Genomic DNA, 57,671 nt, shown 5'->3' on the forward strand with positions numbered 1-57,671 from the left:
TCCCGGCGCGGCGAGCCGGCGGGACTCGCGGCGCGTCCGGTCGTGCAGCCGGTACAGCGCCGCGCGGACCGGCTCCAGCATCGCCTCCAGCTCGCCGCGCCGCAGCCGCTGGTTCTCCGCGTGCAGCCGGTCGATGACGGCCTCGCGGTGCGCGGCCCGCTCGTGCTCGCGGTCGAGGCGCGCGGCGAGCCCGGCGAGGGCGTCCAGCACCCCCTGCCGGGAGGCGCGGGCGGGCTCCGCGGGCGGCTCCGGCACGGACTCCGGCTCGGCCGCGGAGTCCTCGCTGACTCGGGGTTCCCCGTCCCTCGACACGTGCAGTCACCTTAACGCTGGGCGGCAAGAGGCGATAGGTCGGCTGATGACCTTCACTGGACTCTAGTTTGACCCCCGCCCCCCGTTCCAGCACCGACGCAGGCAGCGTTTTCTCCGTCCGACACCATTGCGTAACACGATGGAAACGGCTTTCGCCGACCCTGGGGGAAACGCGGGGGAACGGGAGATGGCGATGTTGTTGCGGATACGCGTCCGGCTGCCGGACCGTCCCGGCTCGCTCGGACGGGTGGCGCGGACGATGGGCGCGGCGGGTGCGGACGTCGTGCAGATGGCGGTGCTGGAGCGCGGCCACGGCCGCGCGCTGGACGACTTCACCGTCGCCTGGCCCGCGGGCGCGCCCGTGGACCGGCTGGCGGACGGGCTCGGTTCGGTGCCCGGCGTCGAGGTCGTCGCGGTCTGGCCGACCGCCGAGCCGCTCGGCGCCCATCCGGACGCCGCCGTGATCGGGCAGGTCGCGGCCGTCCCGGAGCGCGGCGCGGAGATCCTCGCGGACGCCGTCCCGGCGATCCTCAGCGCCGACTGGGCGTGCCTCGCCCAGCCGGGCCCCGCCGGGGAGGCGGTGGTCGTGCACGTGAGCGCGTCCGCGGTCCGGGCGGTCCCGCCGGAGCTGGCGCCGCTGCGCCCGCGCGCCCTCACCGGCCCGGACGGCGCGCACTACGCGCTCTGCCCGCTCGCGAGGGGCGCGCTCGCGCTCGTCGTCGCGCGGACGTCCGCGCCGCCGTTCCACCGGTCGGAGGTGTCGCGGCTGGAGCAGCTCGCGGGCGCGGCCGACGCGGTCCTCGCCGGGACGGCGGCGCCGACCGGCCACCGGGCGGTCTGACCGGCCGGGTCAGTTGAGGAGGGCGAGCACCGCGTCCAGGCCGGTGAGGCAGGCGTCGGAGCCGAGGCCCTGCGCGACGGTCGCGGCGGCTGCCGTTCCCCAGCGCGCCGACTCAAGGACGTCGCGCCCGTGCGCGAGGCCCGTGATGAACCCGGCGCAGTAGGCGTCGCCGCAGCCGGTGGTGTCGACGACCTCGACGGGCAGCGCGGGCAGCCGGTGCGCGCCCGCGGCGGTCGCGACGATGCTGCCCTCCCCGCCGAGCGTCACGACGACCGTGGACGGGCCGCGCGCGAGCAGGGCGCGGGCGGCCTTCTCGGGGTCGTCCTCCCCGGTCATCGCCGCCGCCTGCTCCTCGTTCGGCAGGAAGTGGTCGACGTGGGGGAGGAAGGAGGCGGCACTCTGGAGCAGGTCGGGCAGGTTCGACAGGAGGTCCAGGGTGACCACGGTGCCGGACTCGCGGGCCGCCGCGAGCATCGCGAAGAACGCGGGGTCGTTGAGCCCGGCCGTGACGTCCGGCCCGCCGACGTGGACGACGCCCGCCGCGCCGAGCAGGCCGGGCCCGACCGAGCCCGCGGTCAGCGTGAGGTTCGCGCCGGGCAGGTGGATGCTCGGCCGCCCGCCGTCCGGCCGGATCGGCAGCACGGACGCGCTGGTCGGGTCGGCGGTGCGGCGGACGAGCCCGCGCACGTCCACGCCGTTCCTCGTCATGATCGCGACGAGCAGGTCGCCGAGGTCGTCGTCGCCGATCGCGCCGACCGAGATCACGTCGTTGCCGAGCCGGGCGAGCGCCACGGCGGTCCCGGCGGCGGCGCCCGCGGCGGTGACCCTGATCTCGTCCACGACGACGGAGCCCTGCCCGTCCGGGATGCCCCGCACGGGGCGGGCGAGCACGTCGAGGATGTGCGCGCCCACTGTCACGACCGTCATGACCAGACCTCTCGAAGATCGTCAGGGCCGTAGCCTAACCGGCGGGTAAGTTGAACGTGAAAGGCATTCGTATGCTCTTGGCGCAGGAAAGGGACGAAATAGTCGCGACCGGGAGGCGGCTGGCCGAAACCGGTCTTGTCGCCGGGACGTCGGGCAACATCAGCGTCCGCGCGGGCGACCTGGTCGCGGTCACGCCGGGCGGGATGATGCTCGACCGGATGGAGCCCGCCGACTGCCCGGTCGTGTCGCCGTCCGGGCGCGTCGTCGAGGGGGAGCGGGCGCCGTCGTCCGAGACGCCCATGCACCTCGCCCTCTACGAGGCGACCCCGGCGGCGGCCGTCGTCCACACGCACTCGACCTACGGCGCGGTCGTCGCGACGACGATGACCGAGCTGCCGCCGATCCACTACAACACGCTCCTGCTGGGCGGCGTGGTGAAGGTCGCCGAGTACGCCACCTACGGGACGCCCGAGCTGGCGGAGAACGTCCGCGCCGCCATGGCGGGGGGCAGGCGGGCCGCGCTGCTGGCGAACCACGGCGGCGTCGCGATCGGCCGCGACCTGGACGAGGCGTTCGAGAACGCGCGCCTTCTGGAGTGGCTGTGCGGCGTGTACGTGCGGGCGAAGGCGATCGGGGAGCCGCGCGTCCTGACCGACGACGAGCTGGCGAAGGTGGTGGAGCGGGGCCTCACCCCGCCCGAGCCGTGGTGATCGCGGGGGCGGGGCGTGGGACGCTGGGGACGTGCCGAAGCTGTCGTCCGGCGAGGCGCGCCGGCTGCTGGAGACGGTCCCGGTCGCGCGCCTCGCGACCGTGGCGGAGGACGGGCGGCCGCACCTCGTCCCCGTGACGTTCGCCGTCCACCGCGGCGCCGTCTACACGGCGGTCGACCACAAGCCGAAGGGCACGCGCGACCTGCGGAGGCTCGCCAACGTCCGCGCCAACCCGCGCGTCGCGCTGCTCGCCGACCACTACGAGGACGACTGGGACCGCCTCTGGTGGGTCCGCGTCGACGGGCACGCCGCCGTCGTCGACGACCCGGCGCGCACGGCCGGGCCCGTCCGGCTGCTCGCCGACCGCTACCCGCAGTACCGGGAGCGCCCGCCGGACGGCCCGGTCATCGCCGTCACCATCGACGCCTGGACGGGCTGGACGGCGACCTGACGCCTCAGTCCCAGGCGTGTCAGTCCCAGGCCAGTCAGTCCCAGGCCTCGCCGATCCTCGCGAGGTCATCGGCGTACTCGATGCGGGACGCCCACTCCTCCGGCCAGGCGGCGAAGCCGAGGCTCGCGCCCGCGAACGCGCCCGCCAGGCTGGCGATCGAGTCGGAGTCGCCGGAGCTCGCCGCGCCGCGCCGGATCGCCTCGACCGGCTCGTCCGGGAAGAGGAGGAAGCACAGCAGGCCGGTGGCGAGGGCCTCGTCCGCCGTCCAGCCCGCCCCGGTGATCTCGCACGGGTCGGCCGACCGGTCGGCGCGGGCGAGGGCCGCGTCCAGGGCGTCGAGGCGGCCGAGGCACTCGTCCCAGCCGCGCGCGGCGAACGCCTCGGGGGAGTCCGCGCCGGACCGCCGCCACAGGCCGCCGAGCCACCGCTCGTGGTAGACGCCGCGCTGGTCGCGGCAGCGTTCGCGGAGCGCGCCCGGCAGGTCGGACGGGTCCATGCCGTCCGCCAGCCACCGCACCGCGAACGCGGTCAACTCGCTGGCGGCGAGCCCGGTCGGATGCCCGTGGGTCAGCGCGGCCTGGAGCTGGGACGCGCCCGCCCGCGTCGCGTCCGCCAGGCCGGGGGCGAGGCCGACCGGCGCGACCCGCATGTTCGCGCCGCAGCCCTTCGACCCGGCCACGGTGGCGTCCACCCACGGCCTCCCGGCGGCCAGCCCGCGGCAGGCGCGCAGGCAGGTGTTGCCGGGCGCGCGGTCGTTGTCCGGGCTGTTCAGCCAGTCGACGAACCGCCGCCGCCACATCGGCGTGATCAGCTCCGGGGTGAACGGCGGGTTCTCCAGGGCGTCCAGGAGGGCGAGGCCGACCGCGATCGCCATCTGCGTGTCGTCGGTGACGAGCGCCGGGTCGCCGTCGGGCCGCGCGGGGCCGCGCTCCCCGAACCGCTGCCGGATCTGCCCCATGTCGAGGAACTCCGTCGGCGCGCCCAGCGCGTCGCCGTACGCCAGCCCGAACATCGCCCCGCTCGCCCGTCTCATGGGCGGCATTCTCCCCTAGTCGGTGCGGGCGCCCCGGAACCCGCCGGGCGTCATGCCGTAGCAGCGGACGAACCACCGCGTCAGATGGGCCTGGTCGGCGAAGCCCGTCGCGGCGGCCACGTCCCCGATCGCGTCGCCGCGCGCCAGCAGCCGCCGCGCCGCGCGCAGGCGGAGCTGGCGCCGGTAGTCGCTCGGCGCCATCCCGTACGCGCGGCGGAAGCCCCGGTACAGCGCGAACCGGCTGCACCCCGCCGCCCGCGCGAGCTCGTCGGCGCCGACGTCGTCGAGGTAGGAGTCCTCCAGGCGCCGCCGCGCCCGCTCCACCGCGCCGGTCGCGGCCGCGGCGCGCAGCCCGCGCGTCGACGCCCGCGCCGCCATCGCGCCGACCGTCGCGGTGAGCAGCTCGTCCCTGCGCAGGGCGGACGCGCCGTCCAGCAGCGCCCCGTGCAGGCCGCGCAGGTTCCGCGCGAGGACGGGATCGGCCACCACCGGCGAGTCGAACAGCGGCGGGCCGGCCGGACGGTCGGCGATGTCGGCCAGCACGTCGGCCACCAGCTCCGGGCCGATGTGCACGATCCGGTAGGTGAAGCCCAGCTCGTCGGCGGGATGGCCGTCGTGCGGGTCGTCCGGGTTGAACGCGATCACCATCCCGGCCGCGCTGGTGTGCGCGCCGCCCCGGCAGCGGAACGCCTGGTAGCCGTCCTCGGTGACGCCGAACGAGTATGTCTCGTGGCTGTGCCGGTGGTAGGCGTGCCGCTCGAAGCGCGCGTGCATCGCCTCCAGCGGGCGGTCGGCCGACCGCCAGTACCTGCTCCACTCCACGCCGTCCAGTGTGGCGCACGAGCGTTCAAGACCGGCCGCCGGGCGCGGCGCGACCCTGGACGGCATGCGTTTCGACACCAAGATCGGGATCGTCGTCCGGGACGACCTGGCCGCCTGGCAGCGCCTCAACGTGACGGCGTTCCTCGCGAGCGCGGTCGCCGGGGGCGTTCCCGGGATCATCGGCGAGCCGTACGAGGACGCGTCCGGCAACGCCTACCTCGCGATGTTCCGGCAGCCCGTCCTCGTCTACGAGGGCGCCGCCGACGCCATCGCGACCGCCCACGCGCGGGCCCGCGCCCGCGAGCTCCCGACCGCCGTCTACATCGAGGACATGTTCAAGACGGGGCACGACGAGGCGAACCGGGAGGCCGTCCGCGCCGTGCCGGGCGACGCGCTGCCGCTCGTCGGGTTCGCCGTCCACGGCCCCCGCAACGGCGTGGACAAGGTGCTCAAGGGGCTGCGGCTGCACCCGTGAGCCCGGCCAGCGCGGCGAGGCGCTCCCGGTGCCGCGCGGGCGCGCCGAACAGCTGCCGGGACGCCTGCGCCCGCTTGAAGTACAGGTGCGCGTCGTGCTCCCAGGTGAACCCGATGCCGCCGTGCAGCTGGATCGCCTCGCCCGCCGCGTGGAAGAACGCGTCCGAGCAGTACGCCTTGGCGAGCGCGGCGGCGGCGGGCAGCCCGTCCGGGTCCTCGTCGGCGGCTGCCGCCGCGTTCAGCACCGCCGACCGGGCCGACTCGACCTGGACGTACATGTCCGCGCAACGGTGCTTGATCGCCTGGAACGATCCGATCGGGCGTCCGAACTGGCGCCGCACCTTCGCGTACTCGACGGTCATGTCGAGGGTCCTCTGCGCGCCGCCGAGCTGCTCCGCCGCGAGCGCGACGGCCGCGACGTCCAGGGCCCGCCGGACGGCGCCCCGACCCCCGACCCGCCGGGCCGGGACGCCGTCGAACGCGACCCGGGCGAGCCTGCGCGTCTGGTCGACGGTCGGCAGCGGGCTCCGCGTCACCCCGGCCGTCTCGCCGTGGACGGCGTAGAGCCCGACGCCGTCCTCGTCGCGGGCCGCGACGAGGAGCAGGTCGGCGATGTGGCCGTCCAGGACGAAGCCCTTGGCGCCGCGCAGGCGGCCGTCCTCGACGCGCGTCGCGAGGCCGTCCAGGTCCCAGGAGCCGTTCTCGGCGACGGCGAGGGTGGCGATCGTCGTGCCGTCCGCGATGCCGGGGAGCAGGTCGCGGCCGCCGTCCCCGGCCTCCAGCGCCGCCGCCGCGGTGATCGTCGCGAGGAACGGGGCGCACACGACGGCCCGCCCCATCTCCTCGAACACGACCGCCAGCTCCCGCATCCCGTACCCGGCGCCGCCGTGCTCCTCGGAGATCGCGAGCCCCTGCAGCCCGAGCTGGTCCGCCATCAGCGACCACAGCGCGGGGTCGTAGCCGGCGCGCGTCCCCATCAGCCGCCGCACCTCGGCGGACGGCGACCGCTCGGCGAACAGGCGCCGCAGCGCGTCCCGCAGCTCCCGCTGCTCCTCGGTGGGCCTCATACCGGGACATCCTGCCGCACGTCCGCCGCCCCGCCGCGGGACTCCCACCCAGCGGGACGGGTCAGGGCGCCCAGTCGTGCGGCCCCAGCACGTACCCGTCGCTGGTCGAATGGACGTGGTTGATCGCGACGAGGTGCCCGAGCGCGGCCCACAGGTCCTCCTCGGGCCCGCCGACCAGCCGCCCGATCGTCTCGAAGTCCGCGGCCCCGCCCTCCTTGTCGATCTCGGCCACGGTCTCGTACACGATCAGCTCGAAGTCCGACAGCTCCTGGACGTCCCCGCGCCTTTCCTCTCGCTCCTCCATGTCCGAAACCTGCCCGCTCCACCACGTTCTATTTGTCGTCACGGGGGCGGGTGATGTGCTGTCGTCTTGAGGACGACACAGCGAATGAACGGATCTTCCATGAGAGCTGTACGGATTCATGAGCGCGGCGGTAGCGACGGTCTCGTGCTGGAGGACGCGCCGAAGCCCTTCGTCGCGACCGGTGAGGTGCTCGTGCGGGTGCGGGCGGCGGGGTTCGTCCCGGACGAGCTGGAATGGCCCGGCACCTGGGTCGACCGCGCCGGGCGCGACCGGACGCCGTCGGTCCCCGCCCACGACGTGGCCGGGGAGGTCGCCGAGGTCGCCTACGGCACGACCGGGTTCGCCGTGGGCGACCGCGTCTTCGGCCTGACGGACTGGCACCGCGACGGGGCGGCGGCCGAGTACGCGGCGATCGAGGCGCGCGACCTCGCGCCGATTCCGCCGTCCCTGTCGTTCGCGGAGGCGGCCGCGCTGCCGCTCGCGGGGCTGACCGCCTGGCAGGCGCTGTTCACGTACGGCGGGCTGACCGCCGGGCAGACCGTCGTCGTGCACGGCGCGGGCGGCGGGGTGGGCGTCCTCGCCGTCCAGCTGGCGAGGGAGGCCGGGGCGCGCGTCATCGGCACCGGACGGGGCCGCGCCGCCGACGTCGCGACGGAGATGGGCGCGCACGCCTTCGTCGACCTCGAACGGGAGTCGTTCGAGGACGTCGAGCCCGTCGACCTCGTCTTCGACACCATCGGCGGCGACCTGCTCGCCCGGTCGGCGGGCCGGGTCAAGCCGGGCGGCGCGCTCGTGTCCGTCACCGCGCCGCCCCCGGTCGAGCCCGAGGGCGGACGCGCCGTCTTCTTCATCGTCGAGCCCGACCGCGCCCAGCTCGCCGAACTCGCGCGGCGCGCCGGGTCGGGCGCCCTCCGCGCGCACGTCGGCGCCGTCTACCCGCTGGCCGAGACGCGCGAGGCGTTCCAGGCCAAGCACAAGGGCGTCCCCGGCAAGGTCGTCCTGGAGGTCTGACCGGCCGCGTCAGCCCGCCGGGGTCACGGGGATGCACACGGCGTAGACCGTGTAGGAACCCGCGGTGCCCGGCGAGTTGTTGAAGGACACCGTCCACGTGCTCTCAGAGGACGGGAACGACTCGTACTGCTGCACGGTGAGGGCGTTGCCCCCGAGAGGCGTCACCACGCCACCGCCCGTGATGACGGTTCCGGCCGGGCAGGTCGCGGTTCCCGTGTTGAGCCCGGGCGCCAACGCGTGGGTCTCCCGGACGATCTGGGTCGGCCGGGTGGGTCCCGCGGGTCCCGTCGCCCCCGTCGGCCCTTCCTGGCCGGCGGGTCCCGTCGCTCCCGCGGGCCCCTCCGGACCCGTGGGGCCGGTCGCCCCCGCGTGCCCTCGCGGGCCCGTGGGGCCCGTCGCCCCCGCAGGCCCTGTGGGTCCGGGCGGTCCGGGCTTTCCCGGCGGGCAGGTGTGCTTGCAGGGGTGCTTCCCGTCGCCGCCGGCGACCGCCGCGTGGGCCGTCGACGCGGCTCCCGCCAGCAGCACCGCCGTCACCGCCGGTACGGCGGCACGTCTCAGTAGGGTCGTGGGCTTCCGTCTCATTTCCGTCCCCCGTGAATTGTTCGGCTGACCACGGACGAGACCCCCTCGCCCCCATGCGGACGAGGGACACGCCGTTGATCAGCACCGTACGGACCCGGCCGACCTATGTCACGGACGGTGACGACGGATTGACGCTCTGAGCGAAGAGATGACCGAAGAGACGGCGCCTGTTGGCCCGCAGAGGGCACGGCCCGCTGGTCATCGGGCCGCCCAGCCCCCGTCCACCGCGAGCAGCGCGCCCGCGGCGCTCGCCGCGAGCGCGCGTCAGCCGTAGCGGTCCATGTCATGGAAGAAGCCGGGGACGGTCTGGAGCCCGCCCGACGCGGACACCTCGTCGTAGACGTGGCGGGCCACGGCCAGGTCCAGGACGCCGAGCCCGAACGGCGAGAACACGACCGGGCGGTCGGCGGGAGGGGACGTCCTCCCGGTGAGGACGTCGTAGAGCGTCCCGGCGACGAAGCCGCGGTGCCCGACCCGCTGCTCGGCCAGGTGCGGGGACGTGTTCGCCTTCAGGCAGTGCTCGACGTCGTCCACGACGTTGTACGCGGACAGGACGACCTCGGGCGACAGGTCGCGCAGCGACACGTGCAGCACCAGCGGGGCGTGCGCGAACCAGCCGGGGTCGGCGACGTGCGGCTCCGCGGCGACCGTCGCGAACACGACCAGGTCGGACGAGCGGATCAGCGCCTCCGCCGACCCGTGCACGGTGACGGGCCCAGTCTCCGTCCGCTCCAGGTAGCCCTTGAAGCCGCCCGCGTGCGCGGTGGACAGGTCGTGGACGCCCAGCTCGTCGAACGCGAAGCCGTTCGCCGCGAGGTAGGTGTGGATGTAGCGGGCGATCAGCCCGGCGCCGACGAACCCGACCCGGCGCGGCCGGTCGCCGCGCCGGTCGGCCAGTTCGGCGGCGGCGAGCGCCGCGGACGCGGCCGTCCGCGCGGCGGAGATGATCGAGCTCTCCAGGCACGCGAACGGGTACCCGGTCTCGGCGTCGTTGAGGATCAGCACGGCGGACGCGCGCGGGATCCCGTGCGCGACGTTGCCCGGGAAGCTGGAGATCCACTTGACGCCGTGCACGCCGACGCCGCCCTTGACCGAGGCGGGCAGCGCGATGATCCGGTCGGCCGGGCGGTCCGGGAACCGCAGGAAGTAGGAGTCCGGGTTGACGGTCTGACCCTCGCCGTGCAGCCGGTAGGCCGCCTCGACGATCCGGATCACGCGGGTCTCCCATCCGGCGAGCGCCGCGTGGACCTGGGCGCCGGGGATCACGGCGAATGCGGGGGCCTGGCTCATGGCTGCGACGCTCCGGATGATCAGTGGCGGTGGATTTCGGCGAGGCCGGGCAGCAGTTCGGGGAACAGCTCGCGGAGCCAGCCGTCCGCGTAGATGGAGTCCAGGTAGCGCTCGCCGAGGTCGGGCGCGATCGCCACGGCGACCGGGTCCTCGCCGGGGTACTTCGCCTCCAGCCAGCGGGACGCGCCCGACACGACGGTGCCGGTGGAGCCGCCGAACAGGAACCCGCGCGCGGACAGCGCGTGCGCGGTGCGGATCGTGTCCGGCTCGGCGACGTGGACGACGTCGTCGACGAGCGACTCGTCCACCAGGTCGGGCCTGCTGCTCGTGCCGAGGCCCGGCACCATCCGGCGCTCGGGGAGGCCGCCGAAGGTGACCGACCCGACCGCGTCGACCGCCACGATCGTCACCGGGCGGCGCCGCTCCCGGAAGTACCGCGCGCAGCCCATCAGCGTGCCGGTCGTGCCCGCCCCGATGAAGAGGATCTCCAGGTCGGGGAAGGCGCGGTCGATCGCCGGGGCCGTCCCCCGGTAGTGGGCGAGCCAGTTGTTGCGGTTGGCGTACTGGTTCAGCCACACGTACCCGGGGCCCGACGCGCACAGCTCCCGGACGTAGCGGACGCGGGCGCCGAGGTGGCCGCCGTTCGCGTCCGTCTCCGCGACGACGCGGACGTCCGCGCCGAGCGCCCGCATCACCCGCACCGACGCCGGGTTGCAGCGCGGGTCGGTGACGCACACGAACCGCAGCCCGCGGCTCGCCGCGATCAGGCTGAGCGCGATCCCGAGGTTGCCGGACGACGACTCGACGAGGGTCGAGCCGGGGGTGAGGACGCCGTCGGCGGCGGCCGCCTCGACCATCGCCGCGGCCGCCTTCAGCTTCACCGACCCGGCGAAGTTGAAGCCCTCGCATTTCAGGTAGAGCGGCCGGTCGATAACGTGCCGGAGATCGACGTAAAGGTCGTCGACATTGAATTCCTGCGGCGAGGTGATTATCGGCACGCTGGCATCCTGAAAGGAAGAATCAATTCCCTCATCGTCTCTCGGGCGTGGTCCCACGAGTTAGCCGCGGGCTGCGCGCCGGAGCCGTGGCGGAGCCTCACCGTACCCGCGCGCATCTTCCGGCCGCAACCCCTCGACTTACCGTCTGGTAGCGACGAATGCGAGATGGGTCGGCAAGGCGATGTATAAGCTGTGCGGTCCGCTTGTTTTGGTGATGACAGCGGAGAAGTCTCAGCTCACGGAGAGTGATGATGGACGCTCGCGGACCCGTCGCCGACCGGCTGCTCCCGCCCGCCGGACTGCCCGCCCTGGACGTGTCGCCGGAGCAGGCGGCGCGGGCCCGGGAGCTGGCCGCCCGGCACGGGATGCTCCGCGAGCACCCCGTCGACCTGGCCGATCCGGTCATCACGCGGGTGGAGCGGTTCGCCGCCGAGCGGGACCGCCCCGCCGTCGCCGACGCGGGCCGGACGCTCGGCTACGCCGACCTCGCGGCGGAGGCCCGGCGGATCGCCGCGCTGCTGGACGGCGCGGGCGTCGGGCCGGGCGCGGTCGTCGGCGTCGGCGGCGGGCGGAGCGCGTCGGTGATCGCCGCGTTCCTCGCGATCGAGCTGCTCGGGGCGCTGTACGTGCCCGCCGACGAGAGCTGGCCGGCCGGGCGCGTCCGGGACGTGCTCGCGCAGTCGGGGGCGTCGGTCCTGGTCGCGGCGGGCGCGCCGGGCCCGGCGCTGGCGGCGGGCGCCGCCGCGGCCGGGTGCCGGGTCGTCGACGCCGCGCGCGCCGCGGGCCTCGCGCCGTGGCGCGGCGCGCCCCGCCTCGACTCCCTCGACCAGCCCCGGTACGTGCTGTTCACCTCGGGCTCGACGGGACGCCCGAAGGGCGCGGTCGTCGAGCACCGGGGCATGCTGAACCACCTCTGGGCCAAGATCGTCGACCTGGGGCTGACCGGCGCCGACGTCCTCGCCTTCACCGCCCCGCTCGGCTTCGACATCTCGATCTGGCAGATGCTGTGCCCGCTGCTGGTCGGCGGGCGGGTGGACGTCGTCGGCGACGGGGCCGCGCACGACCCGGCGGCCTTCGCGCGGCTGTGCGACGCGAACGGGAGCACGGTCGTGGAGCTCGTCCCGGCCATGGTCGGCCACCTGCTGGACGGCCTGCCGCCCGGCGCGCTGCCCCGGCTCCGCTGGATGATCGCGACCGGCGAGGAGCTGCCCGCCGAGCTCGCCCGCCGCTGGCTGGCCGCGATGCCGCACGCCCGGCTGCTCAACGCCTACGGCCCGACCGAGTGCTCCGACGACGTCACGCACCACGTCGTCACGTCCGGCGACCTGCGGCTGACGCGGCTGCCGATCGGCACGCCCGTCGTCAACGCCTGCCTGTACGTGCTCCGCGAGGAGGACGACGGGACGTGGTCGGCCTGCGACGCGGGCGAGGCGGGCGAGCTGTTCGTCGGCGGCGTGGCCGTCGGCCGGGGCTACCTCGGCGACGGCGAGCGCACCCGCAGGGCGTTCTACCGCGACCCGTTCGCCCCGTCCCCGACCGGGCGGCTGTACCGGACGGGCGACGCCGTGCGCCTGCTGCCCGCCGACGCGGGGGGTGAGGACCGCCCGGTGCTCCAGTACCTCGGGCGCGTCGACCGGCAGGTCAAGATCTCCGGGGTGCGGATGGAGCCGGGCGAGATCGAGGCCGTCCTGCGGCGGCATCCGGGGGTGCGGGCGGCGGCGGTCGTGGCGCACGAGTACCCGGCCCGCTGAATCGTTACCCAGCGTAATTGCGCGAACAGAATGCGTTGCCGTCTTTTGGTGCCCGGTGCGCGTCGCGTCCCGCGAACGGCTGAGGACCGACCCGTGGTTTTGTCACTTCCGTGAGCAATGCGGCGGCCCAAGTTCTGCTTTTGAGGGGATTGCGGCCCCCAGGGCGGGCTGGTTGACTGTGGCCTCGCTACTCCCGAGTAGAACATGGTGAGTCCCGGGTGCGCGCGGGCCGATCGCGGTCCCGGTCGGAACTGAACGCGAAAGGGGACGGGGAACGGCTCGATTCGCTGTGGCCGTCCGTTTTTCCGGACGCCGCGGCCGGGCGTGCAGGAGACCATCTTCGACCGGGAAAGTGCCGTTTGATGTCCACCGAGTTCGTCCCTCTTTCGGCCGCGCAGCGGAGCGTCTGGTACGCGCAGCAGCTCGCCCCGCGAACGCCGATCCAGATGGCGCAGTACATCGAGATCGAGGGCCCGGTCGACCACGGGCTGCTCGACCGGGTGGCGCGGATCGCCGCGCACGAGGCGCTCGGCATGAACGCCCGGCTGACCGAGCGGGACGGCGTCCCCGGCCAGCTCCTCGACCCGGCCGCGACCGCGACGATCCCGCTGGTCGACCTGTCCGGCGCGGCCGACCCGGACGCCGCGTCCCGCGCCTGGATGCGGGAGCGGATGGCGGCGCCGCTGCCGCTGGACGCCGACCCGCTGTACGTCACGGCCCTGCTGCGGCTGTCGCCCGTCCTGCACCGCTGGTTCATCCGCGCGCACCACGTGATCCAGGACGCCTACAGCGGCTCGCTGATCAGCCGCCGCGCCGCCGAGGTCTACACCCTGCTCGCGGGCGGCGGCGCGTACGAGCCCGCCGAGCTCGGCGACTACCGGGCGGTCCTCGCGGCCGAGGAGGCCTACCGGGCGTCGGAGCGGTTCGAGCGCGACCGCGCCTACTGGACCGAGCGGTTCGCCGACCGCCCGCTCGCGGTGTCCCTCTCCGCCGGGACGGCGGAGCCGACCGCCGACTACCTGAGCCTCGGCACGGTCGTCCCGCCGGAGGACGCCGCCGCGCTCGCGGCCGCCGCCCGCCGGCTGCGCACCGCCACGCCGGGCCTCGCGATCGCCGCGACCGCCGCGTACGTGGCGCGGATGACCGGCGCCGACGACGTGATCCTCGGCCTCGCCGTCTCCGGCCGGACGACGCGGGTCGCGCTCGACACCCCCGCGATGCTCGCGACGGTCCTGCCGCTGCGCGTGCGGGTGCGCCCGGACATGACGGTGGACGATCTCGTCCGCGCCGCGACCCGGGCGAGCGCGCGGGCGCTGCGCCACCAGCGCTACCGGCGCGACGACCTGCTGCGCGACCTGCGCCTGCTCGGCGAGCCGCGGCGGCTGTACGGGCCGGTCATCAACATCATGCCGTTCGACTACCGGCTCGACTTCGCGGGCCTGCCCGCGCGGATGCACCCCCTCACGACCGGTCCCGTCGACGACCTGTCGATCAACGTCTACGACAACTTCGACGGCGCCGGGCTGCGGGTCGACTTCGACGCGCACCCCGACCTCTACACCGAGGGCGAGGTCGGCGCGCACCTGGACCGGTACGTCCGGTTCCTGCGGGCGCTCGGCGACGCCGACCCGGCCGCGCCGCTCCGCGACGTGGACCTGCTGGACGACGCCGAGCGCGCCCTCGTCCTCGCCGGGTGGAACGACACGGCGTCCCCCGTCGACCCGGCCGCCGTCGTCCCCGGGCTGGTCGAGGCGCAGGCCGCCCGCACCCCGGACGCCCCCGCCGTCACGCACGACGGATCCACGCTCACCTACCGGGAGCTGAACGAGCGGGCCAACCGGCTCGCGCGCCACCTCGCCGGGCTCGGCGTCGGCGCGGAGGACTTCGTCGCGCTCGCCCTGCCGCGCGACGCCGGGCTGGTCGTCGCCGCGCTGGCCGTGCTGAAGGCGGGCGCCGGGTACCTGCCGCTCGACCTCGCGTATCCGCCCGACCGCGTCGCCTACATGCTGGCGGACGCGTCCCCGGCCTGCGTCCTCACCACGCGGGCGGCCGTCCTGCCCGGCGAGACGCCCCGCGTCGACCTCGACGCCCTGTCGCTGGACGGGCTGAGCGGCGCGGACGTCGCCGACGCCGACCGCGCCCGGCCGCTCCGCCCCGGCAACCCCGCGTACGTGATCTACACGTCCGGGTCGACGGGACGGCCCAAGGGCGTCGTGGTCTCGCACGCGAACGTCGTCGACTTCTGCGCCCAGGCGATGGCCGGCTACGGGCCCGCGCGGCTCGCCCGCGTGCTGTTCTCCACGTCGCTGAACTTCGACGTGTCGCTGTTCGAATGGCTGGCGCCGCTGGCGGCGGGCGGCGAGATCGAGGTCGTCCGGGACCTGCTGGAGGTCGCCGAGCGGGGCGGCTGGTCCGGGACGCTGGTCAGCGGCGTCCCGTCCGCCGTGGCGGCGCTGCTCGCGCGGGGCGGGCCGCGCCTTGAGGCCGGCGACGTGGCGCTCGGCGGGGAGGCGCTGCCGCCGCAGCTCGTCCGGGACGTCCGCGCGCTGCTCCCGGACGCGCGGATCTCCAACATCTACGGCCCCACCGAGGCGACGGTCTTCGTCACCGGCTGGTACGACGACGGCAACGCCGAAGGGCACGCGCCGATCGGCCGCCCGATGGCCAACACGCGCGCCTACGTGCTCGACGGCGCGCTGAAGCCCGTCCCGGTCGGCGTGCCCGGCGAGCTGTACCTCGCGGGCGACGGCCTCGCGCGCGGCTACCTGAACCGCCCGGCGCTGACCGCCGAACGCTTCGTGGCCTGCCCCTACGGCGGGCCGGGCGAGCGGATGTACCGGACGGGCGACCTCGTCCGCTGGAACCCGGACGGGCACGTCGAGTACCTCGGCCGCCTCGACCACCAGGTCAAGGTGCGCGGCTTCCGGATCGAGCTCGGCGAGATCGAGGCGGCCCTCGCCGAGCACCCGGACGTGGCGCAGAGCGCCGTCGTCGCCCGCCGCGACGCCGCCGGGGACACCGTCCTCGCCGGGTACGTCGTCGGGTCCGGCGCCGACCCCGCCGCGCTGCGCGCGTTCGCGGCCCGGACGCTGCCCGGGCACATGGTGCCGTCCGCGATCGTCGTGCTGGACGCGATGCCGCTCACCCCGAACGGCAAGCTGGACCGGGACGCGCTGCCCGAGCCGGAGTTCGCCGCGTCGGCCGCCGCCCGCGCCCCGCGCGACGCCCGCGAGGAGATCCTCTGCGGGATCGTCGCGGACGTCCTCGGCCTGGACCGGGTCGGCGTGGACGACGGCTTCTTCGACCTCGGCGGCGACTCGCTCAAGGCGACCCGCGTCGCCGCCCGCGCCCGCGCCGCGCTGGGCGTCGAGCTGCCCGTCCGCGCGCTGTTCGAGGCCCCGACCGTCGCCGGGCTCGCCGCGTTCGCCGCGTCGGCGTCCGGCGCCGCGCGTCCGGCGTTGCGGGCGGGGGAGCGGCCGGAGCCGCTGCCCCTGTCGGCGGCGCAGGAGCGGCTCTGGTTCCTGAACCGGCTCGAAGGACCCACCGCGACCTACAGCATGCCGATCCCGCTGCGGCTCACCGGCGCGGTCGACCCGGACGCGATGCGTTCCGCCCTGCGGGACGTCGTCGCCCGGCACGAGTCGCTGCGGACGCTGTTCGCCGACGCCGACGCCGACGCCGACGGGGCGGCGCGGCAAGTCGTCCTCGCGCCGGACGAGGCCGACCCGGTGTTCACCGTCGGCGAGACCGCCGACGTGCGGGGCGCGGTGTTCGCCGACGCGACGCGGGGCTTCGACCTGGCGCGGGAACTGCCCGTCCGCGCGCACCTGTACCGGCTCGGGCCGGACGAGCACCTGCTGCTGATCGTCCTGCACCACATCGCCGGGGACGGCTGGTCGATGGCCCCGCTCGCCCGCGACGTGATCACCGCCTACCTCGCGCGGCGGGACGGGCGGGCGCCGGAGTGGGCGCCGCTGCCCGTCCAGTACGCCGACTACGCGCTCTGGCAGCGGGACCTGCTCGGCTCCGCGGACGACCCCGGCGGCCTCGCCGCCCGCCAGCTCGCCTACTGGACCGGCGCCCTCGCCGGGCTGCCCGAGGAGATCCGGCTGCCGTGCGACCAGCCGCGCCCGGACCGCGCGTCCTACCGGGGCGGCCAGGTCGCCTTCGACGTCCCGGCCGAGGTCGCGGACGGGGTGCGCGCCCTGGCCCGCGACCACCAGGTCAGCGTGTTCATGGTGCTCCAGGCCGCGCTCGCCGCGCTGCTGACCCGGCTCGGCGGCGGCACGGACGTCCCGATCGGGTCACCCGTCGCGGGCCGCACGGACGCGGCGCTCGACGACCTCGTCGGCGTGTTCGTCAACACGCTGGTGCTGCGGACGGACACGTCCGGCGACCCCGCGTTCGCCGAGCTGCTCGCCCGCGTCCGGGAGGTCGACCTCGCCGCCCACGCGCACCAGGACGTCCCGTTCGAGCGGGTCGTGGAGGCGCTGAACCCGGCGCGGTCGCTCGCGCGGCATCCCTTGTTCCAGGTCATGCTGACGTTGCAGAACAACCCCGAGGCGTCGGTCGAGCTGCCGGGCCTGGACGTCGCCGTCGAGCCGGTGGACGCCGGGGTCGCCAAGTTCGACCTGGAGTTCCTGCTGGAGGACGCCCGCGACGGCGGCGGCGGCGGGTTCGCCGGGACCCTCGAATACGCCCGCGACCTGTTCGACCGGGACACCGCCGAGCGGCTCGCCGGGTGGTACCGGGGGACGCTGGAGGCGGTCGTCGCGTCCGGCGGGTCCGTCACCGTCGAAGGACTCGGCCTGCCGGGCCTGCCGGGCCTGCCCGCGGCCGTGGACGGGCCGGTGGAGAAGCGGCTCGTCGCGTACGTCGTCGCCGCGCCCGGCGAGACCCTCGATCCGGAGGAGCTGCGCGCCCACGTCCGGGACAGCCTGCCCGAGGCGATGGTGCCCGCCGCCGTCGTCGTCCTGGACGCGCTGCCGCTCACCCCGAACGGCAAGGTCGACGTCAGGGCGCTGCCGAAGCCGGACCTGGCGATCGTCCCGGCCGCCGCGTACCGGGCGCCGACCGGGGCGGCGGAGGAGGCCGTCGCCGCCGTCTTCGCCGACCTGCTCGGCGTGGACCGGGTCGGCGCCGACGACGACTTCTTCGCCCTCGGCGGCAACTCGCTCGTCGCGATGCGGGTGGTCAGCCGCGTCCGCCGGGTCCTGGACGCGGAGCTGCCCGTCCGCGCGCTGTTCGAGGCGCCGACCGTGGCGGGCCTCGCCGCGCTCGTCGGCGGCGCCCGGCCGGGGCGTCCCGCGCTGGCGCGGCGCGAGCGGCCCGGCGCGGTCCCGCCGTCGTACGCGCAGCAGCGGCTGTGGTTCCTCAACCGGTTCGAAGGGCCGTCCGCCACCTACAACATGCCCGCCGCCCTGCGCATCCGGGGCGCGCTGGACGTCGGCGCCGTGCGCGCCGCCGTCGGGGACGTCGTCGCCCGGCACGAGTCGCTCCGCACGATCCTGCCGGACGGCGGGGGAGTGCCGAGGCAGGTCGTCCTGGACCCGGCCGCCGCCCGTCCCGAGCTGGAGGTGGCGGAGACGACGGAGGCGGAGCTTCCGGCGCGGCTCGGCGCGGCCGCCGGGTACGCGTTCGACATCTCCACCGAGCCGCCGCTGCGCGCCCACCTGTTCCGCGTCGCGCCGGACGAGCACGTCGCGCTGCTGCTCATGCACCACGTCGGCGGCGACGGCTGGTCGATGGCGCCGCTCGCCCGCGACTTCGTCACCGCCTACGCGGCGCGCGCCGCCGGTCGGGCTCCGGGGTGGGCGGAACTGCCCGTCCAGTACGCCGATTACACGCTTTGGCAGCGGGAGCTTCTGGGGTCGGAGGACGACCCGGAGAGTGTGATCTCCCGGCAGATCGCTTTTTGGCGCGGGGCTTTGGCGGGGTTGCCGGAGGAGCTTCGGCTTCCGGCGGACCGGCCGCGTCCGGCGGAGGCGTCCCACCGCGGCGCGACCGCGCGGTTCCGGCTGGGCCCGGACATCCGCACGGCTCTGGACGACCTCGCGCGCGCCACGGGGGCGAGCCCGTTCATGGTCGCCCAGGCCGCGTTCGCCGCGCTGCTGACCCGGTTGGGCGCCGGGACGGACGTGCCGATCGGTTCCCCGATCGCCGGTCGGACGGACGAGGCGCTCGACGACCTGGTCGGCATGTTCGTGAACATGCTCGTCTTCCGCACGGACACGTCCGGCGACCCGTCGTTCCGGGAACTGATCGGACGAGTGAAAGAGGCCGATCTCGCCGCATACGCCCATCAGGACGTTCCGTTCGAGCGGCTCGTGGAGGTGCTGAATCCGCCGCGCCATCTGGGGCGGCATCCGCTGTTCCAAGTCGGCCTGACGTTCCAGAACAATCCGGAGGCGCGGCTGGAGATGCCCGGGTTCAGCGCGGAACCGGAGCCGCTGAGCGCCGGGGTGTCGCGTTTCGATCTGCTGATGATCCTCACCGAGCGGGGCGGCGGGCTCGACGGCGAACTGGAATACGCGCTCGACCTTTACGACCCGTCCACGGCGCGCGAATTGGTCGGACGCTTTGAGCGGTTCCTCTCGGCCCTTCTCGCCGACCCCGATGCGCCCATCGGCACCGCCGAGATCCTGGCCCCGGACGAGCGCTCCCGGATACTCGAAGAATGGAGCGGCGGGAGCGCGCCTCCTGGTGAGCGGGCCACGATTCCCGCGTTGTTCGAGGCTCAGGCGGCGGCGCGTCCGGATGCGTTGGCGGTGACATTCGAGGGCGTGTCGTGGACGTATGCGGAGGTGAACGCTAAGGCCAACCGTTTGGCGCGGCGGCTGGCGGGTGAGGGGGTCGGGCCGGAGCGGTTCGTGGCGTTGGCACTGCCGCGTTCGGCTGATCTGGTGGTCGCGGTCCTGGCGGTGTTGAAGGCTGGGGCCGCTTATGTGCCGATCGATCCGGACTATCCGGCGGATCGGATCGCCTACATGGTCGAGGACGCCAAGCCCGTCTTGACGCTGGGCCCGGATGACCTGGACGCGTCCGGCTACGACGATTCCAATCTGGGTGTGGAGGTCTCTCCCGATAATCCGGCGTATGTGATTTACACGTCCGGGTCGACGGGGCGGCCGAAGGGCGTGGTGGTTCCGCATCAGAACGTGGTGCGGTTGCTGCGCTCTACCGAAGACTGGTTCGGCTTCGGTCCGGATGATGTGTGGACGCTGTTCCACTCCTACGCGTTTGACTTCACCGTGTGGGAGTTGTGGGGATCGCTGCTGTACGGAGGCCGCCTTGTCGTCGTGCCGTATCTGACGTCCCGCTCGCCCGCCGACTTCTTGCAACTCTTGGAGGCGGAGCGGGTCACGGTTTTGAACCAGACGCCGTCGGCGTTCTATCAATTGATGTCCGCTGACAAGGACGAACCCGGATCAGATCTGGCGCTGCGGTACATCGTCTTCGGTGGCGAGGCGCTTGATCTCGGACGGCTTGACGATTGGTATTCGCGGCATCCCGAGGACGCTCCGACGCTGGTCAACATGTATGGCATCACCGAAACCACGGTGCACGTCTCCTACCTGGCTCTAGATCGCGCGTATGCGGCGACCGCGCCTGGCAGTGTCATCGGTGCCGGAATTCCAGATCTGCGTGTGTACGTCCTGGATTCGCGTTTGCGGCCCGTCCCGCCCGGCGTCGCGGGTGAATTGTTCGTGGCGGGTGCGGGGTTGGCGCGCGGGTATTTGAACCGTCCCGCCCTGTCGGCCGAGCGGTTCGTCGCCGACCCGTTCGGCGCGCCCGGCACCCGCATGTACCGGACCGGGGACCTCGGCCGCTGGCTGAAGGACGGCACGCTCGAATACCTCGGGCGCAGCGACCAGCAGATCCAGTTGCGCGGGTTCCGGATCGAGTCGGGCGAGGTCGAAGCGGTCCTGGCCAGGCACGACACGGTCTCCGACGTCGCCGTCATCGTCCGCGACGAGCGCCTGATCGCCTACGTGACCGGCTCCGGAATCGACCCGGCGGAACTGCGGCGCGAAGCCGCCAAAGTCCTCCCCGATTACATGGTCCCGGCGGCCGTCGTGGAACTGGACGCCCTTCCGCTCACCGCCAACGGCAAACTGGATCGGAACGCGCTGCCCGACGCCGGAACGGCCATCAGGGTGTCGGCGCGCGAGCCGCGCACCACCGAAGAGGAAATCCTCGCGGTGCTGTTCGCCGAAGTGCTCGGATTGGAACGCGTCGGCGTCGACGACGGGTTCTTCGACCTCGGCGGCGACTCCATCATCGCGATCCAACTCGTCTCCCGCGCCCGCCGATCCGGTTTGGTCATCACTCCCCGCGACGTCTTCCAGTACCAGACCGTCGAGGAACTCGCCGCGACGGCGAAACCCGTCGGCGACGGCGACGGGATCGAGCCGGAACCGCCGGGCGCGGGGATCGGGCCCGTGCCGGTGACGCCGATCATCGCGTGGCTGCGCGACCGGGCGGGCGGCGACGCCTCGCTGATCCGCGGCTTCCACCAGGCGACGCTGCTGCGCACCCCGCCCGACCTCGGCTTGGAGAGGCTGACGGCGGCGTTCCAGACCGTCCTGGACCACCACGACATGCTCCGCCTCCGCCTGGACGTGGAGGCGGCCGAGTGGCGTCCCGTCGTCCGGCCGCGCGGGTCGTGCGCCGCGTCCGGCCTGGTCACCAGGGTGGACGTCGCCGGGCTCGACGCCGACAAGCTCCGCGCCGTGGTCGCCGAGCACGCCGCCGCCGCCCGCGACCGGCTCGACCCGTGCGCGGGGACGACGGCGCAGCTCGTCTGGTTCGACGCGGGCCGCGAGCAGGGACGCCTCCTCCTCGTCCTGCACCACCTCGCCGTGGACGGCGTCTCGTGGCGGATCCTCCTGCCCGACCTGGTGACGGCCTGGGTCGGGGGAGACCTCGACCCCGTCCCGACGTCGTTCCGGCGCTGGGCGCAGAAGCTCACCGCCACCGCCGTGGCCGCCACCGAACCGGACGAATGGCTCGACATCGTCGACGGCCCCGCCCCGGACCTCGGGTGCCGTCCGCTCGACCCGCGCGTGGACATCGCGGCCCGCGCCCGCTCCGTCACCCTCGAACTCCCCGCCGACGTCACGCGGCCGCTGCTGACCGACGTGCCCGCCGCGTTCCACGGGCGCGTCAACGACGTGCTCCTCACCGGCCTGGCGCTCGCGGTCGCGGCGTGGCGGCGCGGGCGCGGCGGACGCGGCACCGGCGTCCTCGTCGACCTGGAGGGCCACGGCCGGGACGGCGGGGTCCCGGGCGCCGACCTGTCCCGGACGGTCGGCTGGTTCACCTCGATCCACCCCGTCCGGCTGGACGCGGGCAACGCGACCGGAGGCGCGGCCATCAAGAAGGTGAAGGAGCAGCTCAGAGCGGTGCCCGGCACCGGCGTCGGCTACGGCCTGCTCCGCTACGGCGGCGCCGACCCGGCGGCCGCCGAACTGGCCGAACCGGCACCCGCGCAGATCGCGTTCAACTACCTCGGCCGCGTCGATCCGGGCGGTGGCGCGGGCGGCGACTGGACGCTCGCCCCCGAGGAGCTCCCCGCGGGCGAGGACCCGCGGATGCCGATGGCGCACGTCCTGGAGATCAACGCGGTCACCCGCGACCTGCCGGACGGTCCCGTGCTGTCCGCGACGTGGACGTGGCCCGGCGGCGTCCTCGACCCGGACGACGTCCGGGAGCTGGCGGAGGGCTGGTTCACGGCGCTGCGCGGCCTCGCCGCCGCCGGCGCCGCCGGGACCGGCGCCGGGTTCACCCCGTCCGACCTGCTCGTCGACCTGGACCAGAGCGAGATCGACGGGCTGCAGGACGCGTGGAGGCGGCGGTGAACCGGGGGGACATCGAGGACATCCTCCCGCTGTCCCCGCTCCAGCAGGGGTTCTTCTTCCACGCGGTCGTCGACGCCGGGGACTCCGACGTGTACACGGCGCAGCTCGTCCTCGACCTGGACGGGCCGCTGGACGCCGCCGCGCTGCGCGCCGCCGCCGGGACGCTGCTGCGCCGCCACGCCAACCTGCGCGCCGCGTTCTGGCACGAGGACCTGTCGCGCCCCGTGCAGGTGATCCCGCGCGCGGTCGAGCCGCCGTGGACGGAGGTCGACGCGGACGAGGCGGAAGCGGACGCGATCGTCGCGCGGGAGCGGGCGCGCGGGTTCGACCTGACCGCGCCGCCGCTGTTGCGGTTCGTGCTCGTCCGGACGGGCCCCGCCCGCCACCGGCTGATCTTCACCAACCACCACATCCTGCTGGACGGCTGGTCCACGCCGATCCTCGCGACCGAGCTGTTCCTGCTGTACATGCAGGGCGGCCACGACACGGGGATGCCGCGCGTCACCCCGTACAAGACCTACCTGGCGTGGCTCGCGAAGCAGGACCGCGCCGCCGCCGAGGACGCCTGGCGCCGCGCCCTGCACGGCCTGGACGGGCCGAGCCTCGTCGCCCCGCACGCGGCCGGGCGACCTCCGCGCCCGCCCGAGCGCACGGCCACCGAGCTGGACGAACGCGCCACCCGCCGCCTCACCCGCGCGGCCCGCCGCCACGGCGTCACGCTCGGCACCGTCCTGCAAGGGGCATGGGGCCTGGTCGTCGGGCGGCTGCTCGGGTCGGACGACGTCGTGTTCGGCGCGACCGTGTCCGGGCGCCCGCCGGAGCTGCCCGGCGTCGAAGAGATGATCGGGCTGTTCATCAACACGCTGCCGGTCCGCGTCCGGTACCGGCTGGACGAACCGCTCGCCGCGCTGATGGAACGGCTCCAGGACGAGCAGACCGGACTCCTCGCCCACCACCATCTGGGCCTCACCGACATCCAGCGGGTGGCGGGCCACGGCGGCGCGCTGTTCGACACCATGACGGTGCTGGAGAACTACCCGTTCGACCCGTCCGCGATGGACGGCTCCCTCAACGGCGTCCGCATTGCCGCAGCCGACTCTTACGACGCGACCCACTTCCCCTTGTCCTTCGTGGCCGTGCCCGGGGAGAGGCTGTCGCTGCGTCTGCATTACCGGCCCGATGTGTATGAGCGTCCCGTCGTGGAGGCGCTGCTCGGGCGCGTCCGCCGTTTCCTGGAGGCGTTCGCCGACGACTCCGGACGCCCGATCGGCGCCGTCGCCCTCGCGAGCGACGCCGAGCGGGCCGCCCTCGCCGCCTGGAACGACACCGGCAGGGGCGAACCGTCCGGCACGATCCCCGCGCTGTTCGAGGCGCAGGCCGCCCGCACCCCGGACGACGTCGCGCTCGTCTGCGGCGACGCCCGCCTCACCTACGCCGAGCTGGACGGACGCGCCGACCGGCTCGCGCGCGAGCTGACCGCGCGGGGGATCGGCCCCGAGGACCGCGTCGCGCTCGTCCTGCCGCGCACCCCGGAGATCGTCGTGGCGATCCTCGGCGTGCTGAAGGCGGGCGCGGCGTACGTGCCGATCGACCCGGAGCATCCGGCCGAGCGCGTCCGGTTCATGCTGGACGACTGCCGGCCCGCGCTGACCATCACCGAGGGCGGCTTCCCGGCCGGCGCCGGAGGGCACGCACACGACCCGTCCGGCGCCGACCGGGTTCCCCCGTCCCGGCCGTCGCGCCCGCTCCGTTCGGGGAATGCCGCCTACGTCATCTACACCTCCGGTTCCACCGGGCGCCCGAAAGGCGTGACCGTCCCGCACGGCGGCGTCCTGAACTATTTCGAGGCGCACCGGGAACGGTTCTTCGACCCGGTGGTCGAAGCCGCCGGTGGACGCCGCCTGCGCTTCGCGCACCTCGCGTCGTTCTCGTTCGACACGTCCTGGATGGGTCTGCTCTGGATGATGTACGGCCACGAGCTGCACCTCATCGACGACGACACCCGCCGCGACGCCGATGCGTACGCCGCATACGTGGCGCGGGCGCGGATCGACCTGGTGAACACCACCCCGTCGCATTTCGCGTCCCTTCTCGAAGCCGGTCTCCTCGACGACGACGGACGGCACCGCCCGGCGCAGCTCCTCCTCGGCGGCGAGGCGATCCCGGACGCCCTGTGGGAGAGACTCCGCGCCACTCCCGGCGTCACCGCGCGCAATTTCTACGGGCCCACCGAATCCACGATCGACACCATGAGCCAGGTCGTCGAGGACCGCGCCCGGCCGTCCGTCGGCGGGCCGTACCGGAACGTCCGCGCCCGCGTGCTGGACGCCGCGCTCCAGCCCGTCCCCGCCGGCGTCCCCGGCGAGCTGTACCTCGCGGGCGCGCAGCTCGCCCGCGGCTACCACGACCGGCCGGGGCTCACCGCCGAGCGGTTCGTCGCCGACCCGTTCGGCGCGCCCGGCGACCGCCTCTACCGCACCGGCGACCTCGCCCGATGGCTCCCGGACGGCACGATCGAGCACCTCGGCCGCGCCGACGACCAGGTCAAGATCCGCGGCTTCCGGGTCGAGCCCGGCGAGATCGAGCACGTGCTCGCCGGGTGCCCGGGCGTCGCGCGGGCCGCCGTGGTCGCCCGCGCGGACCGTCCCGGCGACCGGCGGCTCGCCGCCTACGTCGTCGGCGGCCCCGGACTCGACGCGGCGGCGGTCCGGCGGTTCGCGGCCGAGCGGCTGCCCGGCCACATGGTCCCGGCGGTCACCGTCCTCGATGCGCTGCCGCTCACCGTCAACGGCAAGCTCGACCGGGCCGCGCTGCCCGCCCCCGGCGGCGCCGCGCCGGGCACGCCCCGGGCGGCGCGGTCGCCCCGGGAGGAGATCCTGCGCGAGCTGTTCGCGGAGGTGCTCGGCGTGGCGCGGGTCGGCGTCGACGACGGGTTCTTCGCGCTCGGCGGCGACTCGCTCACCGCCACCCGCCTCGCCGCCCGGATCCGGTCCGCGCTGGGCGTCGAGACGACCGTGCGCACGCTGTTCGAGGCGCCGACCGTCGCGGGACTCGCCGCGCGGCTCGCGGACGCGTCCGGCGAGGTGCGGCCGCCGCTCGTCCGCGCGGACCGCCGTCCCGCCGTGGTCCCGCTGTCGTACGCGCAGCGGCGGCTGTGGTTCCTCAACCGGTTCGAGCGCGCGGCGGCGACGTTCAGCATGCCGGTCGCGCTGCGGCTCACCGGCGCGCTCGACCTCGGCGCGCTGCGCGACGCCCTCGGCGACGTCACCGCCCGGCACGAGTCGCTCCGCACGATCTTCCCGGACGCGTCGGGGAGCGCGCGGCAGGTCGTCCTCGACCCGGCCGACGCGCGTCCCCGCCTCGACGTGGTCGAGATCGGCGAGGACGCGCTGCCGACGGCGCTCGCCGCGATGGCGGGGGAGGGTTTCGACCTGTCCGTCGAACCGCCGGTCCGGGCGCGGCTGTTCGCGCTCGGCGGCGACGTCCATGTGCTGATGCTCGTCCTGCACCACATCGCGGCGGACGGCTGGTCGATGGCGCCGCTCGCCCGCGACGTGCTCCACGCCTACGCGGCCCGTTCTGGCGGACGGGCTCCCGAGTGGGCGGAACTGCCCGTGCAGTACGCTGATTACACGCTTTGGCAGCGGGAGCTTCTGGGGTCGGAGGACGATCCGGAGAGCGTGGTCTCGCGGCAGATCGCGTTCTGGCGGGAGGCTTTGGCGGGGTTGCCGGAGGAGCTTCGGCTTCCGGCGGACCGGCCGCGCCCGGCGGAGGCGTCCTACCGGGGCCGCACGCACGCCTTCGACCTGAACGCCGACCTGCACGCCGGGCTGCTCGCGGTCGCCCGGCAGAGCGGCGCGACCCTGTTCATGGTCATGCAGGCCGCGTTCGCCGCGCTGCTGACGCGGTTGGGCGCCGGGACGGACGTGCCGATCGGCTCCCCGATCGCCGGTCGGACGGACGAGGCGCTCGACGACCTGGTCGGCATGTTCGTGAACATGCTCGTCCTGCGCACGGACACGTCCGGCGACCCGTCGTTCCGGGAACTGGTCGGACGAGTGAAAGAGGCCGATCTCGCCGCATATGCCCATCAGGATGTTCCGTTCGAGCGGCTCGTCGACGTCCTCAACCCGGCCCGGTCCATGGCACGGCATCCGCTGTTCCAGGTCGTCCTTTCATTCCAGAACGATCCGGAGGCGCGGCTGGAACTCGACGGGCTCAGCGGCGGCGCCGAGCCGCTCATATCCGGTGCCGCGAAATACGACCTTTCCCTTTATCTGGAAGAGCGGCACCGCGACGACGGAACGCCGGGCGGAATCCAGGCCGGGCTCGAATACGCCCTCGACCTCTTCGACCCCGGCACGGCGGAATCGATCGCGGGACGGTTCGAGCGGCTCGTCCGCGAACTCGTCGCCGACCCGGACGCGCCGATCGGCGCCGCCGACATCCTCGACCGCCGGGAACGCCGCACCCTCCTGCGCCAATGGGCCGGAGGACGCGCGACTTCGGTCGAACGCTCCACGATCCCTGGCATGTTCGAGGCGCAGGTGGCGGCGCGTCCGGATGCGTTGGCGGTGTCGTTCGAGGGCGTGTCGTGGACGTATGCGGAGGTGAACGCTAAGGCCAACCGTTTGGCGCGGCGGCTGGTCGAGTGGGGTGTGGGGCCGGAGCGGTTCGTGGCGTTGGCGCTGCCGCGTTCGGCTGATCTGGTGGTCGCGGTTCTGGCGGTGTTGAAGGCGGGTGCTGCCTATGTGCCGATCGATCCGGATTATCCGGCGGATCGGATCGCGTACATGGTGGAGGACGCCAAGCCCGTCCTGACGCTGGGCCCGGATGACCTGGACGCGTCCGGCTACGACGATTCCAACCTAGACGTTGATATTTTGCCGGATAATCCGGCGTATGTGATTTATACGTCGGGGTCGACGGGGCGGCCGAAGGGTGTGGTGGTTCCGCATCAGAACGTGGTGCGGTTGCTGCGCTCTACCGAGGACTGGTTCGGTTTCGGCCCGGATGATGTCTGGACGCTGTTCCACTCCTACGCCTTCGACTTCACCGTCTGGGAATTGTGGGGATCGCTGCTTTACGGCGGTCGCCTCGTCGTCGTGCCGTATCTGACGTCCCGGTCGCCCGCCGACTTCCTCGGACTGCTGGAGGCGGAGCGGGTCACGGTCCTGAATCAGACGCCGTCAGCCTTCTACCAATTGATGGCCGCTGACAAAGACAATCCCGGAGCCGATCTGGCACTGCGGTACATCGTCTTCGGCGGTGAAGCGCTCGACCTCCGGCGGCTTGACGATTGGTATTCGCGGCATCCCGAGGACGCTCCGACGCTGGTCAACATGTATGGCATCACCGAAACCACCGTGCATGTCTCCTATCTGGCTCTCGATCGCGCGTATGCGGCGACCGCGCCCGGCAGTGCCATCGGTATTGGCATTCCCGATCTACGCGTCTACATCCTGGATTCAAGGCTCCAGCCCGTACCGCCCGGCGTGGTGGGTGAACTGTTCGTCGCGGGCCCTGGATTGGCGCGCGGGTATTTGAACCGTCCCGCGCTGTCGGCCGAGCGGTTCGTCGCCGATCCGTTCGGCGCGCCCGGTACCCGCATGTACCGGACCGGGGACCTTGGACGCTGGCTGAAGGACGGCACGCTCGAATACCTCGGACGCGCCGACCAGCAGGTCCAGTTGCGCGGATTCCGGATCGAGCTGGGCGAAGTCCAGGCCGTTCTGACCAAGCACGAATCCGTCCGGGACGCCGCCGTCATCGTCCGCGACAACCGCCTGATCGCCTACGTGACCGGCTCCGGAACCGACCCGGCGGAACTGCGCCGCAGCGCCGCCAAGGACCTTCCCGATTACATGGTCCCGGCGGCCGTCGTGGAACTGGACGCCCTTCCGCTCACCCCCAACGGCAAACTGGACCGCGACGCGCTGCCCGATCCCCGCGAAACCGCGAAAGTGTCGTCCCGCGCACCCCGCACCACCGAAGAGGAAATACTCGCGGGCCTGTTCGCTGAAGTTCTCGGCCTGGAAAACGTCGGCATCGACGACGGATTCTTCGACCTTGGCGGCGATTCCATCATCGCGATCCAACTCGTCTCCCGCGCCCGCCAATCCGGATTGGTCATAACCCCGCGCGACGTCTTCCAACACCAAACCGTCGAAGAACTCGCCACAACGGCGAAACCCGTCAGCGAAGCGAACCAGGTCGAACCGGAACCGCCGCGCGCGGGCATAGGACGAATCCCGGCCACGCCCATCATGCGCTGGTTCCAAGCCCTCAACGGCCCGACGACGGGCTACAGCCAGCGGCTGCTCCTCCGGGTCCCGCCGGACCTCGGCGTGGAGAGGCTGACGGCGGCGCTCCAGACCGTCCTGGACCACCACGACATGCTCCGCCTCCGCGCCACCGCCACCGAATTCGAGGTGCTCGAACCCGGCGCGATCGACGCGGCCCCGCTCGTCCGGCGCGTCGACGTGTCCGCGCTCGACACACCGTCACTCCGGGCCGTCCTCGCCGACGAGGCGGAGCGGGCCCGCCGCCGACTTGTCCCGTCCGCCGGGACACTGGCGCAACTGGTCTGGTTCGACGCGGGCCCGGACCGCTCGGGACGCCTCCTCCTCACCCTCCACCACCTCGCCGTGGACGGCGTGACCTGGCGCATCATCGTCCCGGACCTCGTCACGGCCTGGGCCGGGGGAAACCTCGGCCCCGTCCCGACGTCGTACCGGCGGTGGGCGCGGCGGCTCGCCGCCGCGGCCTCGGACCCGGCCCGGACGGCCGAGCTGCCGTTCTGGGAGGACGTCCTCGCCACCCCCGACCCGCCCCTCGGCGCGCGCCCCCTGGACCCGGCCGCCGACACGTTCGCGACGGCCCGCCACCGCACCCTCGACCTGCCCGCCGACGTCACCGGACCGCTGCTCACCGACGTCCCGGCCGCGTTCCACGGGCGCGTCAACGACGTGCTCCTCACCGGCCTCGCCCTCGCCGTCGCCGAATGGCGCCGCGACCGCGGGATCACCGACGACACGGCCGTCCTCATCGACCTCGAAGGGCACGGCCGGGAGGAGATCGTCCCGGGCGTCGACCTGTCCCGCACGGCGGGCTGGTTCACCTCGATCTTCCCGGTGCGGCTGGACGCCGGACGGGTCGAGCCCGCCGACGTCCGCGACGGCGGGCAGGCCGTCGGCACCGCGCTCAAGCGGGTCAAGGAGCAGCTCCGCGAGATCCCCGACAACGGGATCGGCCACGGGATCCTCCGGCACCTCGCCCGCGCGGCGACCCTCGCCGCCGAGCACCCGCAGATCGCGTTCAACTACCTCGGCCGGTCCGCCGCGCCCGAGGCCGCCGACTGGGCGCCCGCCGACCGGGCCGACGCCGCCGCGCTCGGCCCCGGCCAGGACGGCGCGCTCGCCCTCGTCCACGCGATCGAGGTCAACGCGCACACCCGCGACCTCCCGGACGGCCCCGAGCTGTCCGCGACCTGGACGTGGGCGGGCGCCCTGTTCGAGGACGCGGCGATCGACGACCTCGCCGGACGCTGGTTCGCCGCGCTGCGCGGCCTCGTCGCGCACGTCGCGGGCGGCGCGTCCGGCGGCCCGGTCGGCGGGTTCACGCCGTCCGACCTGCCCCTCGTGGACCTCGGCCAGGACGAGATCGACGAGCTGGCCGCCGAACTCGACGGTGAAGGGGAGCCGGAGTGAGCGCGTCGCAGCTTGAGGACATCCTGCCGCTGTCCCCGTTGCAGCAGGGCCTGTTCTTCCACGCGCTGTACGACTCGGGCCGCGACGTCTACACCGCGCAGACCGTGGTCGACCTGCGCGGCCCCCTCGACGCGGACGCGCTGCGCGCCGCCGCCGCGACCCTGCTGCGCCGGCACGCCAACCTGCGCGCCGGGTTCCGGCAGCGGAAGGAGGGCTCGCCCGTCCAGGTCGTCCACCGGAGGGTCGGGCTGCCGTGGCGGGACGCCGACCTCTCCGCCCTCCCACGCGACGAGCGCGAGGCCAAGGCCCGCGAGATGGCGGACGCCGAACGCGCCCGCCCGTTCGACATGGCGAAACCGCCGCTGCTCCGCTTCCTGCTCCTCAAGCTGGCGGACGACCTGCACCGCATGGTCTTCACCAACCACCACATCGTCCTGGACGGCTGGTCCACCCCCGTCCTCCAGACCGAGCTGTTCGCCCTGTACCTGGCCAAGGGCGACGACACGGGGATGCCGCGCGTCACCCCGTACAAGACCTACCTGGCGTGGCTCGCGAAGCAGGACCGCGCCGCCGCCGAGGACGCCTGGCGCCGCGCTCTCGACGGCGTCCACGAACCCACCCTCGTGGCCCCGGCCGCGCCCGAGCCCGGCGCGGAACCTCCCGGACGGGTCAGAACCCGCCTCACCGAAGAATTCACCTCCGCGCTCAGCGCGCGCGCCCGCGCCCACGGCGTCACCCTCAACACGGTGTTGCAGCTCGCCTGGGGCGTCCTGGTCGGCGGGCTCACCGGTTCGGCCGACGTGGTGTTCGGCGCGGCGGTGTCCGGGCGTCCGCCGGAGCTGCCGGGCGTGGAGCGGATGATCGGGCTGTTCATCAACACGCTGCCGGTCCGGGTGCGGGTCCGCCCGGCCGACACCGTCGCCGCCGCGCTGACCCGGCTCCAGGACGAGCAGGCCGCGCTGCTGCCGCACCACCACCTCGGCCTGTCCGACATCCAGCGCCTCACCGGCGGCGGGACGCTGTTCGACACCATGACCGTCCTGGAGAACTACCCGTTCGACCAAGAGACGGCGGGCGCCGACCTCGGCGGACTCACCCTCCACGCCGTGGACGGCTACGACGCCTCGCACTACCCGCTGACGCTCGCCGCCATCCCCGGCCCCCGGCTCTCCCTCCGCATCGACCACCGCGCCGCCCTTCACACCGCGGACGACGCGCGCCGCCTGGCGCGCCGCCTCGTCCGCGTCCTGGAGGCGATCGCCCGCCACCCCGACCTGCCGCTCGGCCGGATCGACACCCTGGACGGCGACGAGCGCGCCCTCGTCCTCGACGCCTGGCAGGGACCGGCCGACCGCCGCCGTCCCGGCACGCTCACCGGGCGCTTCGCCGAGCAGGCCGCGAAGACGCCGCACGTCATCGCCGTCCGCGCCGCCGGGGAGCCGACCACCTACGCGGAGCTGGACGCGCGGGCCAACCGCCTCGCGCACCGCCTCGCCGGGCTCGGCGTCGGACGCGAGACGCCGGTCGCCGTCCTGCTCGAAAGATCTGCCGACACGGTGGCGGTATCGCTGGCAATTCTCAAGGCGGGCGGGGCCTACGCGCCAATCCATCACGGCCACCCGCCCGACCGGATGGCATGGGCGGTCGCGGAGGTCGGCGCGCCCGTCCTCGTCACCGACACCGCGATGCGCGACCGCCTGCCCGGCCTGGACGCCCGTCTGATGGTCGTGGACGACGACCCCGAGATCGCCGCCCAGCCCGACACGGCCCCGGACGTCCCGTGCCATCCCGAGCAGCTCGCCTGCGTGCTGTTCACGTCGGGGTCGACGGGCGTGCCGAAGGGCGTCATGCTGCGCCACCGCGACGCCGTCGACCTCGCCACCGACGGGCGGCTCGGCGGCGGCGCGCACGACCGCGTCCTCGTCCACTCCCCGCACGCCTTCGACGCCTCCCTCTACGAGCTGTGGACGCCCCTGCTGCGCGGCGGGACCGCCGTCGTCGCGCCGCCCGGCCCGCTCGACGGCGCGGCCCTCGAGAAGATCATCGCGGCCGAGGACCTCACCGGCCTGTTCCTCACGACCACCCTGTTCAACCTCGTCGCGGACGAGCGCCCGCACGCGTTCGCGCGGCTCCGCGAGGTGCTGACCGGCGGGGAGGCGGGCTCGCCCGGCGCGATCCGCAAGGTCCTCGCCGCCTGCCCGGACACCGAGGTCGGCAACGCCTACGGCCCCACCGAGGCCACCACGTACACGACGATCGCCGGGCAGCGGGCGCGGCTCGCCGACCCGGACGAGACGTCCGCCGTCCTCGGCCGCCCCCTCGACGGCGTGCGCGTCTACGTACTGGACGGCGCGCTCCGGCCCGTCCCGCCGGGCACCGTCGGCGAGGCGTACCTCGCGGGCGCCGGGGTCGGCCGCGGCTACCTCGGGCGCCCCGCCGCGACCGGGGAGCGCTACGTCGCCGACCCGTTCGGCCCGCCCGGCGCCCGCATGTACCGGACGGGCGACCTCGTCCGGTGGCGCCCGGACGGCGCGCTCGACTACGTCGACCGCGCCGACTCCCAGGTCAAGGTCCGCGGGTTCCGGATCGAGCCGGACGAGGTCGAGGCCGCCGTCGCCGCGCATCCCGCCGTCGCGAACGTCGCCGTCGTCGCCCGCGACGACGCGCCCGGCGGCAGGGCCCTCGTCGCCTACGTCATCGCCCCGGCGCTGGACGGCCTGCGCGACTTCGTCAGGGAGCGGCTGCCCGAGTACATGGTCCCGGCCGCGTTCGTCCGGCTCGACACGTTCCCCGTCGGGCCGAACGGGAAGCTGGACCGGCGCGCCCTGCCCGCGCCCGACTACGGCGGCGCCGCCGCCGGACGCGCCCCCCGCACCCCGGACGAGGAGCGGCTCTGCGCGATCGTCGCGGACGTCCTCGGGCTCGACCGCGTCGGCGCCGACGCCGGCTTCTTCGACATCGGCGGCGACAGCATCTCCGCGCTGCGGCTCGCCGCCCGCGCGCGGCGGGAGGGCTTCGACCTCACCCCGCGCGACGTGTTCACCCGCCAGACCGTCGAGGCGCTGGCCGGGACGGCGGAGCCCGAAGGCGACCGGCCGGGGTTCGAGGTGCTGCTCCCGATCCGGACGTCCGGGACGCGGCCGCCTCTCTTCTTCGTCCACCCGGCGGGCGGGCTGGCGTGGAGCTACCTCCAGTTCCAGCGCCACCTCGGGCCCGACCAGCCGCTCTACGGGCTCCAGGCCCGCGCGTTCACCCGGTCCGAGCTGCCGGAGTCGGTGGAGGAGATGGCGGCCGACTACCTGGAGCAGGTCCGGAGCGTCCGGCCGTCCGGGCCCTACCACCTCGCGGGATGGTCGCTCGGCGGGCTCGTCGCCTACGAGATGGCCGTCCGGCTCCAGGACGCGGGCGAGCGCGTCGGCCTGCTCGCCCTCATCGACGCCTACCACGGCCAGGACCTCGGCTCCGAGCACCGCGACGTCCTCCCCGAGCTGCTGGAGTCGATCGGTGTCGACGCGACCATGGTCGCCCCGGACGGACACCCCGACCTGCCGCGCATCATGGCCGTCCTCGCCGAACGCGGCGACGCCCTCGCCACCCTGGGCGAGGACGACCTCGTCAACGTCTACCGCAACTACGAGAACGGCGTCCGCCACGCCGAGCGGTACCGGCCGGGACGGTTCCGCGGCGACGTCGACTTCTTCACCGCGCTGCGGGGACGCGCCCCCGGCGCGCCGAGCGGGCCGTCCACCTGGGGGCCGCTCGTCGACGGCGCGGTCGCCGACCACCCCGTCGACGCCGAGCACCACCTGCTCATGGAGCCCGGCCCGGCCGCCGCGCTCGGCGCCGTCCTCGCCGCCCGCCTCGACGCACTGCACCGCGACCACGGAAAGGGACGCTCATGACCAACCCGTTCGAGGACCCCGACGGCGCCTACCTCGTCCTCGTCAACGCCGAGGGCCAGTACTCGCTGTGGCCGGCGTTCGCCGACGTCCCCGCCGGGTGGACGGTCGCCAAGGACGCCGCCCCCCGGCAGGACTGCCTCGACCACATCGAGGAGAACTGGACGGACATGCGGCCGAACAGCCTCATCGAGGCGATGGGCGGCTGAGGGTGGCCGACCCCGCCGGGGCGGCCGACCTCGTCGTCCCCGCGGTCACCGAGTGGACGATGGAGATGACGGACGCGGCCGACCTGCGTCCCGCGCCGCTGCCCGGGGCCGAGATGACGTTCACGCTCGCCCGGCGCCCGTCGGCGGACGTGAACCGCGCCCTGTACGCGGCGGTCGGCGCCCGCGTCTGCTGGACGGACCGCTTCCCCTGGACGCACGCCGACTGGCGCGCCTGGGTGGAGCGCCCCGAGCTGAGCACGTGGCTCGCGCTGGCCGAGGGGACGATCGCCGGGTTCTTCGAGATCGAGGCGCAGCCCGGCGGCGACACCGAGGTCTGCCTCGTCGGCCTCACGCCCCCGTTCGTCGGCCGGGGCTGCGGCGGGTACCTCGTCGAGCAGTGCGCCCGGCGGGCCTGGCGGCGCGGGACGCTGTGGGCCGCGGGGACCGGGCCCGCCTCGCGGGTGTGGCTGCGCACGAGCAGCCTCGACCACCCGAACGCGCTCGCCAATTACCGGCGCCGTGGCTTTAGGGTGGCGGCGGAGGCCACCGCGCCGAAGCCCGTCCCGGACCCGCGGGTCGCGCCCTGGCCGCTGCCGCACGACCCGCGCCGCGCGGCGCGCGGACCGGCGGCCGCCCGGCGCGAGGAGGAGGAGTTGATCACGTGACCTGGTTCCGCTGCCCCGAGAGCCGCCCGTGGGCCCCGCTGCGGCTGTTCTGCCTGCCGCACGCGGGCGGGTCCGCGGTGTTCTACCGGCCGTGGGCGAAGGCGGTCGGCCCGGGCCTTGAGGTGCGGGCCGTCCAGTACCCGGGACGCGCCGACCGGCTGGCGGACGACCTCGTGTCCGACGCGCACCAGCTCGCGCGCATGGTCGCCGGGGCGATGGCCCCGCTGATGGACCGCCCGGCCGCGCTGTTCGGGCACAGCATGGGCGCGATCCTGGCGTACGAGGTGGCGCGGCTGCTGCAGGAGCGGGGCGTCCCGCCGGTGCACCTGTTCGTGTCCGGGGCCCGCCCGCCGCACGACCGCCACGTCGACGGCGTCGCGGCGCGCGACGACGACGGCGTGGTCGCGGAGATGGTGCGGCTCGGCGGCACCGACGCCGAGGCGCTGCAGGACCCGGAGCTGCGCGAGATCGTGCTGCCCTACGTCCGCAACGACTTCACGCTGATCGAGAACTACGCCGAGCGGCCGGGGCCGCGGCTCGGCGTCCCGGTCACCGCGATCATCGGGGACGCCGACCCGCAGGTGTCGGCGCGGCAGGCCGCCGGATGGGCGCGGGCCACGGACGGCCCGTTCGCGCTGCGCGTCCTGCCGGGCGACCACTTCTACCTGGCGGACCGGCAGCCGGAGGTCGTCGCCGAGGTGCTCCGCACGCTCGAGGTCCTCGCCGCGCCCTGACCGCCCGGTGCGGAGGAGAACGCGGCGGGCCGCCCCGAGGGAGTCCACGAAAGGGGCGGCCCGCCTTGTCCCGGTGTCACCAGGTCAGTAGATCGACACCCCGTACACCTGCATGGGCTCGGTGACGGGCTGGAAGTACGTCGTCCCGCCCGAGCTGCAGTTGCCGCTGCCGCCCGAGGTCAGGCCGAGCGCGGTCGACCCGGCGAACAGCGAGCCGCCGCTGTCGCCCGGCTCGGCGCACACGTTGGTGCGGATCAGGCCGCTGACGCTGCCCTCCTGGTAGTTCACCGTCGCGTTCAGCTGGTTGACCGAGCCGCCGTGCACCTGGGTGGTGCTGCCGCTGCGCTGCACCTGCTGGCCGACGGTGGCGTTCCCGGCGGAGGTGATGTCACGGCTGCCCTGGCCGTAGAGGCTCACGGCGCCCTGCGTGTCGGCGGGCGTCGAGGTGTACTTGACGAGCCCGTAGTCGTTGCCGGGGAAGCTGCTCCCGGCGGTGGAGCCGAGCGTCCGGCCCGAGCTGTCGGTCCAGGTCGAGCCGATGTTCGTGCAGTGCCCGGCGGTGATGAAGTAGTACTCGTTTCCCTTCTTGACGTTGAAGCCCAGCGAGCAGCGCGACCCGCCGGTCTTGATGGCCTCGCCGCCGAGCGTGAACTTGCGGAACGCTCCCGCGACGTGCTCGACGCGGAGCGCGGAGCCCTGCTTGGCCGCGGCGGCCTTGACCTTCGCGAGCTTGGCGCCGGTGACCGTGTCGTCCACGGACAGGACGACCTGGTTGCTCGCCGGGTCCACGGCCCACGCCGTGCCCGGGACGGTCGCGTCGTGCTTCAGCGCGTCCATGACCTTGGTCAGGTAGGAGCCGCTGCGGCCGACGGTCTGGGGGACGGCGCCCGCCGCGCGGACGGTCCGCGCGGCCTCGGCGTCGGTGACCGTGACGACCAGCTTGCCGCCCTTCAGGTAGGAGCCCGCGGTGCGGGCGCCGAGCCGGTGGGCGAGCGCCGTCGACACCTCGCCGGGAGCGGGCAGGGCGGCGACGGGCGCGGTGCGGGTCGCGGACGCGCTGGGAGCGGTGGCGAGGGTCGCGGCCACCAGCCCGGCGGACGCCGTGGTGACGGCGGCGACGAGCACGCGCCTTTGACGTTTCTTCACTTGTGCCTCCACGGGGGGTTGGGCGCACCCGTCTGGTGCACCGGAGGTGCTCGACATGGTGTGTGAACGGTCAAGGAACACGTAAGACGCAGAAAGTGACCAATTCAGGACGGAGGGCTTGTCACCCTGGTATTGGATCCGTGGTCAGCGCGCGGACACGCGCCGTCACCGGCCCGGTGGACCGTGCCTTCACCCGGCCCGCGCGGCGCCGGGGCGGCGACCCTTATTGGACGTCCCATTGAGTAGCGTCCCGCCGGGCGGCGGCGCGGGCGCGACCGGGGAGGCGGGCCCGGAATTGGGACTCTCCAGCCGCCTCACGGCGGGCGCTTCTGGTGGACCAATCGCCTCACCAGGCGCGATCACATCACCGGTTTCGGTCACGGGATGGTGACGACGGCGCGGTGATGACGTGAGAATGGTCCGGTGACGCTCCTTTTGACCCGTTCCGACCTAGAGACACTCCTCGATCCGTCCGAGTGTCTCGACGCCCTCCGCCGCGGCTTCGGCGCGGCGGAGGGCGCGTCCGCCGCCCGCCGGGTGATCGGCCGGCTGCCCGGCCAGGGCACCGCGACCGCGCTCCTGCCCGGCCTGGTGGCGGGCCTCCCCGCCTACACGGTGAAGGTGAACGCCAAGTTCCCGGGCAGCCGCCCGGCGCTGCGCGGCGTCGTCTGCCTGCACGACCTCGGCACCGGCGAGCTGCTCGCCCAGCTCGACTCGGCCACGGTGACCGCGTGGCGCACCGGCCTCGCCGCCGCGCTCGGGACGCACGCGCTGGCCCGCCGCGACGCCCGCTCCGTCGCGGTGATCGGCGCGGGCGCGCAGGCCGAGCTGGTCATGCTCGGCCTCTCCGAGCTGCGGGAGGTGGACGCCCTCACCGTCTGCGACCTGGACGCGGGCCGCGCCGCCGCGTTCGCCGACCGGCACGGCGCCCGGCTCGGCATCGCCGCCGAGGTCGCGGCCGACCCGCGCGACGCCGTCCGGGACGCGGGCGTCGTCGTCATGGCGACGTGGGCGCGCCGGCCGATCCTGCACGCCGCGGACGTGCCGCGCGGGACGCACCTCACCTCCCTCGGCGCCGACGAGCCCGGCAAGGCCGAGCTCGGCGCCGACCTGCTGGAGGGCGCCCGGGTGGTGGTCGACGACGTGCCGCTCGCGGTCGAGATGGGCGTCCTCGCCGAGGCGGGGCTGGACGTCAAGCACGCCGCCGGAACGCTCCGCGACGTGCTCTGCGGGCAGGTGCCCGGCCGGGTCAGGGGCGGCGAGATCACCGTGTACGCGCCCGTCGGCCTGCCCTGGCAGGACCTCGCGGTGAGTTGGGCCGCCTACCGGGCCGCCCGCGCCGCGGGAACCGGAACCGAGTTCGATTTCCTGTCCTGACGTCGTTGGACACGCCATTCCCCGGATTTGTATGCGACCAGATTCCGGTTTTCGTCCGGCCTTTGCAATGACGCCATGAATAGTGTTGACTCCACGCGGTAGGGAATCCCCCTGACTCGACGTCAAGGTGGTTCTATGAGTGATCATTTTCGTTCGGTGCGCAGTCCGGGGCAACCGGCCCGGTACACCGCCTTACTTTCATCTTCAGAATGGCGTTCGGCAATTACTCCGCCCGGTCACGCCGCCGTGGCGGAGCCGCCGAATGGCATTGCCAAGGAGACGAAGATGATTCGGATTCTCCTCGCCGAGCGGGCGCCCCTGCTCCGCGGTGGGCTCGTCGCCTTGTTGGAGAGGGTGTCCGACCTCGACGTCGTCGGCGCCGTCGGCTCGGGCGAGCAGGTCCTGCGGGCGGCGCGCATGCACCGGCCCGACGTCGCGCTGATCGACGTCGGCCTGCCCGGGCTGGACGGCTTCGCCGCGACGTGCGCGCTGGGGGAGGCCGTCCCGGAGTGCCGGACCGTGCTGATGGCGGGCCGGACCCGCGCCGGCGACCTGCGCCGCGCCGTGGCCGCGCGGGCGGCCGGCCTCGTGCTGAAGGACACCTCGCCGGGCGACCTGGTCGAGGCGATCCGGCGGGCCGCGGAGGGGGCGCGCGTCATCGACCCGGACATGGCGTTCACCGAGCTCGGATCCAGCGAGAGCCCGCTGACCGAGCGTGAGATGGAGGTGCTCGCGCTCGCCTCACGAGGAGCGTCCGCGGCGCAGATCGCCGAGGACCTCGTCCTCACGATCGGCACCGTCCGCAACCACCTCTCCCGCATCAACCGGAAGATCGGCGCGCAGAACCGGGTCCAGGCCATCCGGATGGCCGAGGACGCCGGATGGCTCTGAGCCGGAGCCGTCGCCGGAGCCGTCGGCCCAGCGGCCGCTGAGGTCGCGGTAGAGGGGGGACACGGCGGGCAGGTCCGCGTGCCGTCCGAGATGGGCGGACGTCCCGTCCAGCACGAGCACCCGGCGGGCCCGCGCGGCGGAGCTGATCCGGTGCGCGATGACGATCAGCGTGCCGGGACGGCGCGCGAACGCCTCCTCGGCCCGCGCCTCGGCGGCGGCGTCGAGCCGGTGCGCCGCCTCGTCCAGGATGACGACGGGCTGCGGCGCGAGGTAGGCGCGGCAGAGCGCGACCCGCTGCCGGTCCGCCTCGGTGAGCGCCGCCGGGTCGAGTTCGGCGTCCAGCCCGCCGAGGTCGCGGACGAACCCCGTCAGCCCGAGCTCGGCCACCGCCCGCGACACCCGCTCCGGCGACGCGTCCGGCGCGTAGTAGGTCAGGTTGGCGTGCAGCGTCCCGCCGAAGACGTACGCCTCCTGCGGGACGAGGACGCGGCGCGCCGGGTCGCCCGCCGGGCGCCCCTCCACCCGCACCTCGCCCGCGCCGGGCTCGGCGAGCCCCGCGATCAGCGCGGCGAGCGTCGACTTGCCGATCCCGCTCGGCCCGACGACGGCGAGGTGGTCGCCGCGCGGGACGACGAGGTCGAGGTCCTCGATCACCGGCCGGGCGCCCGCGCCGTAGGCGAACGACACCCCGCGCAGCTCGACCGCCGGGGCGTCCTCGACGTACCCGCCGGGCCCGGCGCGGACGGGCTCGTCCGGCGCGCTCGTCTCCAGGATGCGGCCGAGCGTCACCGCGAGCCGCAGCCCGCTGCCGCCCATGCCGTGCACGAGCGTCCGCAGCGCCGGCTGCAGCCCGTGCAGGACGTAGGCGAGCGCGCCGATCAGCGTCCCCGGCGTCGCGCCGCGCCGCAGCAGCCACGGCGCCGCCGCGAGGACGAGCAGCAGCGGCGTCCAGCCGCCGACCGCGAGCGCCAGCGCGCGGACCGCGGCGAACCGGGCGACCGCGCGGCCCGCCGCCGCCTGCGCCTCGACCGCCGCGCCCAGTTCGGCGCGCAGCGCGTCCTCGCCGCCGCAGGCGACCGCGTCGCGCAGGCCGGACGCGAGCGCGGTCGTCCGCGCCGCGACGTCCTCCTCGCCGACGACCAGGTCCCGCTGCCGGACGGCCGCCGCGCCGAACACCGCGCCGAACAGCAGCAGCCCGAGCACGAGCGGCGGCACCACCAGCAGGGCGACCTCGGGCATCAGCGTCAGCAGCCCGAGCAGCGCGGCCCCGGCGGTGAACAGGAACCCGCGGGCGATGACGAGCAGCCCGCCGAACGTGTCCCGGACGATCTCCACCTGGTGCGTCAGCCGGGCGACCGCGCCGGTGTCGGGACGCCCGCGCGTCGACCGGTACAGCGCCCCGCGCACCACCCGCCGGACGAGGTCGTCGCGGAACGGCTCCACGATCGCGGCGAGCGCCGGGTACAGGCGGCGGCTCCCGAACGCGCCCGCGACCGCCGCGACCGTCAGGACGCCGAGCCAGCCGACGGCCGCCGCCGTGCGGCCGGTGCGGAACGCGTCGGTCGCCTCGGCGACGGCCCGTCCGAACAGGGCGGTCGGCACGGCCTCGACCAGCGACCACGCGGCGGCCCTCGCCACGGCGCGCGGCCGGGCGCGGACCGCGTCGGCCGCCGTGCGGCGCAGCAGCCGCGCGGCGTCCCGCCTGCTCCTCATCCCGCACCTCTCATCCCGCACCTCTCATCCCGTGCCTCCGAAGAGCGCGCGGTAGTCCGGGTCGGTCCAGAGCGCGCGGTGGGGGGCGAGGGCGCGGAGCCGCCCGCCCTCCAGCCACGCGACGAGGTCGGCGCGGGCGGCGGTGGACGCCCGGTTCGTCACGATCAGCCGCGTGCGGTCGGCGAACCGCTCCAGCAGCGCGTCGGTGATCTGCAGCTCGGTGACGGTGTCGAGGCTGGACGTCGCGTCGTCCAGCACGAGCACCCGGCCCACGTGCGCGAACGCCCGGGCGAGGCCGAGCCGCTGGAGTTCGCCGCCGGACATCGGCGCGTCCGCGAGCGGCGTCGCGTACCCGCGCGGCAGCCGCCGGACGAAGTCGTCGGCCCGCGCCGCGCGCGCCGCCTCCCGCAGCCAGCCCTCGGGCGGCCGGGTCGGACCGAACGCGAGCGCGTCCAGGACCGTGCCGCCGAACAGCGCGGGCCGGGCGAAGGCGTAGCCGACCTCGCGGCGCAGCGCCTCCCGCGTGAGGCGGGGGAGGGGGACGCCGTCCAGCAGAACCTCACCCCGGTCCGGGTCGGCGAGCCGCCCGGCGAGCGCGGCGAGCTCCGACGCGCCGGAGCGCCCGGCGACCGCCACGGCCGCGCCGCCGGGGACCGTCAGGGTCAGCCCGGCGAGCGCCGTCCCGGACGCGACGTCGCGGAACTCCAGCTCGCCGGGGCCGGGCGGGAGGGCGTCCGCGCCGTGCGCCGGGACGGGCAGGGCGAGGACCTCCTCGGCGCGGGCCGCCCCCGCGCGGGCCCGGCCGAGCCGCAGCAGCTCCGTCAGCACCGGCCCGAACCCGGCGGCGAGCCCCGCGTACTGGACGGCCGCGACCAGCTCGCCGGTCGTGATCCGGCCCGCCGCGAGCTCGACCCCGGCGACCGCGACGGCCGCGATCTGGAGGAGCAGCAGGGCGAGCAGGCCGCGCGCCGCGACGCCGCCCTGCACCCGCCACATCGTCTCGCCCTCGGCGCGCAGCCCGGGCAGCGGCGCGAGGACGCGCCCGCACTCGCGGTCGGCGGTGCCGGCGGCGGCGATCGTCCGGGACCCGGCGAGCGCCTCGGCGAGGCGGCCCGCGATCGTCCCCTGGACGGTGAGGTAGCGGTGCGCGGTCTGGCCGATGTCCCGGACGAACGCGCGCAGCAGCAGCGCGACCGCCGGGAACGCGACCGCGATCGCCGCCGCGATCCGCCAGTCGAGCAGGCAGAGCGCGGCGAGCGCCCCGGCGGCGGGCAGCAGCCCGGCCGCGGCCTGCGGCGCGGCGGCGGGCGCGACCCCGGCCTCGGCGGCGCCGCCGACGACGCGTCCGGCCACGTCGCCGGGCGGGACGCGCAGCGCCGGGCCGACCGCGAGCAGGTGCCGGACGAGCGCGTGCCGCAGCCAGGCCGTCGCGCGGGCGGCGGCGCAGCCGGTCGCGAGCTCGGTCAGCACCTCCGCCGTCGCGGACAGGACGACGAGCGCGACGCACGGCCACACCGCGGCGGCGGCCGGGGCCCCGCCCGGCGGCGCCGCGTCGATCGCGCGGGCCACCGCGTACGGGAGCAGGACGGTCGCGCCCGCGTCGGCGAGGGCGGCCGCGCCGACGAGCGAGGTCCAGCCGCGGGCGCGGGCCGTGGCGCGCAGCAGGAGGCGGTCGGCGCCGGAGACGGCGGGAACGAGGTTCATGCGGGAAGGGGGTTCATGGGGTCTCCGAAAGGGGGCGGCCGTGGCCCCGCGTGGGGACCACGGCCGCTAGCACGATCGTCACAGGCAGATCGTGACACTGTGGGAGCTGTGGCAGAGCAGGCTCAGGCTGCTGTTGCCGCCGCCGCCGCCGTTCTCGCTCACCATCCCCTGAAGGTCGAGAAGCGCCATGTTCGTCACCTCCTTTCGGGCTGGATAGAGGTGGCCGCCGTGGGGGTTCCCACGGGGAGTCCGGTGTCCGCGCGGGGCTCCGCCCGCGCGGGGGCCTCCGACGCCGTCCGGAAGAACGGCAGGCCGGGGGGCGGCTCGTGCGGCGCCGTGGCGCGCAGAGCCGTGCCGAGCGCGAGCAGCACCCCGGCCGTGCCCGTCGCGAGGTCCATGGAGAGCCGGTACATGTGCTCGCCCGGCATCCCGAGCCCGCCGCCGTACGGGAGCGCGTGCCACGCCAGGTCGCGGACGTGGCCCGCCACCCTCGGGTCGTCCCGGTCGTGCCGGGCGAGGTAGAGGAGCATCCCGGCGCGCCCGCCGAACAGGCTCGGCTGCGCGTAGTACCGGGACATCGCCGCCGTCCTGACCTTCTCGCGGGCCCGCTCGAACTCCTCGTCCGCGCGGTGCCAGAGGTACTCGTCGAGGACGAGGCCGATCCCGACGCTGCCGCGGGCCAGGTAGGGCAGCACCCGGCTGCCCTGGTCGACGTGCAGCGCGCCGTTGTGGTCGGTGACGCAGCCCGCGAGGTCGCGGCGCAGCGCGGCGGCGGCGAGGTCGAGCAGGACGGCGTTGCCGGTCCGCTCGTAAAGCCGGACGAACATCAGCGCCGCTCCGGCGCCGCCGTGCATCAGGCCGGGACGCGGGGTCGGGCCGTCCGCCGCGCGGTTCGCGACGATCGTCGCGGCGCGGCCCGCCGCCTCGCGCAGCTCGGTCCGCCCGGTCACGGCGGCGAGGTCGTCCAGGGCGAGGGCGATGCCGGGCAGCCCGCCGTACAGGTCGTCGCCGAGGCGCTCCCACCGCTCGTTCAGGACGTGCCCGGCGGCGGTGAGCGCGTCGTCGCCGCGGCCGAGGCGGGCGAGCGTGTACGCCGCGCCCATCAGGCCGTCGTACAGGCCGATCCCGGTGCCGCGCCGGGGGTCGGCGGCGCGGGCGGCGAGCCAGTCCTCGTGCGCGGGGAAGCGGCCCGCGCCGGTCACGTCGAGCGCGTACAGGACGCCCGCGGCGCCGTGCGCGAGCCCGAGGGACGCGCCGTTGAACTGCTCGACGTCGCCGGGGAACAGCCGGTCGGCGCGGTCGGGGGTGGCGCTCGCGAGGATCGCGCGGGACAGCTCGTCCCGGGCGCGGGCCCAGCCGGGCGGGTCCGGGTCGAACACGGGCGCGGGCATCGCCGGGGCGCCCCGCGCGATGACCTCGACGGCCTCGTCCAGGAACTCGCGGGGGACGGGGAAGTTCGCGGCGACGAGGTCGGCGAGCTGCCGCGCCTTGCCGCGGTCGATGACGAACAGCGTGGTCAGCGGGACGAACAGGGCGAGCCGCAGGCACGCGAGGCTGTACTCGTCGACCTGCGTGCCGCGCCGGTCCGGCGGGGCGAGGAACGCCGGGTTGGCGAGCGTCTGCCGGCCCCCGGCGGACGCGGGCGCCGCCGTCTCGAAGTCGATCAGCGCGGCGGTGTCGTCCGGGCGGACCATGATGTTGAACATGTGCAGGTCGTTGAACACGACGCCGCGCTCGTGGATGGCGGCGACGACCCGCTCGACGCCCGCGTACACCCGCAGCGCCCATTCGGTGTAGTCGGCCGCCTTCTGGGGATCAGGGTCCGGATCGAGCATCGGATGGCGCTCGGCGAAGAACGTGTTGAGCGTGCGCCCCTCGATGAACTCCTGGACGAGGAAACTGTGCTCGCCGAGCGTGAACCAGTCGAGCGCGGCCGGGACGCCGTCGATTCCGTCGAGTTTCTTCAGGATGTCGCGCTCGCGTTCGATGCGCTTCACCGCGTCCGCTCCGTCGGCGGCGAGCCCGGCGTAGGGGCGGCCCTCTTTCAGGACGACCTTCCGGCCCGTCCGCGTGTCGGTCGCCTGGTAGACGCCGCCGCCGTTGGAGAAGTGGAGCGCCTTTTCGATGCGGTACGGAAGGTCGGTGGTCGTCGTCGCCCCGCGCGCTTTGAAATGCGGTTCGAGGCAGTCCGGGAGGGTGACCCATTCGGGGACGGTGAAGACCGGCTCGCGGCGGTCGGGGACCAGTTCGCCGTCGCCGTTCGCCAGCGCCGCGACGAGCCTGCCCTGCTCGTCCAGACATCGCCGCTCCGCGAACCCGCCGTACCGCACGTGCAGCGGGCCCTGGCCGATCCGCAGGTCACTGAGGATGTAGGGGCCGGGGAGGCCGTCCAGGCGGGCGCCGAGCTCGGCGAGCACGCGCTCCAGCTCGGCCTCGTCGGCGGGGTAGATGGTGACGAGCTTGCCGCTCGCCCCGCGCGGGGCGTACTTGGCGTTCCGCGTGCGGAGCGTGCCGGGGCCGCGCAGGTGCTTGAACTCGATGCCGTTGGTGACGCAGTAGTCGAAGCTCGCGTCCAGCGCCTTTTCGGCGTTTTCCGGACAGCCCGCGACGTGCACTTTCCAGCCCTGCAGGGGGGTACGGCTCTGCGCCGGAACGTAGACCACCCACTCGTCACCGAAAATCTGCTCCCAGCCTTCCGGAAGCTCACGTCGCGTGATTTCGAAGTCGGTTTGACGAGTGCGGGGAGGTGTGTCGTAGAACACCTTGTCCGCGAGGCAGTAAAGCTCGTACCCCTTGTCCACTGTCCTTTTCCCTTCCGTGTGCGCCGTTGTCGGCGCCGCACGCAGAAAAGATTCGCAGGAAAGGACGAAATGGGCCAGTCCCGGAAATAACGAATGGCCCGTGAAGATCTAACGGCTACCACCGTGCACCGATCACGCACCGGGCACGCTCCGTGACGCGGGCGGCCCCGGCCGGCGGCCCATGGCCGAGCCGCCGGTCACGGAAGAGGAATGTGTGCGCCGTTGACTCGCCGTGAGATCGGTCAGAGTCCGGCACGGTGCGCGACGGCCGCGGCCTGGGTGCGGCTCGTCACGTCCAGCTTCGCGAGGATGTTGGAGACGTGGACGCTCGCCGTCTTCGGGGAGATGAACAGCTTCGCCGCGATCTCCCGGTTGCCGAGGCCCTCGGCGACGAGCTTCAGCACCTCGCGCTCGCGCCCGGTCAGCGCCGCCAGCGGCCCGGACCCGGCGGCGGGCTCGCGCGCGCGTTCCGGCCCGAGCCGCGCCCGCGTCCCGAGGTCGCGCAGCGCGGCGAGCAGCGGCGCCGCGCCGAGCCGCGTCGCGGCGCGCAGGGCGCGCCGCCACTCGGCGGCGGCCGCGTCCCGGTCGCCGCGCTCGGCGAGCGCCTCGGCGAGCCGCCACCGCGACCGCGCCACCTCGTACACGAAGCCGCCGTCCGGGTCGCCGTAGGTGAACCGCTCGGTGGCCTCGCGCCACAGGTCGACGTCGAGGACGCCGTCGACCCGGCGGCGCTCGGCCTCGGCCCGCGCCAGCCACGCCTGCCCTTCGAGCCCGACCCAGGCGCGCGGCAGTCCCGCCTCGGTGAACGCGACCGCCCGCCGCGCCAGCCGGAGCAGCTCGTCCCCGGCCTCGGCCGCCCGCCGCGCCGCGTCGGCGTCGCCCGCCGCGCGGGCGCGGGCGGCGAGCTCGGCGTGCGCCCACAGCCCGGTCGCGGCGATCCGGACGACGCCGACGTCCGGCCCGGTCATCCCCGCGACGATGCGCCCGACGTGCTCGATCGCCCTCTCCGGGTCGTCGCGCCACAGGGCCTGCTCCGCGGCGAGGCCCCGCGCGATGTAGGTGACGAGGAGGTCCTCGTGCCACAGCGGCGCGATCCAGCGCAGCCGCTCGTCCGCCGCGGGCTCGCCCTTGGCGACCTCGACGAACAGCGCGTACGCCGACACCTGCGCCTCGTAGGGCCGGACGACCTGCACCGCGAACTCGTCGGCGAGCCGGTCCGCCTCCGCCCAGTCGCCGGTCGTGTAGTGGATCAGGTAGCGCAGGCACCGCATGACGATGCCGTACGCGCTCCAGCCGAGCCCGTTGTCCAGTGCGAACCGCACGCCCTCGTCGGCGGAGCGGGCCGCGCCCGCGAGGTCGCCCCGGTCGAACTTCGTCCGGGCGTGGTGGAACCGGGCGCGCATCGCCGCGTGCGGGCTGTCCCCGGCCGCGTCGGCGAGGTCGCGGGCCCGCGCGAACACCTCCGCCACGTCCGGGTCGGCCTCCCGCGACTCCCGGTACAGCCCGAGCGTGACGAGCAGGCCCGCCTCCGCGCCCGGCGCCCCCGCCGCGCGCGCCTCGGCGGCGGCCCGCTCCGCGAACTCCGGCAGCTCCCCGTCCGGGTCGCGGTAGAGCAGGGACCGGGCGTAGGTGGCGAGGGCCCAGGCGCGCTCGGGGGTGGGCGGATCGGCGTCCAGCATCGTCACCGCCTCCCGCGCGGTGTCCCGCGCCGCCTTGAGCTCGTCGATCTCGGCGAGGTAGGACGCGAGGTGCTCGCGGATCGCCGAGCGGAGCGCCCGGTCCGCGGGGACGACGGCGTCGGCCGCCTCCATCAGCCGCCGCAGCCGGTGCACGGCGCGGCGCGGCTCCCCGGCCCGCGCCGACTCCTGCGCGGCGGTCAGCGACAGCCGGAACCGGTCGGTGCCCGCGGCCGCCGCCGCGCCGGGGACGGCGTCCCACAGCTCCAGGGCCCGCTCGTAGTGCTCGAACGCCTCCGCGGGCGCGCCGAGCCGCGCCGCCTCCCGGCCCGCCCGCACGGACGCGGCGAACGCGGCGGGCAGGTCGTGCGCGGCGAGGCTGTGGTGCGCGAGCTCGGCGGCGGAGCCGCGCGTCCCGGCGGGCAGGTCGGCGAGGCGGCGGGCGAAGTCGGCGTGCAGCCGGGTCCGCTCGCCGGGCAGCAGGTCGGCGTAGACGGCCTCGCGCAGCAGCGCGTGCCGGAACGTGTAGCCCGTCCCGGACGGGACGAGCAGCTGGTGCGACACGACCTCGCGCAGCGCCTCGCCGACCGCGGCCTCGTCCAGCCCGGACACGCGGCGGACCAGCTCGTCGTCGACGCGGCGCCCGGCGACCGCCGCGACCCGCACCACCCGCTGCCCGGCGTCCGACAGCCGCTCGACGCGCGACAGCAGCAGGTCGGCGAGCCCGGACGGCAGCTCCGTCGGCCCGTCCCCGGCGGGGGAGGGGGAGTCGAGCCCGGCCGAGTACAGCTCGCCCGCGTAGAACGGGTTGCCCTCCGAGCGGACGTGGACCCGCTCGACGACGTCCGCCGTCACGGGCGCGGACCCGCGCGACAGCTCCGCCAGGTACTCGGCGGTCTCGCCGGGCCCGAACGGGCTGACCTCGACGCCGGTCACGTTCGGCAGCCGCAGCAGCTCCGCCACGACGGGCCGCAGCGGGTGCCGCCGGTGCAGGTCGTCCGACCGGTAGGTGCCGACGAGGCAGACCCGCTCGCGCTGCAGGACGCGGCACAGGAACGTCAGCAGGTGCCGGGTCGAGCGGTCGGCCCAGTGCAGGTCCTCCAGGACGAGCAGGACGGGCCGCTCCCGTCCGAGCTCCCCGAGCAGGCCGAGCACGGCGCCGAACAGCTGCTGCTGGCCGAGTTCGGCGACCGCGCCCGGGTCGCCGCCGCTGTCGGGCAGGAGGCGGCCGAGGATCGGGCGGGCGTCGAGCGCGGCCCGGACGGCGTCCGCCTCCGCCCCGCCCGCGTGCGCGGCGGTCCAGAGCGCGTCCGCGAGCGGCAGGTACGGCATGCTCTCGCCCAGCTCGGCGCACTGCCCGAGGAGGACGGCGGCGCCGCGCGCGCGGGCGGCGCGGCAGAGCGCGCCCACGAGGTGGCTCTTGCCGACCCCGGCGTCCCCGCTGACCAGCACGGCCCCGGCGCCGCCCGCGGCGGCCCGGTCCAGCGCGGCGGTCAGTTCCGCGAGCTCGGCCGTCCTGCCGATCAGCACCAGGAGTCCCTTCCGGTCATCTCCGTAAGTATCCCATCTGGGCGGAAATGCCGGGGACATCGAACGTGCACGGGCCCCGGATCCGGGGATGGGGAGGGATCCGGGGCCCGCGAGACGGTGTCGGGCCGCTCAGCCGGCGAGCGCCGGGGTGCGGTCGTGCTCGACCTCGGCCTCCTCCTCGACCGCCGGCTCCGGCTCCTCGCGGGGCAGGACGCGCTCGTACGCGCGGAGCGTCTCGGCGGCGACCCGCTCCAGCGAGTACCGGGAGCGGGCCCGGTCGGCGGCGGCGATCGAGTAGCCGTGCAGCGTCGTCTCCTCGGCGAGCAGGTGCCGGATCGCGCGGCCGATCACCACCGGCCGCCCGGCCGGGACGTGCAGCCCGGTGATGTGGTCGAGCACCTCGTCGGTGTTGCCGCCCGCGGCGGCCGCGACGACGGGCACGCCGCAGGCCATGGCCTCCAGCGGGGTCGCCGGGCACGGCTGGTGCGGGGTGAGGCAGAGCGCGAGGCTCGCCGTCCGCAGCAGCTTCGGCAGCGACTTGCGCGGCAGCCGGCCGAGGAAGATCACCCGGTCGTTGACGTGCAGTTCCTTCGCGAGCAGGATCAGCCGGTGCACGACCGGGTCGGCTTCGAGCTCCTCGCGGGACGGGCCGCCCGCGACGGCCAGCTCGGCGTTCGGGACGTGCACGAGCGCGCGCAGCGCCGTGTCGACGCCGCCGGTCGCGAGGTCGTCGCAGACGAGCACGAGCCGGCGCCGGTCGCCGCGCGGCATCGCCGGCCCGGCCTGGGCGAACTGCTCGCCGTCCACGCCGTACGGGACGACGGCCACGCTCGGCCGCGGCACGCCCATCCGGACGAGCTGCCCGGCCTCCTCGGCGTGCCCGGCGAGGACGACGTCGGCGTCCCGGCCGATGGCCTTCTCCAGCCGGTCGCGGTGCGGGTGGACGCGGCGCCCGGCGCGCCGCTCGGCGACGGCGACGCCGTGGTAGCTCTGCGCGAACGGGATGCCGAGCTCGCGGGCGACGGCGCAGGCGGCGAGTCCGCCGATCCAGCCGTGCGCGTGGACGATGTCGGGGCGCCCGGACCCGGACCAGCGGCGGCGCAGCCCGTCCGCGAAGTCGCGGACGTGCTCCAGCAGCTCGTCGTCGGACAGGGGGCGGGCGGGGCCGGCGTCCAGGTTGACCAGCGCCGCGCCGGGCGCGAGCCGGACCCTGGAGCGGGCGTCGGCGGACTGCCGCCGGGAGTACACGGTCACCTGGTTCGGCTTCCCGTCGGCGGTGAGCGGACGGGTGAGCGAACGGGCCAGATCCCGGACGTGGACAGCCTGCAGGTGTTCGCCGTCGAGGTCGGAGGCGGACACGAGTGCGATGTTGAGCGAGCGGCGCATGACGGATCCTCCGGGACAACACAGGGGAAGCACGGAGGTATCTGCGTCGTAGACACCTGCTCGGCCAGTTTCATATCCGGCGGCGCCTTCCGTCAAACCTCGCGAATCGGATCTCCGTCCCCCGCGCCCCACCGGAGCGGCGTCCCACCAGGGGTGATACTGGTTCTGATGGACGACGAACGAGTCTGGTACGTCGCGTACGGATCGAACCTCTACCGCGAGAGGTTCCGCTGCTACCTGTCCGGCGGACGCCCGGAGGGCGGGGCCCGGCACTACACCGGCTGCCGCGATCCGCGCCCGGCCCTGGACGAGCGCCCGGTGACGGTTCCGGGCGGGATCTACTTCGGGTACACCTCCCTCGTCTGGGGCGGCGGGATGGCGTTCTACGACCCGGCCCTGCCCGGCCGCGCCGCCGCCCGCGCCTACCTGCTGACCCGCCGCCAGTTCTGCGACGTCCTGTCCCAGGAGATGCGCCGCGACGTCGGGACCGACCACGACCTCTCGGAGGCGGTCGGGCGCGGGCGGCAGCGGCTCGGGCCGGGGCGGTACGAGACCGTCCTCAAGGTGGGGGAGCGCGGCGGGCACCCGATGCTGACGTTCACCGCGCCCGCCCCGATCGCGCCGAACGCGCCGACCGCCCCGTACCTGACCATGCTCGGCAACGGGCTGCGGGAGGCGCACGGCTGGTCCGCCGGGCGCGCCGCCGCCTACCTGGCCGGACGCCCCGGCGCCGCGGGCGCCTGGACGGCCCCGGACGTCGCCGCCCTGCTCAGCCCGCCGGACCGGGGACGACCGGCAGGTTGACCGTCGACGGGTGCGCCGGGTCGTGCAGGATCTCCTGGTCCGCGGTCAGCATCTCGGTGGCGGTGCCGATCGGCGCGCCGGTGCCCGGGTTGCGCGCGACGCGCGGGTAGGCGCCGCTCGCGACCTGGACGCGGACCCGGTGCCCGCGCCGGAACCGGTGCCCGGCGGGCCACAGCTCGACCGCGACGTGCCGGACGCCGTCCTCGCCGGGCTCCGGGGTGCCGGGGACGAGCCGCCGCATCCCCTCGCACAGGTTCAGCGACTCGCCCTCCGGCGTGACGTCGCACAGCCGGACGACGAAGTCGGTGTGCTCGCGGTTCGACCGGACGTACAGGTCGGCGGTGACCGGGCCGATGATCTCCAGGTCGTCGTCGAGGACGTCCGAGGTGTAGGTCAGGACGTCCCGCCGCCGCTCCAGCCGCCGCTGGTCGGTGGACGGGTGCGTCTCGCCGAGCAGCGTCGGCCCGCCGAGGAACGGGGTGGGGTGCTCCGGGTCGTAGCGGTAGGTGTCCGGCTCGGACTCGGGGGGCGCGTCGGGGGAGAGGGCCCCGCCCGGCTGGAGGTGCCAGCGCTCCTCCCGCATGCCCGGGACGGGCCAGTCGGGGAACTCGCGCCACTCGTCCGCCCCGGTGATGAACAGCCGGACGGCGAGCTCGCGCAGGTCGGACGGGTCGTCCAGCAGGTGCGCGCGGAACCACTTGACCGACTCGCCGACCGACCCGCGCATCATCCGCTGGTCGGCGTGGAACCACGGGCCGATCGTCAGGTAGGGCCGCCGCCCGGCGGCGCGCAGGGCCGCGTAGTCCTTGATCTGCCAGGGCAGGAAGATGTCGTACCAGCCGCCCGTCATGTTCACCGGGGCGGTGACCTGCGACACGGTCGGGCTGAAGTCGCGCTTGTCCCAGAACGGGGTGTCGGGGCCGTTGACGAGCAGCTCCTGGAAGAAGCGCTGCTGCTCGCCGGTCGCGAGCCGGTCCAGCTCGGCGAGCGGGCGGCCGGACAGCGTCGCCCGGCGGGCCCGGCGCGGCGACATCACCGCGGTCGTGATCCCGGACAGGGAGTTCTTCATCCGCGCGGTCAGGTCGACCCAGATCAGCGCCGACTCCAGCGCGAACGTCCCGCCGACGTGGACCGCGTCGCGGAACGTCGAGGCCGTGACCTGCATCGACAGGGCGCGCAGCTCGGGCCCGGCCTCCGCCGCGACCGCCCACTGGACGTAGCCGAGGTAGCTCGGGCCGTGCATCGCGAACGTCCCGCCGAACCAGGGCTGCGCCTTCAGCCACTCGACGGTGGCGAGGCCGTCCTCGCGCTCGTCCAGCGCCTCGAACACGCCGCCCGACCCGAAGCCGCCGCGGACGCTCTGCACGACCACCTGGAACCCGTGCGACGCGAACGCCTGCCCGCACATCAGCCCGAACGGGCCGCGCCGCCCGTAGGGCGACCGGACGAGCACCGTCGGCGCCCGCTCGACGTCGGCCGGGGCGTAATGGTCGGCGAGGAGCGTGACGCCGTCGGCGGCGGGCACCTCCAGGTCTCGCTCGACCATGACCCGGTGGGGGCCGTTCCGCAGTCCCAGCGCCGTGACCCCGAGCCGGCGCATCATTCCCACGCCTACCACTTGATCGATCGTAACCGCCCCGACCGTCGAGCCACGTCACCGGTGTCCGCGATGTGTCTCGCCGGGGCGGCGTCTTCACTACGATCGGGACGCGCAATACCGCAAATCAGGATTTCACGGACAGGCCGCGGGCCGTCCGGCGGAGGGGGAGACGCACGCGTCATGGACCACGTCCATCTGAGCTGGGAGCGCGTCACCGTCGCGGCGATCGTGCTCGCGGCCGCCCTGCTGATCGCGATCGGGCTGCGCTGGCTGACCGGACGGCTGTTCCGCCGGGCCGGCGCCACCCGCTGGACCTGGGACGACCTCATCGCCCGGCTCGTGCGCGACCTCGCGGTCCCCGTCTCGCTCATCCTCGGCCTGTGGATCGCGGCGAAGGTCCTGGACCTGCCCCGCGGCACGCTCGACGTGACCGCGAAGGTGCTCACCGCCGTGACGATCCTCGCGGTGTCGCTGGCGTCGGCGCGGCTGCTCGCGGGCGGCGTCACCGCCTACGCCAAGGCCCGGCAGGGCGTCGCCGCCAACGTGACGATCTTCGCCAACATCTCGCGGGTGATCGTCCTCGGCATCGGCGTGCTCGTGATGCTGCAGAGCCTCGGGATCTCGATCTCGCCGCTGCTCGGCGCCCTCGGCGTCGGCGGCCTCGCCGTCGCGCTCGCGCTGCAGGACACGCTCGCCAACCTGTTCGCGGGGGTGCACGTCCTCGCGTCCAAGACGATCGAGCCGGGCGACTACATCCGGCTGTCGACGGGCCAGGAGGGCTACGTCGTCGACATCAACTGGCGCAACACCTCGATCCGGACGCTGTCGGACAACATCGAGGTCATCCCGAACCAGCGGTTCTCGGACACGATCCTGACCAACTTCCACCGTCCCGCCCAGGACATGTCGATCATGGTGTACGCGAAGGTCGCGTACGAGGTGGACCTCGACCGGGTGGAGGAGCTGCTCACCGCGGTCGGGCACCAGGTCATGAAGGACGTGCAGGGCGGCGTGGAGGACGCGAGCGTCCTCGTCCGGTTCGACGACTTCAACGACGCGACGGTCGGCTTCCACGTGATCCTGCGGTCCACGGAGTTCGGCGACCAGTTCCTGATCAAGCACGAGTTCCTGAAGCGGCTGCACCGGACGCTGCGCGAGGAGGGCATCGCGCCGCCCTACTGGCACCACCGCGTCGTCGTCGACGAAGTGGGCAAGGACGAAGCCGTCCGCAAGGACGAGGTGGCCCGCAAGGACGGGCTCGCCCTCTGACCCTCAGGGGCGGAGGATCGGCAGCAGCACCTCGTCGACGACCGACTCCAGGAAGGCGTCGTCGATCGGCCCGCCCTCGGTGAGGCCGTGGTACACGACCACGGCCGGTCCGACGGCCGCGATCTGCCGGGTCGCCGCCTCCGGGCGGATCTCGCCGCGCTCGGCGGCCTGCCGCAGCGCCTCGAACGCCGTCTCCCGGACGGGCTGCGACAGCCGCTGGTGCACGACGTCGTGCATCAGCCCCTTCCCCTCCTCGGTCTCCTCCTTCAGGACCTTGAACGCGGCGTTGCGGCAGGTGACCAGCGTGTCGCGCAGCACGACGAGGGTGGCGAGCAGGTCCTCGCGGACCTTGCCGGTGGACGGCGGCCCGGGCGGCTCGGGCAGCGCGTGCTTCAGCGCGTCGGTGATGAGCGCCTCCTTGGACGGCCACCGCCGGTAGAGCGCGGCCTTGCCGGTGCGGGCGGCGGCCGCGACGCCCTCCATGGTCAGCCGCCGGTAGCCGACCGTCTCCAGCTGCGCGAACACGGCGTCGAAGATCGCGGCCTCCAGGGCTCCGCCGCGCCGCCGGGTCGCGGGGGTCACGCCGTCCTCCCCAAAATAGTGAACGCGAGCGTTCTCTTTCGCGCCGATCGGTGATACGTTCCGCCCATAGTGTACTTCGCCGTTCCTTAAATGCCGTTCCTCGATCCCGAAAGGTACGCCGTGCCCGCATCCCACGGGCGGACGGCCGTGGCCAGGGACTCCACTCCCGCGGCCGCGCCGTCGTCCCATCATCGTCCAGGCGTCGTCCTCGCCGTCATCGTCGGCTGCCAGCTCATGATCGGGCTGGACACCTCCGTCGTCACCATCGCGCTGCCCCAGATCCGGGAGGGGCTCGGGATGACGACCGGGGGCCTCGCCTGGGTCCAGAACTCCTACATGCTCGCATTCGGCGGGCTGCTGCTCCTCGGCGGACGGGCCGGGGACGTCTTCGGCCGCCGCCGCGCGTTCGTCGCCGGGGTCGCCGTGTTCACCGCCGCGTCGCTGCTCGGCGGGTTCGCCACGGCGGGCTGGTGGCTGCTCGCCGCGCGCACCGCGCAGGGCGTCGCCGCCGCCGTCGCCGCGCCGAGCGCGCTGGCCCTGATCGCCACCAGCTTCCAGGGCGCCGAGCGCGTCCGGGCGCTGAGCGTCTTCTCCGCCGTCACCGGCGCGGGCGCCGCCATCGGCATGCTCGCCGGGGGAGCGCTCACCGAGGCCGGGTCCTGGCGGTGGGTGTTCTTCGTGAACGTCCCGGCGGGCGTCGTGCTGGGGCTGGCCGCGCGCCGCGTCCTCACCGAGACCGGGCGGCGTCCCGGCCGGTTCGACGCGGGCGGCGCCGTCACCTCCACGGCCGGGATGACCGCGCTCGTCTACGCGCTGATCAGGGCCGGGGCGGACGGCTGGGGCGACGCCCGCGCGCTCGCCGCGTTCGGCGCGGCCGTCGTCCTGCTCGCCGCGTTCGTCGCCGTCGAGTGGCGGGCGCGCGAACCGGTCATGCCGCTCTGGCTGCTCACCGGACGCGACCGCGCCGCGTCCTACCTGACCCAGTTGCTGATGGCCGCGTCGATGTTCGGCGCGTTCTTCTTCCTCACCCAGTACCTCCAGCAGTCGCTCGGCTACGGGCCGCTGCGCGCGGGCGCGGCGTTCCTGCCGGTGGTCGGCCTGCAGTTCGCGACGGTGCGGCTCGTCCCGCGGATCCTGCCGCGGGTCGGCGCCCGGTGGCTCGTCGTGACCGGGGCCCTCGCCATCGGGGTCGCGCTGCTGTGGCTGTCGCGGCTGTCGCCGGGGGACGGCTATGCCGCCGGGCTGCTCGGCCCGTTCACGCTGATGGGCCTCGGCGGCGGGCTGACGGTCATGCCGCTGAACGTGACGATCCTCGGCAGCGTCGGGCCCGAGCACTCGGGCGCCGCGTCCGGCGTCGCGCAGGCGATGCTCTGGACCGGCGGGTCGCTCGGGTCGGCCGCCATGGTCACGGTGTACGGGTCGGCGCACTCCGGGCACGACGTCGTGAGCGGCATGGACGCCGCCTACGCGACCGGCGCGGTCTTCGCGGCGGCGGGGATGCTGGTCGCGCTGCTCGTGCTGCGCGTCAGACGCTGACACCCGCGGGTCAGGCGGACGGGCGGGGCGCGTAGTCGTCCACGTACTCCTGGCCGGACAGCCGCTGGATCGCCTCCATGATCTCGTCGGTGACGTCCCGCGCGGCCCGGCCGCGCGGGACGCCCGCGTCCCGGCCGCGGAAGGTCAGCGGCGGGCCGATGCGCAGCCCGATCCGGCCCGGGCGCGGGACGGCCCGGCCGAGCGGCTGCACCCGGTCGGTGCCCTCGATCGCCACCGGGACGACCGGCGCCCCGGTCCGCAGCGCGAGCCGCGCGACGCCCGTCCGGCCCCGGTAGAGCCGCCCGTCCGGGGAGCGGGTGCCCTCCGGGTGGATCGCGAACACGCCGCCGCGCTCCAGCACCGCCGCCGAGGTGTCGAGCGCGTCGAGCGCGGCGCGCCCGCCCGACCGGTCCACCGCGATCGCGCCGACGCCGCGGAACAGCGCCGCGATCGCCCGGCCCCGCACGCCCGCCCCGGTGAAGTACTCGTGCTTGCCGAGGAAGTGCACCCGGCGCGGCACCATCAGCGGCAGGACGAACGAGTCCAGGAACGAGAGGTGGTTCGCCGCGAGGATCACCGGCCCGATCCGCGGGACGTGCGCGAGCCCGCTCACCCGGGGCAGGAACGCGACCCGCATCGCGGGCCCCATCAGGACGTGCTTCAGCAGCGGGTAGACCAGGCGCTCGGGTTCCATGTCCGAGAAGTTATGTTCCGGCGTTCCGCCGCCGCCCGTCGCGCCCGAAACAAGAACGCACTCGTGGACCTTGTAGGGGGCCGCGCTTGCCACCCGGCCGGGGACGGGATATCAGCCCGAGGCGGCGGCGTACTGCTGCCGGATCACCTTGCGGACCGCCGGGGCCGCGGGCCCCGACCGCGCCGTCAGCTCCGCGATCCGCCGCCGGTGCCGCCGCCGGTCCGCGCCCGGCAGGACGGTCTTCAGCTCGCCCGCCGCCGCGAGCGCCACCGCCGCCGCGTCGTAGCTGTTCACGTGCGCCACCGGGCGCCCGCGCAGCGCCGACGACGCCCCGCCCCACAGCGACTTCACGACCCGGTGGTCGCGCACGGTGACCTCGTGCCGGGGGAACAGCCCGAGGACCCGGCGGGTGCGCACCCGGACGAAGCCGTCGCGGGCCAGCTCGTCGCGGACGGCGGCGACGATGGCCCGCGCGTCCTTGCGCACCCAGTGCTGCCACGACCGGGGGCGGGACGCCGCGATCTGCGCCAGCACCCCGTACGGGTCGTCGCCCGGCGTCCCCGGGACGGGCCGCCGCCGCTCCTCGCCGAGCCTGCCGTCCAGGTACAGCTCGGTCAGCGCGGCGGCGCGCAGCACGTAGCCGAGCCGCGCGCCGCCCCTGCTCATCCGCTGTCTGCGCACGTCGTAGGCCAGCAGGAACATCCGCGCCGGCAGCGTCTCCGGAACCTCGACCATCGTCAGTCCTCGCCCCCGCCGCGCGGCGGGTCATGCTCGTCGTGCTCGTCCTCGGTGCCTGTTCGGGTGTCGGTCTGATCGCCGGGCTCGGTGTCGGGGCGGCGGTCGGGCCCGGTGTCGGGCGCGGCCTTGCGGGGGCGGCCGCGGCCGCGCATCCGGCCCGCCGTGCCGGGCATGCGGCCCGCGTCGGCGAGCGCCCGCCGCAGCAGGAACTCGATCTGCGCGTTGGTGCTGCGCAGCTCGTCCCCGGCCCACCGGACCAGCGCGTCGTGCACCGCCGGGTCGAGCCGCAGCAGGATCTTCTTCCGCTCAGCCACCACGGGTCACTGGTAGAGGCTGCCGGCGTTGACCACCGGCTGGGCGTCCCGGTCGGCGCACAGCACGACCAGGAGGTTGCTGACCATGGCGGCCTTGCGCTCCTCGTCCAGCTCGACCACGTCCTCCTCGTCCAGCCGGTCGAGGGCGAGCTGCACCATCCCGACCGCGCCCTCGACGATCCGCTGCCGCGCCGCGACGACCGCGCCCGCCTGCTGGCGGCGCAGCATCGCCTGCGCGATCTCCGGGGCGTAGGCGAGCCG

General features: G+C 74.7%; 37 protein-coding genes and 2 pseudogenes (1 of these 39 running past the window's edge). 17 read left to right on the forward strand and 22 right to left on the reverse strand.

Annotated elements, in window-relative coordinates:
* Positions 1-312 (reverse strand): annotated as a pseudogene (locus ACH01S_RS13165) (nucleotide exchange factor GrpE); the annotation flags it as partial.
* A gap of 187 nt (positions 313-499) precedes the next feature.
* Here ACH01S_RS13165 and ACH01S_RS13170 point away from each other — a divergent pair.
* Entirely contained in the window at positions 500-1,153 is a 654-nt protein-coding gene (locus tag ACH01S_RS13170; RefSeq protein WP_246236976.1) for an ACT domain-containing protein, read from the forward strand.
* Positions 1,154-1,162: 9 nt separating this feature from the next.
* Here the strand turns inward: ACH01S_RS13170 and ACH01S_RS13175 are convergent, their stop codons facing one another.
* The gene (locus tag ACH01S_RS13175; protein WP_067890124.1) at positions 1,163-2,080 is read right to left on the reverse strand and encodes a carbohydrate kinase family protein; all 918 of its coding nucleotides are present in this window, start codon (positions 2,078-2,080) and stop codon (positions 1,163-1,165) included.
* Between the two features lie 71 nt (positions 2,081-2,151).
* Between ACH01S_RS13175 and ACH01S_RS13180 the strand changes: the two genes are divergently transcribed.
* Together ACH01S_RS13180 and ACH01S_RS13185 are read left to right on the forward strand one after the other, a co-directional pair.
* Entirely contained in the window at positions 2,152-2,790 is a 639-nt protein-coding gene (locus ACH01S_RS13180; protein WP_067890126.1) for a class II aldolase/adducin family protein, read from the forward strand.
* Between the two features lie 31 nt (positions 2,791-2,821).
* A complete protein-coding gene (locus tag ACH01S_RS13185) occupies positions 2,822-3,241 on the forward strand; it encodes a TIGR03668 family PPOX class F420-dependent oxidoreductase (protein ID WP_067890128.1) in 420 nt (139 codons plus the stop codon).
* Positions 3,242-3,275: 34 nt separating this feature from the next.
* Here ACH01S_RS13185 and ACH01S_RS13190 read toward each other — a convergent pair whose 3' ends face one another.
* A complete protein-coding gene (locus ACH01S_RS13190) occupies positions 3,276-4,274 on the reverse strand; it encodes an ADP-ribosylglycohydrolase family protein (RefSeq protein WP_067890132.1) in 999 nt (332 codons plus the stop codon).
* A 15-nt stretch (positions 4,275-4,289) separates the two neighbouring features.
* Positions 4,290-5,096, reverse strand: a complete 807-nt coding sequence (locus ACH01S_RS13195; protein ID WP_246236974.1) for an AraC family transcriptional regulator — start codon at positions 5,094-5,096, stop codon at positions 4,290-4,292.
* A gap of 64 nt (positions 5,097-5,160) precedes the next feature.
* Here ACH01S_RS13195 and ACH01S_RS13200 point away from each other — a divergent pair, with 64 nt between their 5' ends.
* Positions 5,161-5,571 carry a DUF2000 domain-containing protein gene (locus ACH01S_RS13200; protein ID WP_067890133.1) on the forward strand — a complete coding sequence of 137 codons (411 nt, stop codon included), beginning with the start codon at positions 5,161-5,163 and terminating at the stop codon, positions 5,569-5,571.
* Here the strand turns inward: ACH01S_RS13200 and ACH01S_RS13205 are convergent.
* Together ACH01S_RS13205 and ACH01S_RS13210 are read right to left on the reverse strand one after the other, a co-directional pair.
* Positions 5,546-6,637 carry an acyl-CoA dehydrogenase family protein gene (locus ACH01S_RS13205; protein WP_067890134.1) on the reverse strand — a complete coding sequence of 364 codons (1,092 nt, stop codon included), beginning with the start codon at positions 6,635-6,637 and terminating at the stop codon, positions 5,546-5,548. The genes ACH01S_RS13200 and ACH01S_RS13205 overlap by 26 nt on opposite strands.
* 61 nt (positions 6,638-6,698) lie before the next feature.
* Positions 6,699-6,941, reverse strand: coding sequence for a hypothetical protein (locus ACH01S_RS13210; RefSeq protein WP_067890137.1), 243 nt, complete (start codon positions 6,939-6,941; stop codon positions 6,699-6,701).
* A 99-nt stretch (positions 6,942-7,040) separates the two neighbouring features.
* Between ACH01S_RS13210 and ACH01S_RS13215 the strand changes: the two genes are divergently transcribed.
* Positions 7,041-7,952: an NADP-dependent oxidoreductase gene (locus tag ACH01S_RS13215; RefSeq protein WP_067890144.1), complete on the forward strand. Its 912-nt coding sequence runs from the start codon at positions 7,041-7,043 to the stop codon at positions 7,950-7,952.
* 9 nt (positions 7,953-7,961) lie between these two features.
* Here the strand turns inward: ACH01S_RS13215 and ACH01S_RS45210 are convergent, their stop codons facing one another.
* From ACH01S_RS45210 to sbnA, 3 genes are all read right to left on the reverse strand, one after another.
* Positions 7,962-8,117, reverse strand: a complete 156-nt coding sequence (locus tag ACH01S_RS45210) for a hypothetical protein (RefSeq protein ID WP_157406283.1) — start codon at positions 8,115-8,117, stop codon at positions 7,962-7,964.
* 681 nt (positions 8,118-8,798) lie between these two features.
* On the reverse strand, positions 8,799-9,824 hold the full coding sequence (gene sbnB / locus ACH01S_RS13225; protein WP_067890148.1) for a 2,3-diaminopropionate biosynthesis protein SbnB: 1,026 nt from the start codon (positions 9,822-9,824) through the stop codon (positions 8,799-8,801).
* Between the two features lie 20 nt (positions 9,825-9,844).
* The gene (sbnA, locus tag ACH01S_RS13230) at positions 9,845-10,822 is read right to left on the reverse strand and encodes a 2,3-diaminopropionate biosynthesis protein SbnA (RefSeq protein WP_067890149.1); all 978 of its coding nucleotides are present in this window, start codon (positions 10,820-10,822) and stop codon (positions 9,845-9,847) included.
* Positions 10,823-11,073: 251 nt separating this feature from the next.
* Between sbnA and ACH01S_RS13235 the strand changes: the two genes are divergently transcribed.
* The 7 genes from ACH01S_RS13235 (at position 11,074) to ACH01S_RS13265 (ending at position 35,649) form a co-directional block, all read left to right on the forward strand.
* Positions 11,074-12,573: an amino acid adenylation domain-containing protein gene (locus ACH01S_RS13235; protein ID WP_067890236.1), complete on the forward strand. Its 1,500-nt coding sequence runs from the start codon at positions 11,074-11,076 to the stop codon at positions 12,571-12,573.
* 362 nt (positions 12,574-12,935) lie between these two features.
* Positions 12,936-22,433, forward strand: a complete 9,498-nt coding sequence (locus tag ACH01S_RS13240; RefSeq protein WP_067890151.1) for a non-ribosomal peptide synthetase — start codon at positions 12,936-12,938, stop codon at positions 22,431-22,433.
* Complete coding sequence (locus ACH01S_RS13245) at positions 22,430-30,142, forward strand: non-ribosomal peptide synthetase (protein ID WP_067890238.1); 7,713 nt, start codon at positions 22,430-22,432, stop codon at positions 30,140-30,142. Before ACH01S_RS13240 ends, ACH01S_RS13245 begins: the two co-directional genes overlap by 4 nt.
* The gene (locus ACH01S_RS13250) at positions 30,139-34,044 is read left to right on the forward strand and encodes a non-ribosomal peptide synthetase (RefSeq protein WP_067890154.1); all 3,906 of its coding nucleotides are present in this window, start codon (positions 30,139-30,141) and stop codon (positions 34,042-34,044) included. The genes ACH01S_RS13245 and ACH01S_RS13250 overlap by 4 nt, the downstream gene beginning before the upstream one ends.
* Positions 34,041-34,250, forward strand: coding sequence for an MbtH family protein (locus ACH01S_RS13255; RefSeq protein WP_067890156.1), 210 nt, complete (start codon positions 34,041-34,043; stop codon positions 34,248-34,250). The genes ACH01S_RS13250 and ACH01S_RS13255 overlap by 4 nt, the downstream gene beginning before the upstream one ends.
* A gap of 2 nt (positions 34,251-34,252) precedes the next feature.
* Positions 34,253-34,915, forward strand: coding sequence for a GNAT family N-acetyltransferase (locus tag ACH01S_RS13260; protein WP_246236972.1), 663 nt, complete (start codon positions 34,253-34,255; stop codon positions 34,913-34,915).
* A complete protein-coding gene (locus ACH01S_RS13265) occupies positions 34,912-35,649 on the forward strand; it encodes a thioesterase II family protein (RefSeq protein WP_067890157.1) in 738 nt (245 codons plus the stop codon). Before ACH01S_RS13260 ends, ACH01S_RS13265 begins: the two co-directional genes overlap by 4 nt.
* Positions 35,650-35,733: 84 nt before the next feature.
* Here the strand turns inward: ACH01S_RS13265 and ACH01S_RS13270 are convergent, their stop codons facing one another.
* On the reverse strand, positions 35,734-36,795 hold the full coding sequence (locus tag ACH01S_RS13270; RefSeq protein WP_246236970.1) for a S1 family peptidase: 1,062 nt from the start codon (positions 36,793-36,795) through the stop codon (positions 35,734-35,736).
* 423 nt (positions 36,796-37,218) lie between these two features.
* Here ACH01S_RS13270 and ACH01S_RS13275 point away from each other — a divergent pair, with 423 nt between their 5' ends.
* A complete protein-coding gene (locus tag ACH01S_RS13275) occupies positions 37,219-38,172 on the forward strand; it encodes an ornithine cyclodeaminase family protein (RefSeq protein WP_067890163.1) in 954 nt (317 codons plus the stop codon).
* Positions 38,173-38,457: 285 nt separating this feature from the next.
* Positions 38,458-38,982: pseudogene (locus ACH01S_RS42130) on the forward strand (response regulator); the annotation flags it as partial.
* Here the strand turns inward: ACH01S_RS42130 and ACH01S_RS13280 are convergent.
* From ACH01S_RS13280 to ACH01S_RS13300, 6 genes are all read right to left on the reverse strand, one after another.
* Entirely contained in the window at positions 38,914-40,776 is a 1,863-nt protein-coding gene (locus ACH01S_RS13280; protein WP_067890164.1) for an ATP-binding cassette domain-containing protein, read from the reverse strand. The pseudogene ACH01S_RS42130 and the gene ACH01S_RS13280 sit on opposite strands and share 69 nt — an antisense overlap.
* A 24-nt stretch (positions 40,777-40,800) precedes the next feature.
* On the reverse strand, positions 40,801-42,480 hold the full coding sequence (locus tag ACH01S_RS13285) for an ATP-binding cassette domain-containing protein (RefSeq protein ID WP_067890165.1): 1,680 nt from the start codon (positions 42,478-42,480) through the stop codon (positions 40,801-40,803).
* A 78-nt stretch (positions 42,481-42,558) separates the two neighbouring features.
* Positions 42,559-42,669 carry a SapB/AmfS family lanthipeptide gene (locus ACH01S_RS43460; protein WP_131732834.1) on the reverse strand — a complete coding sequence of 37 codons (111 nt, stop codon included), beginning with the start codon at positions 42,667-42,669 and terminating at the stop codon, positions 42,559-42,561.
* A gap of 5 nt (positions 42,670-42,674) precedes the next feature.
* Entirely contained in the window at positions 42,675-45,281 is a 2,607-nt protein-coding gene (gene lanKC, locus ACH01S_RS13290; RefSeq protein WP_067890170.1) for a class III lanthionine synthetase LanKC, read from the reverse strand.
* A gap of 242 nt (positions 45,282-45,523) precedes the next feature.
* Complete coding sequence (locus ACH01S_RS13295) at positions 45,524-48,487, reverse strand: helix-turn-helix transcriptional regulator (protein ID WP_246236969.1); 2,964 nt, start codon at positions 48,485-48,487, stop codon at positions 45,524-45,526.
* A gap of 129 nt (positions 48,488-48,616) precedes the next feature.
* Positions 48,617-49,873: a glycosyltransferase gene (locus tag ACH01S_RS13300; protein WP_067890171.1), complete on the reverse strand. Its 1,257-nt coding sequence runs from the start codon at positions 49,871-49,873 to the stop codon at positions 48,617-48,619.
* 168 nt (positions 49,874-50,041) lie between these two features.
* Here ACH01S_RS13300 and ACH01S_RS13305 point away from each other — a divergent pair, with 168 nt between their 5' ends.
* Positions 50,042-50,677, forward strand: coding sequence for a histone deacetylase (locus ACH01S_RS13305; RefSeq protein WP_067890172.1), 636 nt, complete (start codon positions 50,042-50,044; stop codon positions 50,675-50,677).
* On the opposite strand, the gene ACH01S_RS13310 is transcribed toward ACH01S_RS13305, so the two are convergent.
* Positions 50,643-52,280: a CocE/NonD family hydrolase gene (locus ACH01S_RS13310; RefSeq protein WP_067890173.1), complete on the reverse strand. Its 1,638-nt coding sequence runs from the start codon at positions 52,278-52,280 to the stop codon at positions 50,643-50,645. The genes ACH01S_RS13305 and ACH01S_RS13310 overlap by 35 nt on opposite strands.
* Before the next feature lie 177 nt (positions 52,281-52,457).
* On the opposite strand from ACH01S_RS13310, the gene ACH01S_RS13315 reads away from it, so the two are divergent.
* Positions 52,458-53,546: a mechanosensitive ion channel family protein gene (locus ACH01S_RS13315; RefSeq protein ID WP_083980641.1), complete on the forward strand. Its 1,089-nt coding sequence runs from the start codon at positions 52,458-52,460 to the stop codon at positions 53,544-53,546.
* A 3-nt stretch (positions 53,547-53,549) separates the two neighbouring features.
* Here ACH01S_RS13315 and ACH01S_RS13320 read toward each other — a convergent pair whose 3' ends face one another.
* On the reverse strand, positions 53,550-54,128 hold the full coding sequence (locus ACH01S_RS13320) for a TetR-like C-terminal domain-containing protein (RefSeq protein ID WP_218010243.1): 579 nt from the start codon (positions 54,126-54,128) through the stop codon (positions 53,550-53,552).
* Positions 54,129-54,248: 120 nt separating this feature from the next.
* Between ACH01S_RS13320 and ACH01S_RS13325 the strand changes: the two genes are divergently transcribed.
* The gene (locus tag ACH01S_RS13325; protein WP_246236967.1) at positions 54,249-55,664 is read left to right on the forward strand and encodes an MFS transporter; all 1,416 of its coding nucleotides are present in this window, start codon (positions 54,249-54,251) and stop codon (positions 55,662-55,664) included.
* A 10-nt stretch (positions 55,665-55,674) separates the two neighbouring features.
* On the opposite strand, the gene ACH01S_RS13330 is transcribed toward ACH01S_RS13325, so the two are convergent.
* The 4 genes from ACH01S_RS13330 to ACH01S_RS13345 all read right to left on the reverse strand — a co-directional run.
* Complete coding sequence (locus tag ACH01S_RS13330; protein WP_067890184.1) at positions 55,675-56,358, reverse strand: lysophospholipid acyltransferase family protein; 684 nt, start codon at positions 56,356-56,358, stop codon at positions 55,675-55,677.
* Between the two features lie 111 nt (positions 56,359-56,469).
* Positions 56,470-57,093: a GOLPH3/VPS74 family protein gene (locus ACH01S_RS13335; RefSeq protein WP_067890187.1), complete on the reverse strand. Its 624-nt coding sequence runs from the start codon at positions 57,091-57,093 to the stop codon at positions 56,470-56,472.
* A 2-nt stretch (positions 57,094-57,095) separates the two neighbouring features.
* Positions 57,096-57,410, reverse strand: a complete 315-nt coding sequence (locus ACH01S_RS45900; protein WP_246237037.1) for a type II toxin-antitoxin system antitoxin — start codon at positions 57,408-57,410, stop codon at positions 57,096-57,098.
* A 6-nt stretch (positions 57,411-57,416) separates the two neighbouring features.
* Positions 57,417-57,671: the end of an SPFH domain-containing protein gene (locus ACH01S_RS13345; RefSeq protein WP_067890190.1), read on the reverse strand. Its footprint extends 657 nt past the window's final position; 255 of the gene's 912 nt are visible here — the last part of the coding sequence; its start codon lies off the right edge, out of view; the stop codon is at positions 57,417-57,419.

It is taken from the genome of Actinomadura chibensis NBRC 106107 (assembly GCF_001552135.1).
Lineage (GTDB): Bacteria > Actinomycetota > Actinomycetes > Streptosporangiales > Streptosporangiaceae > Spirillospora > Spirillospora chibensis.

Excerpts from the sequence above, each read along its gene's own strand:
- ACH01S_RS13170 (WP_246236976.1), top strand. The coding sequence starts at position 500 with ATGGCGATGTTGTTGCGGATACGCGTCCGGCTGCCGGACCGTCCCGGC.
- ACH01S_RS13175 (WP_067890124.1), bottom strand. The coding sequence starts at position 2,080 with ATGACGGTCGTGACAGTGGGCGCGCACATCCTCGACGTGCTCGCCCGC.
- ACH01S_RS13180 (WP_067890126.1), top strand. The coding sequence starts at position 2,152 with ATGCTCTTGGCGCAGGAAAGGGACGAAATAGTCGCGACCGGGAGGCGG.
- ACH01S_RS13190 (WP_067890132.1), bottom strand. The coding sequence starts at position 4,274 with ATGAGACGGGCGAGCGGGGCGATGTTCGGGCTGGCGTACGGCGACGCG.
- ACH01S_RS13200 (WP_067890133.1), top strand. The coding sequence starts at position 5,161 with ATGCGTTTCGACACCAAGATCGGGATCGTCGTCCGGGACGACCTGGCC.
- ACH01S_RS13205 (WP_067890134.1), bottom strand. The coding sequence starts at position 6,637 with ATGAGGCCCACCGAGGAGCAGCGGGAGCTGCGGGACGCGCTGCGGCGC.
- ACH01S_RS13210 (WP_067890137.1), bottom strand. The coding sequence starts at position 6,941 with ATGGAGGAGCGAGAGGAAAGGCGCGGGGACGTCCAGGAGCTGTCGGAC.
- ACH01S_RS13215 (WP_067890144.1), top strand. The coding sequence starts at position 7,041 with ATGAGAGCTGTACGGATTCATGAGCGCGGCGGTAGCGACGGTCTCGTG.
- sbnB (WP_067890148.1), bottom strand. The coding sequence starts at position 9,824 with ATGAGCCAGGCCCCCGCATTCGCCGTGATCCCCGGCGCCCAGGTCCAC.
- ACH01S_RS13235 (WP_067890236.1), top strand. The coding sequence starts at position 11,074 with ATGGACGCTCGCGGACCCGTCGCCGACCGGCTGCTCCCGCCCGCCGGA.
- ACH01S_RS13240 (WP_067890151.1), top strand. The coding sequence starts at position 12,936 with ATGTCCACCGAGTTCGTCCCTCTTTCGGCCGCGCAGCGGAGCGTCTGG.
- ACH01S_RS13255 (WP_067890156.1), top strand. The coding sequence starts at position 34,041 with ATGACCAACCCGTTCGAGGACCCCGACGGCGCCTACCTCGTCCTCGTC.
- ACH01S_RS13280 (WP_067890164.1), bottom strand. The coding sequence starts at position 40,776 with ATGAGGAGCAGGCGGGACGCCGCGCGGCTGCTGCGCCGCACGGCGGCC.
- ACH01S_RS13285 (WP_067890165.1), bottom strand. The coding sequence starts at position 42,480 with ATGAACCTCGTTCCCGCCGTCTCCGGCGCCGACCGCCTCCTGCTGCGC.
- ACH01S_RS43460 (WP_131732834.1), bottom strand. The coding sequence starts at position 42,669 with ATGGCGCTTCTCGACCTTCAGGGGATGGTGAGCGAGAACGGCGGCGGC.
- ACH01S_RS13300 (WP_067890171.1), bottom strand. The coding sequence starts at position 49,873 with ATGCGCCGCTCGCTCAACATCGCACTCGTGTCCGCCTCCGACCTCGAC.
- ACH01S_RS13305 (WP_067890172.1), top strand. The coding sequence starts at position 50,042 with ATGGACGACGAACGAGTCTGGTACGTCGCGTACGGATCGAACCTCTAC.
- ACH01S_RS13310 (WP_067890173.1), bottom strand. The coding sequence starts at position 52,280 with ATGATGCGCCGGCTCGGGGTCACGGCGCTGGGACTGCGGAACGGCCCC.
- ACH01S_RS13315 (WP_083980641.1), top strand. The coding sequence starts at position 52,458 with ATGGACCACGTCCATCTGAGCTGGGAGCGCGTCACCGTCGCGGCGATC.
- ACH01S_RS13330 (WP_067890184.1), bottom strand. The coding sequence starts at position 56,358 with ATGGAACCCGAGCGCCTGGTCTACCCGCTGCTGAAGCACGTCCTGATG.
- ACH01S_RS13335 (WP_067890187.1), bottom strand. The coding sequence starts at position 57,093 with ATGGTCGAGGTTCCGGAGACGCTGCCGGCGCGGATGTTCCTGCTGGCC.